Below are 57,671 nucleotides of genomic sequence, written 5' to 3'. Positions count from 1 at the left end.
CGCTCGAGGAAGCAACAGTCGTCACAGATCACGCTGCAGAAGGCACAGTCGAAGCTGGCGTGATGCGGTTCCGGTTCTCCGGCGAAATGGCAAACATCCACGTTGTTGACTGGAACGGGGTTGCCCACCGGAATCACCGAGCACACCAGACGTCCGTATCGACTACGGTGTACCTGCTCGGAACAGCAGTAGCTAATCGGATGAGATCGCTGCGGGCGACTGTAGCCGAGGTAGATATCATCGAGCAGTAGTCGCCACCGTTTCCGCACGCTGTTCCCGCGAACAACTCGAGCAGTGCAGCCGCAGTCGCTTAGAGGATGCCAGCCGAGAGACAGTGCGTGCGCTGATCGACGTGTGACGTCGCCAGCACGATAAATGGTAGTCGCGTAGTCGCCCAAGGGTAACGCAGCGGAGAACGGAGATCACGTCCCTCGAGAGATCACCCAGAATGCAGCCAGTCGACAGCGACTACCCACTCTCCCGCGACAGCACCGCCGACTCGTCGACGCCGACGAGACCGAACTCGAGGAACAGATTCGGACCGTGATCGTGAACGAACTCCGCCCGCTGAAGACGCTGGTGCCGGTCACCGACGTCGAACAGTCGCTTGCGGACTACCTTCTGAGGATCTCTTACTGACGACTCTCACGACTCGTCGAGTTCGAACGTAGCCTCAACCGCTTCGGTAACGACCACAGACGAGGGCTGGAAGTCGGTGTCGAAACAACTGTCCAACGCATCTTCGACGATCGACTGCATTCCACCGTCGTCTGTTCCAGCAGTCGTCACAGCCACCACGTCACCGACGGTTCCGCCTTCAGTGGAGGCGATCCGTTCGGCACGTGTTCTTGCACGGACGACCGCATCCGCAACAGCATCGTTTCGAAGTGCTGCAACCCTCTCATCTGGGAGTTCGAATTGAGCGTTCAAAATAGTCCCTCCAGCTTCCATAGCGACCGTCGCGACCTCTGTGACACGGTCGGGTTGACAATTGACAGCTAACTCTCGAGTGCCACGGTACTTATCTGGCTCAGCTGGCTCGAACTGTTGATCCGGCGGCTCAACGCGGTGGGACGTTGCTCTGATTTGGTCTTCGGTAATGGGTCCGCCAACGAGTTCACGGACGATCGTTTGGGCACGATCCGTGACTGTCGCGTGAGCACCCGTCGCTGATTCGGCGTAGCCCTCCGCGGTTATCTCGACAGTTGCGTTCGTTGGCTGCTCCTCGGTTCGGCCTGTTGCAGTCGTAGTGATCGTTCGTTGGGTCATGAGTTTGGCACGACAAAGTGGACTCTTACTCTTTTCGCCTTCTGCTCGTGAACACATCCATGGATCGGTCGGTAATTGGTTCTGTCAGGAGCCATCGAGCAGCCGTGTGCCAGTTCGGTTCGGGAGATCAAGTGCTTCGATCTTCGATATAACGGCGTTGACGTCGTACTCGACGCGCCGGAGTTCGACATCGTTGGCTTCGGTATCGAGAATCGCGTAGGCTGCAGTGGGGTTTCCATCACGGGGTTGACCGATGCTTCCTGGGTTGACTATCACGCGGCCGTCGATCGTCGCTTTGTGCTGAACGTGGGTGTGTCCAAGGACGATTCCTTCGTGACCGTCGAGATACGGTCGCATTTTCGGGAAGTCCATAGGTAGAACATACGTCCCAACCTCCTCCGGGTCCGGATGACTGTGGACCAGCTGAAACCTGTCTCCGGCGAATGCGGTTCGTGGGGGAAGTGAGTCAAGCCACGTCAACTGGTCGTCGCTGAGTTCGGCTTCTGCGTATTCGAGGCCGGCCTTTGCCATGGGATTGCCTGCGTATTGCTCAGGCGTCTCGATAGCTCGATCGTGATTACCTTGGACGGTCACCGCTGCGATTTCTCGGACACGCTTGACACATTCAGCAGGCCACGGATTGTACCCGACGATGTCGCCGGCACAGACCACTTCGTCGACTGGTGGACAGTCGTCGAGTACAGCTTCGAGAGCCGGCAAGTTCGCGTGGATATCCGACAGGAGCGCGACCTCCATGCTCGCAAATTAATACGAAGGCTGATAAGTATTTACTCTTGAGAAGTGGATTCGGTACTTCTCGAACGCCGATCTGTGAGCTATGCTGAGCCCTGAAACAGCGGGAACATCAATAGAATCAGTACCTCACAAAGCATCACCAGTTAGCCTGACCTGAGTCACCTGTTCTGTCGTGATGAGTCGTCGATAGCGGTTGAACAACACTAATCGGAGACGGAGCTGTCGCTGTCGGCGGCGGTCCTGGTCAGTGACTACCGGTGGAACCGGTCGTCAGGTGGCCGGTTTGCGGGGACGGCCCGACGCACCGCGAGGGCCGTCCACGCAGCCCGGCGAACCATGTTGACGAACTCCTTGTATGGCCACCACCAGAGGCGACGCCCGCCTCGGCGAGGCGTCGCCACGTATTCGTAGTGCAGATACCGCCAAACGTTCTGTAGAAGCAGACTCACTACGACGTACAGCAGTCTGACCGTCGCGTCTCGCGTCGTTGTCGTCGCTATCGCTTGCTCGGACAAGCGATAGCTCAACTCGATGCCGAAGCGTTTGCTGTAGTGGTATCGAGCGTCGCGTGGTGTCTCGATGAACGGCGCGTCAGCGGCGTAGCCGTGACGCGCCACGCCCTGCTCGTCATATCGTCCATTCAGGTACGTACAGTCGATGTAGACGGGAAACTCGACGGTTCAACTGTGACCGTCGAGTTTCCCTGTCAAGTCATGTTGGATGACGCGACTCCACCCTTCCGAGAGTTCCTGCTGAATCGCCTCACCCCACCGGATGATCGGGACGACGTAGGCGTAGTTGTGCGCCTGAAGCAGCGTGAGACACTTGCTGTCGTAGAATCCGCGATCAAGGTAGACGGCCTTGACCTCGGTGTCAAGGCCGTCAAGCACACCGAGGAACTCAGCGAGGACACTGCTGGCGGTGTCGCCGTCTTTGAGACGGCGCACCGCCAGCGTGTAGTGTTTGTTCCGCACGCGTGCGTAGAGCGTGGCGTAGGCGTGGAACGAAGTGGTTCCTCGCTTTGCTTCCGAGTGGTAGAGGTCGTCTGTGTCGTCTTCGTCACCGTAGTAGGGTCGCAGGAGAAGGTCTGCACAGACCTCCACCTGCTCGGGGAGCAGTTCGACGATCTCCTGCCGAAGGAGTGTGTTAGCGACTCGTTCGAGCCGTTCCGGCTCGAACTTCGTCCGCAGGTGATAGAGGATCGTGTTTGCAGATGGCGAGTTTTCACTGGAGTTGCATAGCGTCGAGATCAAGGTCCCGTCGGCGGTTGCGCCGACGAGGACCTCGTAGATGTCCTCTGGGTCGATTTCAGCGTTGTTGGCGAGGTTCAGAGAACTTCCTCGTCGAGTCGGTTGACGAGGAAGTTAAGGAGCTGGTCTTCGTGTATTTCACTGTCTGTTTGCTGCTGGTGTTTGGACACATCTTCAGCAAGCAGACGTTCTAACTAACCGGCTTTGTGAAGTACTGACTCTTGGGAACCCCACTCGTCACACCGCGAGACCTCAACTTCGATTTCAAATCACATCAACATGTTCAAATAATGTAGTAAATGTTGTATCCATATGGTTTCAAGGAGAAACCTCTTTTCGACACTTGGTGGCGCTACAGTTATCAGCCTCTCTGGTTGTCTCGGTATGTTTGACAACGGAGAAGATGGGGGAAACGGAGAAGATGAAGGAGAGCCTGAAGAATCAGAACTATCTGAAGAAGATTATCCTGCAGGACTGTCTGATGGAAACCTCGATGCAGATGAATTCTTCAACTCGACACCTGTTATGGTAGGTGGAGTTTCTAATCTCAAATATAAGAGAATGGAACGGAATAGCGAAAATGTAAACAATACCGTTGGACTTGACTTTGATGAAGAAGTCCGATATTCTGAGAGAACGGTAGATGGAACCCGTTCAGAAACCTACACTGAATTTGATGTCGGCGACCAATACACACGTGTTGAAAGCGAGAGTGAAGAAGGTGAAGCAGATAAACGCCTCACAGAGCTAGGTGAGGAGTTTTTTATTGATCCCCTTGTTCACGCGAACTATATCGAACATAAGGTCCTGATGTCTTCCATGGATGTGTCGGACCACTGGGTTGAGGAAGATAATGAAACAGATGGAAGACTCCTTGTTTACGAGGCCGAAGAGCCAGATGATGACCAATATCTAACTCTGGAAGGAACCGTTAAAATCCATGAGGACGGGTTTATCCGTTTTAGCGAGTATGTTTATACTGAATCTGGTGAAGAAGAGGAGACGTATACTTCGACAAGTTACATTGGCATTGATTCAACCACAGTTGAAAAACCAGATTGGGTTGACGACGTGAAGTAATACGGTGGTGATTCTTGCTTATCTCGGAAGGTGTCATAGAACTCTTGCCGAGGTATTTATTTCAACAATCGTGTGGTCGAACCAGACGTTAGGTAGGTCTGCATATTGAACACCAACGATTCTGCCAGCTTCGATAGACGTTCTTCGCGGCGTGCTGAATAGAGGGCGCGAAGGTGGCACGAGATTTAGCTTGATCTGCGAACGGGAAGATCGGTCAGTACAGACGGCTCAGTTACCGCTCACTACGCTCGCGGTGCCTTCGCCGTACCGCAGAGAGACGCGCTGTCGCGCGTCTCGAACACTGCGCCGGCCGATTCAGAAACTGCGAGCGAAGCGAGCAGTTTGCATCTCTACTGATCGTTGCGAACGATTCTATGACACGCTCTAATATCTCAACGTTCGGGAATCCCCACGCTTCAGTGCGGGGAGGATGTCAACTGTACAAATCGGCACTCAACAATCTCTACGACAAGATCAACGAACGTGGACGCAAGCGCGTCGAAGAAAAATCGGCGTAGAATCGACGAATGAAGCTGGTCATCGACGCCAACGTCGTCATCTCTGCACTCATCGCAGATTCGAAAACGCGGGAACTCATCGTTACACTTGAGCCGGATCTCCTGACGCCAGCGTTTGTTCACGACGAAGTCGAGAACTACGAAGACCTGATCGTAGAGAAATCCGGAATGGAACCAGATCGAGTGGAACAGTTTATGCCTTGTTGAACGCAAGACAGCGTCAGTCAATTGCGACGGCGCCCATCGAGCGTTCGCAACCGCTTAATCCGCGCGCTGGTTGAGGGATGTGTCGCAGGCCGCCACATTAATACTTGCCGGATTGGATCTCGTATTGCGTTGACAGCGGGTTTTACAAACGGTTCGACGACCCATGACTTCGATTTGCTGTTGTCACCCGCGGCGTCGCAGTTGGATGACCACTGTTGATTGGATCTGTTTTCGGACTGCCGATTGCCGAACTCCGAGACGTTCTCCCGCCACATATCGAACTGGCCGACAAAAAAGCGTTCGAACCAACTTTCTTCGCCGGGTTCATCGTCCGAACAGGTAACCGAGAGCGACTGGGGGACGATTCCGAGCGTTGCGCTCGCGTCCAATCGTGCGTCTCGTTTCGGACGATCGCTTCCGTCGAGCGTCTCGAGGGCGCTTGCAACCGCAGCCGGATCGCCGACGAGTTGGCTCGCACCACGATCGGCGGCATACTCGCGAATCTTTGCGAAGAGCCCGAGCGTAATTGCATTTATTCCGAGTAGCAGTCGGGCAACGGGGCCTACGATCAAAAAGCCCATTGTAATCACAACAAACGGGATAACGAGGAGGGGAAAGAGCATCAGTCCGAAGGCGGGCCCTAGCCTGGCGACGAACATGACCATCGCGACGAGTACCCCCCGAATCGTACGTTCGCGTTCGAGCAGCCGGTCACCGATTGCAACGATCGCGGTAGCGGCACTGACGACCGTCAGGTCCCGATTCACGAGGTGAGCAATCTCGTGAGCCAGCGCTGCATCAAGCTCGTTGTCTTCGAGCGCCTCAAGTAGCCCCATTGTGACCACGATTGTCGGAGAACGTCCGGTGCCGACGGTGAAACAGTTCGGGTCGTCGGAGTCGATGACGGCGACCGATGGAACCGGAACATCAGCTTGCTTCGCCAGTCGTCGAACTCGAGCGCCAACGTTTTGCGGACCGTCACCATCGATCAGCTCGAGATCAAGTCCGGAGATAGCCGTCCGCGAGCCATAGTGTGCCTGTACGACCACGAGAGCGACTGCACCGACCAGCACTGTTCCGAGGGTGGCTGGGAACCCAGGTTCGAGACCAACTCCGCGGCCGCTCGCGGACAGCATTCGGTGGCCGCTCCAGACGAACACCGAGAGAACAAGGAGGTTGACGCCAACTACCAGCGCAAGAGCGGCAACGATACGGGCCTGGAGGCGTCGGTCCGGCATCAGCGACATAGCTTATTGGTCCTGTCACAAACTCGTCTAGAGTTCGCCTCTGGTAGCGTCAGCTGACACCTCCATTGTCATGACTGTTTTGGCTGATCGCTCGAGCAGTTCGTCGGCGAGAGTGAGCGGGGTCTGGTTTGAATACTCGTTTCGAAAGCGTTGGCTTGAGTCCCCAGATTCGAATAGCGTACCGACGTAGCCAAGATGCAGAAGTGACGCAGACCACTCCATCGGCTCTCCTTCGGTCAGGAAATTCATCACGAGACCAGCAGTTAGCAACCCAGGAGAGATGTCTGCCTGCTCCAGATCCCATTCAACGACCTCATCAATTACTTCAACTAATCCACAGTCCTGATAGATGGCATGAATTACCGGCAGTGGACCGGGTACGAAGGTTTCCAGCCCATTGGTCTTTAGCTAAGCTCAGTAGTAATATTAGCTTCTAGATTATGCACACCACTATCAGACACGGGAAGAGTCATGGCGCGGACTCTGGTGTTGCCAATATCGGCCGGTACGTTCTCCTCAAAAGCGCTATTTTCGACTCATAGCCGATTTGAGAGGGTGGAATTTGGGCAGACTGTGTTACCTTCCACGGGGTTCACCGGCGCTGAACCCCGTGGAAGAGTGCTGGCGACGACTCAATCAAGCACTCGGCAACCGCCTGTTCGACACGCTGGATGAACTTCAGGAGGCCGCACTGACCGCGCTTGAAGACATCGAACCGCCGAAAGTCTTCACGTACTTATGTCCTTGAGTATGAAAAGCGGGAAAAGCGGACAGTCCAGTTAGTGCGAGGCGTGGACGTGTTCACGCAGCGACTCTGTGTCGTCGAATCCCTCGCTACAGACGCCGCAGGTGTTGTGGTGGAGTGGAAGGTGCTGTGTAAGTGCTGCTGCGGTTTCGAACTCTTCGTCACAGTTTGAGCAAGTGAATACCATTGTATTGCTAACTTAGATGCTACCACATAAAAAGGGTTGTTATATTTCACACAATACTTTTAGCAGTGTTTGTTAAACTAGGTGTGGAATTTTATTGGTGCCCCCAGAGGTTCGACGACGACACCGTCGAGAGTGTCATACAGTGGTTCTCAACGATCATCATTCACACTCTTGGTTCTAAAAGAAAATTGATATTGACTAGACTCACTGGGTTACGCACGAAATGGGGATCGTATAATCGCCGGGTAGAGGGTGTGAGACGTATTCTATGACAGGCTCGTACAACTCTTACTTTCGAATTTCGTCGATCGACTCGGCGACGTCTTCAGCCTGGATATCGCTGTAGGCGTTGTGGGTCGTCTCAATGGAGTTGTGCCGTAGCGCCTTCTGTGCTAACTCCGAGTGGCCTTGCTCGTACAATTCAGCCCCGAGTGCTCGCCGAGCACCGTGGGGTTGAAGATACTCCGCATCGCCCTCGAGTTCGATCCCGGCCTCGTCGGTGAGTTGGCGCATGATCTGGCGGCCGGCTTCTTTCGTGATCGACGGCGGCGCGACCTCCCGATCCCGGAGAATCGAATCGATATCGCTGCCGGGTGTGGGGCGATCGCCCGTCGCGGCCTCGACGGCGTCGTACTTGCTCGCGGCATGATCGGTCGGGAACAGCGGCCAGTCGTCGATCGGCGGCTCTTGCACCCGTGCGAGTCGATCCAGTGCGTCGTGGGCACCCTCGGTGAGCCCGACTGGTTCGCGTTCGCGGGACTTGCCGAACACCTCGAGTCGGCCGCGCTCGAGATCGACGTCATCCCACCGCAGGCCGTCGCGACGATCGTCGTTCGGGTCGCGAAAGCATTCGGCCCCGCGGAGTCCGAGTTCCGCGAGCAACACGACGATGGTTCGGTCGCGGTAGGCGCGTTCGACCGGCACGTCGATTCGGTCCTCGCGGGCCATGCGGATCCGTTCGTCGACGTACTCGAGAATGCGGGTGCGGTGCTCGCGGGTCCAAAACTGGGTGTCCGACGTCGACGTTGGTTCGGGAAGGAACTCCTCGGCGGACCATTCGTCTTTAGCTAAGACTGCTGGTTATACTCCGTGGCGAAATTATGCTTAATGGTATTAGTCGAACGAATCTAGCGGCTTAACCGCTGATGCGGCTGAGAGTCAACAGTACAGATAATGCAGAGACTGCTTTTTCGCCCCGCAGCGGTCGTATGATGACGAAATCCACCTCCAAAACGGTGTTATTCGGTATTACTCTGAGTATTAGCTAAAGACGGATGCGTGTGCCTCCTGGTCAATCCCATAGTAGAATTCGACTGGCTCGTCAGGTCCCGTAGAGACGACGAGGAACTCGAACGTCGGTGGTGCAGTGTCTACCCGTGGATCCGCCCGGTTCCAAAAGCTCGTCGACGCTGGGTTCGAGAGTTTGTGAAGGCTCTCCAACGTAGCTGGAACGTCCGTTCGATGAATGGGTTCGGACGACGGTGTGATCTTCAGATATTCGTTGTTACTCATCGTCCGGTTCACCTCCGTGCTTACCGCCATCGGTCTGTGGTGGAGTCGATACGTGGTGTGTGGTTGCTGGATCAGTATTCATAGATAGCTCTGAGATTGTGTCTGCTGAACGGCCTGGTAACTCAGTCTGAGACTGTGCTTTCGGATCGAAGTCGATCACAGCCGTCTCGTCTTCCATTGCTCGAACTTCGATTCCCCGCCACTCACCGTCGACACCAACGAGTGCCTCCGAATAGCCCGTCCGGTCGTTGCCGGGAACGGCCTCCTGGACGAAGCGCATCTGTGCCGAGTTGAGGCCGAACTCGTTGGCCCACTCGCGGTCCATCCCGTCGAGGTGGTGACGAGACTCGTGCTCCCACCGAGACTTCCTTCCTGCTGGGCGAGGTCGAGATAGATTACCTTCTCGTCGCGGATGTCGAACTCTGTCTCTCGGCCCAGATTCTCGTACCGGCCGTCTTCCGCGAACGGACGCAACTGATCGATAAGCCACGTCGCGTCTTCGCCGATCTTCGTCGCTTCTTCGTCTGTCCGTACGACGTACTCCGTCGGCGTCTCGACCATCTCCTCGAGGATATCGAGGACGTCCCGCATCGTCGGGCTCTCGTTATGATGAGTCGCGATATCGTCGGTGATTCCGTTGCGTGAATATGCACGCTCAATCGCAGTCTCCAACGTCGTGCGGCGGTCACCGAGTGTGATTCCCCGGAGTGCGAAGTAGTTCGAGAGGAAGCTCATCACGCTATCGAGCTTTTCGCGATATGGGCTGGCGTCCTTCCCCATCGCCCGCTGAACGCGCTCGGGAGTCGGCTTGATCTCGAGTGGGTTCAATCCCATCTCCCCGCCGATTGTGATTCGCTCACCACCGAGGGCTTCAGCGACGCCGGCCCAGTTATTGAGTGGCTCGAGGATGATCCCAATTCGATCCTCGCTTTGTTCGATCGAGCGGATGAAGTTCTGCTTCGAGCCGAACGATTTCCCAGAACCAGGGTCGCCGATCGTGAACATCGCATAACCGTTCTCTCGAGCGAACGGATCGATGACGACCGGGCTCTGGTTCTTCCAGTGCACGCCGAACTCGACGCCGCCATCCTCGAGGATCGTGGCGTTGTGTGGCGACGCGAGCAACGCACCGACCGCACCGCCGAGTGCTGTGGCCTCTCGACCGAACGGGTTGGGGCCGATCGGGGCTGCAGCTTGGATAGCGAGGTCTTGCTTACAGATGGCCGTCTTCGGCGAGAGTCCAGCGGGTTGCTCACGAAGCCGGCTCCGAACTGTCCGGACGGCGTCACGAAGTTCGTCACATGACTCCGCTCGAACCGTGATGAACATGCCTTGCTCGAACACCCGACTTCCATTTTCGACGCTTTTGTACGTCGACAGCGCCTCGTTGGCTCGCTCCTGAAGATAGCTCCCACGGACTGTACTCTCGAGATCAGCATCGGCCTGGAGGTCGTCAGCCACTCGCTGGAGTTCGTCTCGAGCTTGCTGCTGGCTCTTCGGGGTGATATGGACCGTCAGATCGAACTCGACGTCCGTGAGCTCGAAGAGTTCGGTCAGATAGCCGTCTTTCGGGTAATCCGGATAGTCCGCGATGTAGAGTGTGGAGGTCCACTGATCACCGACTCGAGCGGTCCGTGTATCCCACTCGATCGCCGCCGGTGCGATGACGTGTTGATGCTGTTCAGCGATATCGTCGAGGACCTGACCTTCCTCGAGACCGTCTTCCACGGTCGTTTCCTCGAGAAGATCGATCAACTCGACTTCTTCGACGTCTTCGGCTCGCCAGTAGTCCCATGCGATCTTCACAAGTAGCGTGACCAATGCTGTCACCCCAATGTAGACGGCGAGTCCGGCCTGAGTTTCTGAGTCAGGAAGCGACCCCTGGACCTGCTCAACAATCGAAAGCGGGAGCATATCGATCATTGATCGACCCTCCGTTGGTGGTCAACCGTTGGATGATCACGGATTGCATCCGCGCCGTCATCGTACTCGTGTTCCTCGCCGTTCCAGAAGTCCATCGAGAGGACGAACAGTTCGACCGTCGTCAACCGGTGGGCAGACCACCCTGATGCCTTCTGAATGAACTCCGTCTGGAGACCGTGGCAGCGGTTCTCGAGTTTCTCGAACATCGCGGCTCGAATCTCCGCGTCGGTCATGTCGTTGCGACGGGTCACGAACGGGTTGAACAGGAAGCCAACCACCGGAAACGAGGTGAGCTTCTCTGCAGGAGATTGTTCGTCCTGATACCGGTCGTAGACCTCGAAGGGGTCGACTTCGACGCCGATGAAATACCGTACCTGCTGGGTCCCCTCGAGGTCTCGCGGACGTTGCTCGCGATACTCCTCGAGTAGTTCTTTGAAGATCGGATTCTGCTTGACGTCACTGTCGGTGAGCCGCCCATCGATCCTGTCGATCAGTTTCTCGACCGGGAAAGACCGCGTTGTGGCGTGGAATTTGAGTGTGAAGTCGAGTTCTTTGTTCGCGAATTCTTCGCCGAGTTGTTGGATCTGGGCCCAGTCGCCGGACATCGCGAAGTCCATGTTCCCGGGATCAATCTCGAGGTAGGCTTCCATCGCGCCATCCGAGCGCTCGATTGCACCGGCACCAGGCCACGCTCGCTTGATGTTCGTGAGATCTTGTGTTCGTTCGTCCGGTTTGAACGGCGTGTAGCTCACAAGCCCGCCTTCGGTACTCGCTTCGGTGGAGTCTGCTGTGGCCTCCGTGCTGTACGTAAACCGAGGCCGCTTGCAGTAGTGGCGGTAGACGTCCCCCAGCCACGTCGACGCCGGGAGATGATTGGGTGACGCGTAGACGATCGACCCACCAAGGACGACACCGAGTAAGACGAACGGTAAGATCGCACCATCGAGCCCTGTGAGGCCACCAAAGAGGAGGCCAGCGATCGGGAAGCCAAGGAGCACATAGACATCTCCTTCCTCGATATTCAAGATCGGTATGCGACTCTCTTCACCCAGTTCGTCCATGATTCGACGGCCAGCTGCATCGTGATCTTGCGTCATTCAGTAGTACCCCGGATCGTTCTCGGTGCGACGGTACGCCGGGACGCCTTCCTGGCCGTACGCGTCTGTCGCAACGTTGTCGTGGTCGGTTCGTCCTCCGCTGCCGCCGCTCGAGTTTCCAGACTGTTGGGATGAGCCACCGCCTTGGCGCATCTTTGACGCAGCCGTATAGCCAGCAGCTGCTTTCGGTCCCCACGCCGCAGTCGTGGCTGCGGCAGCAGGGCCTGCAACAACACCGGCCCCAACGGCTGCGCCAGCTGTTACTGCACCCTTGGTCGTCGCTCCGATGATCTTCGTGGTCATCGGACTGGCGTACTTGAACAGCTTCCAGACGATGAGGATCGAAAGGAGTGGCAGCGTAACCGCGATAAGGTAGCTCAGGAACGAACTATCTGGAATTAACGCCGAGTCAGTTCCCTCGCTGAAGAGCAGTTCGTAGCCTTTGAACAGCAGTGCTACTGGGAGCGGCATGATTGCGAGTGGTACGAACTTCATGCAGACTGTGCGGGCGATGTGCGATACGACGGGGAGGTTTCCGTAGGCCAGCGCGATACCGATCGGGATGGCGTAAATCAAGATGTACAACAGAATCTCCCGAAGGAAGAACAGCGCCTGCAAGATCCACATTGCCATAGCACCGACCCCTGTAAGAAAGAGCGCAAGAGCTGGGTTCGATACGCTCAATTCGAGCAGGTTGACCATAGTGTTCGTTACTGTCGAGACATCCGGAAGGAGAGCAATAGTGAAGCCATCAACGAGATAGAGAGCTAACACAGCGATCCAATACCACGTTACAATTAGGAACGCACCCGTCCAAGCACTGCGCTTGGCCTTTCGCGTCTCGTACGCACTTCCGATATTGAAGATTCGGATCGTATGCCTTCCCTGGACACACATCACGAGCAACAACAGGGAAACGAGCATGATCTCCCCAGCAACGAGGTTGCTGTGAATCTCTTCCCACGGTGTGTTCGACGGCTGACCGAACACGAAGGCACCATCCGTCTCTGGTGTTGGCGTGCCGAAAACTTGTGCTGTTACGGCTTCATATCCATCTGTCAACCCCTCCTGAAACCATTCGATGAGCTTGTCAACTGCGTCTTCGAACCACTTGATCCCGATATCCGAGAGTGACCACGACATTACGAGGACCTCTCAATTTCTATCTCACAATCATCGGGAGCAGTAGCGAAATAGTGGATAACGTAGTCAAAAGCGAGATTTATGTCATGGCTTGTAGAGAGACGAACGGTGAACTGACCGTCCTGACCAACCGAATCGCATTTCGATCGTGTGTTCACTGACGAAAAGGGTAGAGCGTTACTGTATATCAGGACTGTCTCCCCTGCATGGAGATTTACTGCCTCTGCATCCGATCCAAAGTCGTTCTCTGGATCGTAGATCCCACTCTCGCCCGCCTCATCGTAGCTCTCAGGTGATGGGAACGGGACATCACCTTCGAACCGAAGCGCGGTAGCTGCAGTTGGTCCAGTTCCTCGATTCGTCACAGACAGTATCGCCTCCGATTCCGTACGGAAGTCACTCGCACCCTCGTACATCTCCTCGGGATACTCTCTGGCCAACCGGAACTCCGTTAACTCGAGGTCCGGTTCAAGCGAAACCTGTACTGTCTCGACTGTCTCGTCGTCGTTGATACCGAGGAGTTCGTACTCACCTGGTGGATAGTCCGTTCCAACCTCGATGGTCGTGTGAGACACCCCTGATTCAATCGCTCTCTTGGCAAATAGCTCGCCAGAGGGGTCAACGACGTTGAGTTGGTCGATCGCGTCTCGCTCGAGTTCGATCACCAGTTCGAGTCCGTCAACATCGACGCTCTGGATAACATCTCCAGCACCGTCAGCTGACCTGTCGTCACCGCCATCGCCCGAACTGGTGCAGCCAGCGAGTCCGGTGGTGATCCCGGCAAGGATACTTCCAAGAGCTGTGCGTCTGTGTATCGTGTTCTGTTTATTTGTCATAACGTATCTCTCATTTGTAGAAAAGTGCCAATTCGCTTGGCAGCGTACAGCGCGACTGCAAACGGGAGTGCATAACGAACAACGTCGACTAAGAGCGTGAACCAGCCTGTCGGCGTCGCCAACGGATGCCACGTCTCTGTAGCAGTATCACCGAGGTATGCTGGGCTGTGTGACCGCCACGATCCGGGGTGATACTCTGCGGTGTAGATTCCGGGCTGGGTGACGGTCACCTCAGCAGTACCGGTGATGTCCGTTCGGACCTGCTGATCTCCAATCGTGATGTAGCCCTGGCGCGATTGGTGACCAATAAGTGAGAATCGTGGGAGATCAAACAGGTTCTCGAGCATGATCGGCGCTCCCGTCTCTGTGTCACGAAGTTCGACCTGGAGCGTCACAGCGGTGGCATTCGATTCGATGATCTCAACGGAGAGATCGCTCTCACGGATCTCTCGTTCTGAGCCACCATCGGGTTCGACGATGTCTGCGGAGACACCGCGAACGATCCCATCAACAGCGATTGCATCCCGATCGATGTCCTCGTAGCGAAGGGCAAGTCCGTCCGATCGCGTGTAGGCCTCAGAAACCACCTCGATATCGACGTTCTCATGAATCGCCGGCTCAGGCGAGGAACTCTCTGTTCCCCATACCTCGAGGATATTCGGCCCGTCTCGAATTGGTTCTGTTCGCGGGCCTAATTCGGACGGGTACGCGTGGACGTACACTGGGAGTGAATCAGAGTTGACCGTCTCTCTGCTCGCTCGAGCCGAGTGAGTGAGTTCGTCCCAGCCGGTGTCGCGAGCGGTGTAGTATCGCCACACACCACGGACCCTGGCTTCACCATCGTCTGAAAGCGTGTAGCCGTGCCACGGTTGATCCTGGTAGATCGCAACTCCGCTGTCGCCGTTCGGATACGATGCATGATAGACCGTGGCCTGCAGATCGTAGACTTCGACGTCAAGATCCTGAGAAACGGTTACTTGATCAGTGACTACCTCTGTTTCGTTTCCGAGATCTTGCTCGACTCGAGCACTGATATCCGCCTCGAGTGTGAGCGTTGCCGACCCACCGTGGTCAAACGCATACTCGAAGGTGGGTGTCTGCGTACCTCCAACGGCCTCGATGACGTCGTCATCGCGCAGGAGACGGACTTCGTCGATACCGTGGTTTTGGACTGACGAGTTACTATCGAGACGGACTCGATAATCGACAAATCCTCGCAGTGTGCCTTCTGGGGCGATGTAGTGAACCGTCTCGTTGGCGTCAAGATGTGTTCGGGTCGATGGCTGAATTGCGAACGTCGTTGCATGGGCATCGGCGATGAGTACTGAGTCTGTGATATCTGCATGCGTGGGATAGACCGACGTCTCCGTGTCACCGCCCTCGAGTGACTCGTAATCGTATGCTGTCCAACGTTCGGCCGTGTCTGGTGGCTCTTTGAACGTTAGATCCGTGCAGTCTCCGAGTTCCTGCATGGCTGTTCGCGATTCGTCATAGCGCTCTGCGTACTCGGCCTCGCTGAGACATTCGTTCGGAGCCTTCGACCACAGCGTCGCCGTCTCATTGACGTCCAAATCACTCTCGTCGGTTCCCGGTCGTGGTGGATTCTCAGCACTCACAGCCACACCAGCGAACGCGAGCGTAACGACAGCAAGAGCGACAACAGCAACCACGACGGAGGTCTTCTGATGCACGGACTGTGATTATCGCTGCAAGTGTTCTGAGATTACCACGGCACGAGGTTGACACACTCCGCGAGTGGAAGCCCCATCGCAGCGCCAGCGACCGTATACAGCGGCCCAAGGATTACGAGAATAACCGCAGACTTCAGCGCTGCTCGCTTGTGCTGTTTGAGGCTCTTTTTTTGCTCGATATTCATCGTGAACATCTCAACGAGTGAATCAGCCTGCCACACGACGACCAAACCCATGATACCGAGAGCGGTCGTGATTTGGAAGAACCCAGAGATCATATCTGGTAGCCCTTCTGCATCACAGACGACACTGTCCTGTGCAAGAACAGGATCAACGGCAACGATCGAGAGCATAACGAAGGCTGCAACCCCACTACGCAGAACTCGCTGTCTGAGGGCACTCGAGTCACTCTGCTCGTCTGGGCTTTGATTCTCCGTTGTCATGGACAGATACGCCTGAAGTAATGTCGATCAGAATCGTGACATGGGTCAGCGAAGGCGGTGCTATCCCTAGAAATACTTTCGCTGGGCTGTGTCGGAGAAAAGAATTTCTCTCTATTCAGTGTGTTTCGCATTTGATTACCGAGAGTTGGTCTATTGAGACCGAGTAAATATCTTCTGTATTTCTTAAATGTATTGTGAAACTAGTGAATCGGATGCTTACTTTTACTAGCGATCAGGAGATTATAAGGATTAAATGAAATTCATATTTTTAGATGTTTTGAGACAGAATATCTACTCGATTTCCCCACAGATTGATGCAGTCGAATCCTTGTGGGGTAACTATGAGCAACGGTCAAGCAAAGCCACCAGCTCCAGACCTGCCAACATACGTTCTTGATCCACTCGAGAGTCATCCCCAGATTAACTTGAGGTACTCAACTTTGCACGTTGAAGTAGGAGCGTGACGTAGGCGGTGGCAAGGACGGATGATGCCGATTACAGACTTCTTGTCGTGTACGCGCGTGTTCGACGAGTTCGAGTCGCTGTCACCAGCACAACGTCATCACGCGAAAACCTACGCCACCGGTCTTGTTGCGGCCAGCAACAAGACCGTGGCGGGTATCGCACGCGAAGTCCTTCCAGCTCAGGGGAAACGCGACCTCAACAAGTTCCTCACCGAGTACGACTGGGACGAACAGGAGTTCAACCACGAACGCCTCGAAGAGCTTCAGAAACACGGTGAAACGCGCTGGTCACAGGACGGCTACATCATCCTCGACGACACGATCACCGAGAAAGCCGGGGACGAAGTCCCCGGCGTCGGCCACTTCTACGATCACGCTGAAGGCGACACTGTCTGGGACCAAGACCTCATCTACGCGTTCTACGCTGACGACAAAACCGCCTATCCGCTCACTTTCCGCCTCTACGAACAGCAAGACGAGAACGACCAAGACCACGACACCAAGTACGATCTCGCCCGCGAGATCATCACCGAACTCGAAGAAGAGGTAGGTGTACCTGCGGACACCTACCTCTTCGACTCGTGGCTCGCTCACGACTCTGGCCTTCCCGAACACATCGAAGCCTACGACAAGGACTGGATCGGCCCGCTCCGGAGCAATCGACAGGCGACCTACGGCGGCGAAGCGATCCGCGTCGATGCGCTTGCAGAGCGCATCGACACGGACGAGCGCGATGTCGCTGACGACACCACCACATCTGGACGAAGAAGCTTCCCGTCTCCCAGTTGGGAGACGTGAAGCTGGTCATCGCCGAGAAAGAGACCGACGAAGATGAAGAGAACCCGGTCAAGTACCTCGCTACGAACAAAATCGACGCACCGACCGAGCACGTGATCCGCTCCTACGGGATGCGATGGCGCATCGAGACGTTCTTCGAGGACTCGAAGCAGGGTCTCGGCCTAGGGGACTGCGAGATGCAGATTAACGAAGGTGCCAGTCGGCACTGGCACCTTCTGATGGCTGCCTACAGTCTCGTTCGTCTTGATTCTGAGTCGAGCGCCTTGGGGACGGTTCGCTCGAAAGCGTCATCGCTTCGAGCGAACCTCGAACACTCCCTGAAGAAAGCCGTGTACAATCTTCTCTCATGGGTTCGAGACAACGATGATCGTGGCGTCGATGACCTTATGGAAGAGATCGACCACCTCTTCGTTTACTCAACCGCTGACGCTAACGTGCAAAGTTGAGATACTCTGTCATCTTCACGGATTCTGCTATCATCTCTGCGAAAAGTAGTGATCAGTTAGTACAGAACTCATCTTTTCAGGGTTTTCTAGGTAGGGGATCCGTTTCAGATCCATTTCCTGAAGGTAGTTATTAGCAGGTGGACCGTCACCACGATACTCAACATGGATATTTGGGTTACAAAACGGAGTAATAAGTGTGAAAAAGCTATGTTCTGCGGATGTGGACGAAATCTCCTCGAGCGGGATTCGCCATTGGACGGCACGGAGGTGAGTGTCGTAGGCGATGAGAGTGTCATCGTAGACACGGTACTCGACATTACCGTATTTAATCCATTGGACCAAGACAGCTCCACCATAGACGACCGCTATCGTAGTTGCAGTCACAGCGATCCAACCCCACGAACTATTGTTGAGCCCGATTAGGGAAAGAGTCACGCCAGCCAGAAAGCTGAACACTAGCGGCCCAAAAACCAATACAAACAATGGAGTTGCCAGAATGAGCGTCGCAGACGTCAATGACCGTCGGTCAGTATGGAAAACGGCGTAAGGATTGGTTGTTGGCATCAAAATTCTTTCAACCTGCCTCTCACAATTCGGATTGAACGTGAGATGCGAAGGACCGATGCCAGCTTCACGTAAATCAAACAAGAGTTTGGGGATTAGTACGATAAGAACGGCAACAGCAACGGTTTCCGAGGACGTAATCGAAATGAATCCGAAAGCGAAAAGACCGACGACTGTGGCGAGCAACCGTTCTCGAGGACGGATAGTCCCCACGGATGCCCGTTCGTAGATACCGTCTGACGCCCACCAAGCGACGATAGCAGCGTGTTTGGCGACAAGTAACAGAATAATTACCGTGAGGCTGGAGTCGAAGCCCCCGGTGGCGGGCCGCCCAACAGGTATCCCGTTGGAATAGTAAGCACCAAGAGTGAAGATTCCGAGAAAGGCCATGATGAACAGAGATCGAATCACGTACGGGAAATTTTGTGGATAAATATTCACAGGAACAAATGGCAGTCTGTAGCAACCACGCTTGTTGATTAGGTGGCCCCCAATCGGAAAGCTGTAGGCATGAAGGCCAGTCTTGTCTGGGGGGTGGCCAACAAATGTTTTTTCAATCGTAGTCCGGGTGACAGCAAGAATTGCATCGATCGCGAAGAGAGCAGCCACACTGATTGGCGACCAACCAAAAGCAGGGATACCAGCGAGAATCGATACGTTCGCTACTAACAGAATTAGTAGCAGTAGCTGATTTCGTTGCATGATCTTTTGCTATAGGTATGACCCTACTACCTTCAAGTATTCTTCATCCCAAATAAAACGACCGATATAATAGGTTATACTACGTCAGCAAACTCCGGCGACTGACCCACAGAACCCTTCCGCTCCAGTTTGAGTGATTTGGCCTGCATCATCAATATAGCCGATCAATTCGGCCACGAAGAACCCACAAGTAGCCGCGAAAATGACCGTCGAAATCATCGCTCCACAAATAGCCGATGCTCCAAATGAAATCGCAACTGCGGTTGAGAGAGCAACAATGGCAATACAGCCAGCACATCCGAAATTGGAATCTGCAAGTTCATCGAACACACCGGCATCCGCTAGATCGAGAACGGTACTTGCAAAGTTGGGATTTATGTTCCGCATAAAGTCCCAAAAGTCACTTCGGGGGAGTTGATCATGAGCTGCAGCAGCGATTTCGATTAATAGCTCCTGTGCGTCTATGATCATCACACCAGCGTTAATAGCTATATCGTCAGCTGCGCCTGAAATTTTTGGTCGTGTCCCAAACTCGTCTAGAGTCGTAACTGACTCCTGTGGAAACAGGGTCACCTCTGGTATCCACCCCGAAGTGACCCATGCACGCCACAATCGACGCGCAAGTTACGGTTAGCATCGACTTAGACAAAACGCTACCGCTTGCCACTCTCGCTGAATCTCTCACAGAGCATCACCTCGAGGCGACGATCCTCGAGGAGCTTGTCAAAAGCCTCGACGAGCGCCTCGTCGAGGCGTACTGTGGGGAGAAACACGCGCGCGGAAACGGCGATTGCCGTTTCCAGCGCGCCGGAACCTCAACACGAACAGCTGTGACAACCGCAGGAGAGCACGAATTCACCCTTCATCACGTCAAAGATACCGCTGCCACCGGTGACAACCCTACCTACTTCCGCCCTCTCGAAGACCTCGTCAAATTCGACGGGCAGCGCATCTATCAAGAGGATATTTCGCTCCAGAGTACCGAACTCGCTACGTCGCTCAGCTTTCGTGATGCCGTCGCCCACGGCGACGGCTTCACTCCGATGCCTTCGAGAACGACGATCAACCGCCGAGTCCGTGAGTACGGCAGCAAACTCGGTGACTTCGTTCGTGATCGCCTTTCTGGGACGAATGCAGACACTGTCGTTCCTGACGGAACGAAGTGTCATAGCCAGGACGATCACTGCACGTACCACGACGTCAACGTCACTCTCGGACAGATCACCGAAGACAACGCGGAAACCACGCTCTTAGACGTCAATGTCAACGAACCGTGGGACGATACAGCAGAAGATCTCGAAGAGAACGAGGCGATCACTGACGACGCGACGGTCGTCAGTGACGCCGAGGAATCCCTCGTCGACGCCTTCGAGACCAGCTATCGATCTCATCAGCTCGATCTCGTTCATGTCGGTCGAACGCTTGGATACAAGCTGTGGAAGGACGGTACCTTTTCGCTCCTTCTCGTCCCTAATACTGGTAAGCATAATCCATAGCCAAGTATTACTATTGAGCTTAACTAAAGACCAATGGCGCGTGCAGTAGTGCTGTCTGTGCGTTCGGTAAAAGGGTACCCTTCCCGCGGGGTAGCCCCCACAACCCCGCGGTATCTGATCTATGGCTCACCCAGGAATGTCATTCTTTCGCATGATAAGATTGGCTGTCGTCCTCGGTTACTCATTCTCTCGCCCTGATCGGTAGTTCCACGGTTCGACTCCGTGGCGGGGTGTCCTCTCCGCTACCAGAATCCTTTCGGCACTCGAGACTGTAGCACAAACTGTCATCTCGGGGTTTCTCCCGAGGGTTCCCTACGACCTCAAGCGGATGGGCTGTGCGGTACTCGGGGTACTTTGAGTGCTGGCCGCGAGGGTTCGGAGACCATTCACGGTGTCGGTGAGAATACTGTTGTAGCAGTATTTGAGTGTGTGATAAATATCTTTCCACGAAACATATTTGCATTCGTGCCGACCTACCACGAGACATGCCATCGATAGACGAACTCAAGAAGATGATTCTTGAGTGTAGCGGAACCGAGTGGGAGTTCTTCGATGATCCGCAAACGTATGTCTATTCCCCAGACCCTCGACTTCGGATCGAACGATACGGTGGTCGCGATGCCCGAATGGATTACAAGCACACGTGGGTTGACCGATATCATCACAGCGAGGATACGGAAATTTGGCAGTTCCGTGTGTACTTCAACGACTCGCCGATCGATCACCTTCACATCCTCAGAATCGATGAACATAGGTGTAAAATGCCGACGCCGAAGACACGGCCAAACATAACCGAGGATCTTGACGGCCGCAAAGACTACAACGAGGTTTCGCTCTCTCGATACCAAGATGGGATCGCGAGGGCCATGACTGGCGAGTGGGAACACTACAAGAACCTAGGAGATATTACAGTTCGCAATGAAGACGGAATCTAGACAGACGTCTACTCCCGAATCTCGTCAATATCCTTCGCCACGTCTTCGGCCTGGATGTCGGTATAAGCCTCGTGTGTCGTCTCGATGGACTTGTGCCGGAGTGCCGACTGTGCAAGCTCTGAGTGGCCCTTTTCGTACAATTCCGCCCCGAGTGCTCGCCGCGCCCCGTGTGGTTGTAGGTACTCGGCGTCGCCCTCGAGTTCGATCCCCGCTTCCTCGGTCAACTGTCGCATGAGTTGTCGACCGGCCTCTTTGGTGATCGCTGGCGGGGCAATGCCCTTCTCGCGACAAATCGCGTCGATGTCGCTGCCGGGTTCGGGCCGTTCGCCCGTGGCGTCTTCGACGGCGCTGTACTTGCTTGCGGCGTGTTCAGTCGGGAACACAGGCCAGTCGTCGATCGGTGGCTCTTGAACACGCTGGAGGCGCTCGAGGGCGTCGTAAGCAGCCTCGGTCAACCCCACGGGGTCGTACTCCCGAGACTTGCCGTACACGAGCATTCGACCGCGCTCGAGGTCGACGTCACTCCACCGAAGGCCGTTGCGCTCGTCGTCGTTGCGGTCTCGAAAAAGTTCCGCGCCACGAACCCCGAGTTCGGCGAGCAAGACGACGATCGTCCGATCTCGGTAGGCGCGTTCTCGCGGGACGTCGATCGTCTCCTCGAGTGCCATCTCGACACGCTCGGTCGCGTAGGCGACGAGCCGTTTGCGCTGTTTGGGTTTCCACACCTGGGTGTCACGGACGGGCTTGTCCTCTGGAAGGAACTCTTCGGCGCGTTCGGTGTCAGCGGGGTTCGTGTCGAGTTGTTCGTCCCGCACGCAAAACGAGAGGAACGCCCGGACGTACTGGAAATAGGTATTCGCCGTCGACCCGGCGATCTCCTCGGCGTCGTGGCGCTTGCGGAGTTCGAAGCCGTAGGTTCGCAGGTCACTCGAGGTGAGGTCGCCGACGGACTCGATTCCCTTGGCATCACAAAACTCGACGAACGACTCGAGGACGGGTTTCATCGCGGCGCGACTCCCACCGGACTCGAGCCCGTAGTTGAGGTAGCGGTCGACCATGTCTTCGACGGACAAACCCTGGGGGTTGCGGCCTCGGGAAGTGGTCGTATCCCCCGAATTTCCTGAATCCATGATTCTCACTTTGGGGTACAGCTTCGACCCTAGTAAATCTACTTGGTCAAACTGGTGTTTAGCCAAGTAAATTCTCAGCGCCGAATTCAGGAGTCACAGACAATGTATGCGAAGATATCCGCTAATACGACGGTCTGTAAATATTATACCGCTATACAAAATTCCCGTCCAGCTAATGGACAGGACCCGCCAATCAGAGAAGTGGAAAAGTAGTTGGTTGCATATGGAAATCATCTCCTAGAGAACGTCAGGCACGTATCTAGTGTCTAGCACTCCTCTTTTCGTGAAAGTAATTAGATAAAGAACAGTTGTGTCGCAAAGCCGTCTACGGTACTTCCCGACTGGTGTGAGAGCTGAAGCTAAAGCGTTGGTCTGATTAGGAAGATGTCTGGCTGTGTGAATGTGTTCAAGATCCCTCAGCCAGACGGTGTTCTTTCGGACTCGGATGTGAAAGATTTAGCGGAAGACGTCATCCGTCAGCTCCCTTTGCCAGGGATCGAGGGGTCGCCCCTCGATCCCGGCGATATCTGGGCTGTTGTCATTCTTGCAGCAGTCAACCAGACATCCATCTGGGAGACGTGCAAGGACAACGATAACGCACCCTGTGATGATACTGTCATGGATTGGCTCCATACGCTCAACCGGGAGTGGCTTGAGCGGGTTGCTAACCACCTTCTTCGGGAGGTAGCGATGACGATCCTCGACCCTGATCGGTCGAGGATCGTCTCCATCGACTTCGTCGATAACCCCTATCACGGAACGTACGCCGATCAAGAAGGTGAACTCTGTCGCATGCACGCGAAAGACGGAACAACGACGTGTCACCGGTACTGTACCGCGTATCTCGTCTCGAACGGGAAGCCGGTGACGTTGGCCATGACGTACGTCCGGAGTGACGAGAAGGAGGCCGACGCGGTCGAGCGCGTCCTCGACCGCGTCGAAGCCTATCCCTTCGAGATAGAGCTGCTCTTGGCTGATCGTGGCTTCTACAACGAACGTATCCTGCGTCGTTCGCGGGAGATTGCTGCGACTGTCGTACCCGTCCAAAAGAAGGGCAAGCGCATGAGGAAGAAGCTGGATACGCACCGCTCGTACATGACGACCTATCGGATGTACAAAGGCCGCGAGCGGGAACTAAAATTCCCGCTCGCGGTCGCTGTCTCCTATCACGCCGGAGATCGCGGGAAAAGCGGCGAAGTCGTTCGAGGTTATGTGGCGTGCGATCTGGCCGATCGCACGCCGAAGCAAGTCGAACGACTCTACCGAAAACGGTCAGCAATCGAGACAAGCTACCGTGTATTCCGCCAAGCACGGGTGGTAACGACGACACAAGACCCAATCATCCGCTTTGCGTTCGTTCTGGTTGGATTCCTGTTGGAGAACCTCTGGCTTGTGCTTCGATGGGCGGTCGTCGCCCGCCCACGGCGGGGCGGGCGCGACCTGCCCGAGGAATTCACGTTCAAGACCTTCTCTGACTGGATCAGACACGCGTTAGAGGAAGAGTTAGAGCGAACATGGGAGATTGAGATGAACGGCGTCGGTGTGCCAGAAGCGTACGCATCGGCCGCGGGCTGACGCCAGCCCGCGGCCTTGGGCAAGGTCTGGTGAGCAACAGCATTCGCCTAGAACAGCGGATCTCAGCCTTCTTACCGCGGGTTCCTTCACCTGTGAACTCTATTTCGTCCTTCACTCAGCTACCACACCAGCGTTTGCTCCAGTTTCCCATGACTCAGCACCGCTCACGAAGCGACCTTCGGGAAGTACCGATATTATGGTTAATCGTTGCAAAGGAAATGCATGTGCAACGAACCAAGGATTAGCGCGTACTGTTACTGTATCTCTTCATCGACTGGCTCTCCGTCAACGCTTGCAGATTCGTCACGGAGTGACGCTATGTGACTATCCCACATAGGGTAGACCATCCCATGGCCAACGCAACACCATCATCAGTTTCAGAAGACGTCATCCAGGATCTGACGGAGCGATTCTACGGTGAGGTAGTACTCCCCGACGATGATGGCTACGACGATGCCCGAGAGGTGTGGAACGGGATGATCGAGAAGTATCCCGTCATAATCGCCTATTGTTCGGGAACCGCCGACGTCATCAGTGCGGTGAATTTCGCCCGAGAGAACGACCTCCTCGTGGCAGTTCGGAGCGGCGGTCACAACGTGGCTGGAAGCGCAGTCTGCGACGACGGGATGGTTATCGATCTCTCAGAGATGAACGGTGTCTGGGTGGACCCCGACGAACGGACTGCGTGGGTTCAGGCAGGTGCAACGCTGGGCGATGTCGACCACGAGACGCAGGCGTTCGGACTGGCAACACCCCTCGGAGTCGTCTCTGATACTGGGGTCGCAGGGCTCACCCTCGGCGGAGGGATCGGTCATCTCCGGAACAAATACGGATTGAGCTGTGACAACCTCGCGTCCGTCGATATCGTCACCGCGGATGGCGAGCACCGCACCGCCAGCGAAGACCAGAACGAGGAACTCTTCTGGGGGCTACGCGGCGGCGGTGGCACATTCGGGATCGTGACGGGATTCGAGTTTGACCTGCATTCGGTTGGGCCAGAGGTGGCCACCGGATTTGTGGTCTATCCTGGGGATCTCGCTGTAGAGGTGCTGCGTGCATTCCGAGACTACGAGGAGTCGGCACCGAACGAGCTCACTACACTCGTTTCCTCGGGAGTGTTCCCCGAAGAGGAACTCTTCCCAGCAGACGTGGTCGACGAGTTCAAGATCGCCATACTGGGGATGTACGCGGACGCACCTGAAGAAGGTGAAACCGTTATCGAGCCACTGCGGGAGCTAGGCGAGCCACTGGCGGACTTCAGCGGCAAAATTCCCTACACGGAATTCCAACAACTGTTCGACGAAGACTATCCCGACGGCATGCGATACTACTGGAAATCGTTGTATCTCGAATCGCTCTCCGACGATGTCATCGACCGCAGTATCGAGTGGGCGGAGGCGGCCCCGTCACCGCTCTCGACGGTCGACGTCTGGCCATTGGGTGGTACGATCACCGACGTCGGTCTCGAGGAAAGCGCCTTCGCCGGTCGGGAGGCCCCGTATCTCCTCGGCGTGGAGGCAAACTGGGAGGTCCCCGGGCAAGATGAGACGAACATAGCGTGGGCACGCGACTGTCTGGATGACATGCGGCAGTTCTCCGACGGCTCGGTGTATCTCAACTTCCCGGGATTCTACGAGGACAGCGACGAGATGCTAGAAACGACGTTCGGCGATGCATACGACCGGCTGGTCGCGCTAAAAGGCGAGTACGATCCGACAAGCTTCTTCAGCTCAAATCAGAACACCGAGCCGACGATGGAGTGATCCGACCGCTCCTCCCGTCTCTCTCGGCCCGATGGATACAGGGCGCATGTCTCGTGTCGACCGGTTCTTTTCATACGGACTGCTGTAGTCAACTACTGCCGACCGCCGACCCCGGATCTAGCGATCGGCGGTAACTGTCTCGAGATCAGATGAGGCTACGGCAAGCGACCACGACAACACGACCACTTGGGGTTCGGTTTGCCGATAGCTTTTACACCACATTTCTCGTGTGTGATATTATGGCGTACATCATTCGGATGCCGAAACTCGGTCTCGAGATGGAACGTGGAGTTCTTCTCGAGTGGCACGTCGAGAAACAGGAGTCCGTCGAAGAAGGGGAGTTGGTCGCCGAAGTCGAGTCCGAGAAGAGCGTCGGGGAAGTCGAAGCCAGGGAGGACGGCGTCCTCCGGCGCACCTATCTCGAGGAGGGAGAAGCGGTACCACCCGGGACGCCGATCGGGATCGTCGCGCCGACCGACGCGGAAATCGACGATCTCGAGGCGGAAGCGAAGGCGGACCTCGAAGGGGAAAAAGCAGCCGACGCCGAGAAACCCACAGAGGCCGAGCCTGAGACAGGGGGCGGCGACGCCGCTGGCGGTGGCGCCGAAACCAGCACGACGAGCGATGACATGCGTGTCTCCCCACGCGCGCGAAAGCGCGCAGAGGAGCTCGGCGTGGATCTTACGACCGTCGAAGGAACGGGCTATCAGGGCGCGATCACGGAAGAGGACGTAGAAGCCACAGCCGAAGAAGCGGCCGGAGCAGTGGCGGCAGCCGGTGGCAGAACGCTCGCTGAAGAACGCCCGTTCGACGGCATGCGTCAAACGATCGCTTCGCGGCTGAGCGAAAGCTACCGCGAGGCCGTCCACGTGACCGTTCATCGCGAGGCCGACGCCGAGGACCTGTTTGCTGCTGTCGATGCCGCAGACGACGCCCTCGAGGCCGACGTCTCCGTTCAAGACGTGCTCTTGCTCGCGGTGTCGGCGACGCTCGAGGACCATCCCGCGTTCAACGCCACCTTCGAGGACGATACCCACCGCATCTGGGAGGAACACAACCTCGGGATCGCGGTCGACGTCGAACAGGGGTTGATCGCGCCGGTGCTGCGCGACGTCGAATCGAAATCGCTGTCCGAACTCTCCGAAGAGCGTCGCACTCTCGTCGACGACGCTCTGGGCGGAGAGTACACGATGGACGACCTGCGCGGTGGGACGTTCACGGTGACGAACCTCGGTGTGCTCGGGGTCGAATCGTTCGATCCGGTCATCAACCCGCCGCAGGTCGCGATACTGGGAGTCGACGCGGTCGAAGAGCGACCGGTGCGCGGCGGGGGCAGCGAAGCCGGCGGCGAGGCCCTCGAGTGGCGCCGCCATCTCCCGCTCGACCTTTCGTTCGACCACCGCGTCGTCGACGGCGCCGACGCTGCCCGTTTCCTCGGGACGCTCGTCGACAACCTCGAGGAGCCGTGGGATCTGCTGCCAGCGGACATCGACCGGAGCGGACGAGAGCGAGGGGAAAGCGAGGAGGAGATGCCCGGACGCACCGTCACCGCGACGAATCCCGACGGCATGCACGGCCGGATCGACGCGGGGTCTTTCGAGTGGCAGTACGACGAACCCGAAGACAGCGGCGGCACCGAAACCGGTCCGACGCCCGTCGACGTCTTCCTCGGCGGACTCGCCTCCTGTCTCTCCCTGAGCACGCGCTACCAGGCCAAGAAGCGCGACGCCGAGATCGGGGAGATCTCGGTGACGACTGATGCCGACCCCGAGCACGGCTCGGTGGAATCGATCGAGGCGACGATCCACCTCGAGACCGACGCGGACGACGAGACCGTCGAACGGATCGTCGAACTCGGCGAGCGGGGCTGTCACGTCTCGCAGTTGCTTCGGGAGGATCTGGAACTGGACCTTTCGTGGGACCGTCAGTAACATCCAGACGGACAGGTCGATCCGTTTCCTCGGCCTGCAGTTCCTGCGCTCGATTCTACAGTCTCGAGTTTCGAGTCGCAACTACTCCCGTGCCGAAGACGCTGTCTCGACGTCGAATCCGCCACGTCGCGCTCCGACTGCGAGTGTCCGCTCGACGTCGACGAGTCGCGGTCCCGCCTTGAGTGGGCACAGTTCGACCGTCGCGTCAGTGGTCTCGAGTTCGCGCTCACCATCGGCTCCGACAACGCCGTCGGGGACCTCGAACAAGACCGAGTCGCCGGGCTCGAGTCGCTCCCACGACTCGACGCCGACCGTCGCGAGGACGCCGGGTGCGACGACCGCTCGGACGGTCCGTTCGGCTGTGTCGGGATCGTCGAGTCGGACGGCGACACCGCCGGGATCGTCGCCGACCACGGGTTCGGACATGACCGCGCCGGCGACCGCCGACAGACCGACGTCGCCCGGATGTGCACGAGAGACGACGCCGCCCCGTAGATCGGCAGGATCGAGCAGGGCACGTGTACCGACGAACGACCGTGACGATATTTCGGCCGAGACGAGCGCAGTTAGTCGACTCCCGTCGGCTGTTCCGGAGGATCGAACCGTCGCTTCGACCGTTCCATGTCGTGTCGTTACGTCGTCTGCCGGTACCGCGCCCGTCGCAACGAGGCCAGCCGCGACGCCCGCGAGAGTCCCGTCAACCGGCGACGGAACGACGGTGTTCGTCCCCGTCGCAACTGCGACGATCGGCACCGAACCGCTCTCGAGCGCCACGTCTCGTGTCGTTCCGTCGCCGCCGAGGACGACGATGGTGTCTGTCTCCTCACGGAAGCGAGCCGCTGCAGTTCGGGTGTCGGCCGCCGACCCCTCGAGAGTCATCTCGAGGATCTCCGCCGGGAACGCGTCGGCGGCAACGTCAGACTCCGCTAGAGCGTCGCGGGCGATGCCGGCCCGGGACGGCATCGCGGCTACCTCGATCCCGTCGGCAGCGACCGTCAGCCCCTCGAGGACGCACTCGGCGATGCGGCGTTTCGCGTAGTTGTCGACGACGCTCGCTCCGCCGGTGAGTCGGCGGACGTCCCTGCCTGCGGCCGGGTTGACGACGAGCCCGACGCGGGCCCGATCCGAATCGGGATCGCGGTCGGACTCGGAGTCCGCACTGGAGTCGGAATCGGACGACGCCACGCTACGAGATCCGCTCGATCGCCGCCCGCACGTCGTCCCCGTCGGGCAGGACCTCGTTCTCGAGCGGTGGACTAAACGGCATGTGCGTGTCCGGGGTTCCGACCCGCTGAATCGGCGCGTCGAGGCTAAAGAACGCCTCTTCTTGGACCCGCGCGACGATCTCGGCGTGGGTACCGTAGGAGAGCGGGCTCTCGTCGGCGACGATCAGCCGCCCGGTCTTGCGGACGCTCTCGACGATCGTCTCGGTGTCTAGCGGATACAGCGATCGCGGATCGATCACTTCGACCTCGAGACCGAACTCGTCCGCGATGCTTTCGGCGGTCTGAAGGCTCTCGCCGACGAGTCGCTGGGTAGCGACGACGGTGACGTCGTCGCCCTCGCGTTCGATCGCCGCCTCACCGATCGGGGCGGTATAATCTTCGTCGGTCGGAACCTGCCCGGTCTGCTCGTAGATCATCTTGTTCTCGAAGACGAAAACCGGGTCGTTCGACCGGATCGCGGCTTTCGTCAACCCTTTCGCGGCCGCGGCGGTTCCGGGTGCGACGGCTTTCAGGCCGGGGAAATGAGCCATCCAGGTGTGGACCGTCCCCGAGTGCTGGCTTGCGGCACCCATGCCGCCGCCCTCGGTCGTCCGGACGGTGACCGGCATCTCGGCCTTCCCGCCGAACATATAACGCATCTTCGCCATCTGGTTCATGATCTGTTCCATCGCGACGCCGCTGAAGTCCGAGAACATCAGTTCCACGACCGGCCGCGTCCCGGTCGCTGCCGCGCCCGTCGCGGCGCCGGTGAAGCCGGCCTCGCTGATCGGCGTGTCCTTGATCCGTTCGTCGCCGAACTCCTCGTAGAGGTCGCCGGTCACCTCGAGGACACCGCCAAACTCGCCGATGTCCTCGCCGATGAGGAAGACGTCCTCGTCGCGCTCGAGTTCCTCCCGCAGCGCCTGGCGGATCGCCTCTCTGACGGTCAGTTCCTCCGTTTCGGTCTCGAGTTCGCGTTCGACCTGTGCAGTCATTATCGGTCACCTCCTGGGGTTCCCCCGTCGGTTCGAGCGGCAGTCGCGAATCGTTCGATCTCCGGCGGTATTTCGCCGAACATGTCGTCGTAGGCCTCGTGTGGCTCCGGCGGCGTGGCGTCCTGGGCGTAGTCGACAGCGTCCTGAATTTTCGCCTCGACTTCGGTTTGTAGCTCCTCGAACTCCGCTTCGGTCAGTTCGTCCCGGTCGATCAATCGTTCCGTGAACGAGTCGATCGGATCTCGGTCTTTCCAGCGCTCGATCTCTGCCTCGTCGCGGTACGGTTCTTCGTCCCCTTCGTAGTGGCCGCGATACCGGTAGGTCTCGGCTTCCACGAGCGTCGGACCGTTCCCGTTTCGCGCTCGCGATCTGGCTTCGTCGACGGCCTCGGCGACTGCGGTGACGTCCATCCCATCGACGGTCAGCCCCGGAATGTCGTACGCCTGGGCCGTGTCACTCAGATTGTCGACGTTGTGCTGGTCCTCGACCGGCGTCCCCTCACCGTACTGGTTGTTCTCGACGACGAACACAACCGGCAGGTCCCACGTCGCTGCGAGGTTCATCGCCTCGTGGACTTGGCCCTGCGCGACCGCGCCATCCCCGAGGAAGCTGACGGCGATCTGGTCGCGGTCGTCGTAGTCGATCGACAACGCCGCACCCGTCGCTAGCGGCGGGCCTGCGCCGACGATCCCGTTTGCGCCGAGCATGCCGGCATCGACGTCCGCGATGTGCATCGAGCCGCCTTTCCCGTTACAGTAGCCTTCGGCCTTGCCGTACAGTTCGGCCATCATGTACTTCGGATCGAGTCCTTTCGCGATGCAGTGGCCGTGTCCCCGGTGGGTGCTCGCGATGTAGTCGTCGGGGTCCAGGGCTGCGCAGGTGCCGACACCGACTGCCTCCTCGCCGATATAGAGGTGGACGAACCCAGGTATTTCTCCGTCCGCGAATCTATCCCCCGCCTCCTCGTCGAACGCTCGGATCAGCAGCATCCGGCGCAACGCCTCTACTCGTCCCTCCGAACTCTCGAGATTGTAATTTGCCATGCGGTAACATAGATCTACGACGGCAATCAATATATGTGCTATGGACACCCACACAGACGTTGCTCATACTGCTGGACAGCAGTCAGTGAGCCGTCGGTCGCGAATTCACGGCCGTCACCGGCGACGACGGCCGCAGTCGTGTGGCCGACAATGACTCGTGCTGTCCGACAGTATCAAACGCAGAACATGAACGGTTTGATCAGTGCGACCCTGTCACCGTTCTCGAGTTCGGTATCGAATCCATCGTAGTGTTCGTTGAATCGCCCGTTTATACAGACGCGAGCGAACGGTCTCGTCTGTTCACCTTCCGGGTTCTTCCGCCACGTACCGGGGAGTTCGTCCGGCGTCGGCGCCCATCCCGGTGCCGTCGCATCGGCTTCTGTCTCGGCGATCAGGAGGTCCTCGACGTCGTACTCCTCGAAGAACGCCATCAGGAAATCCTTTAGCGTGGTTCCCCCGAACGTGAACTCGAGTTCGTGCGTACCGATCGCGTCACGAACGTGACCAGTACAACGGACGTCGACGGTCGTCGTAGTGGTCGCCTGATCGCGAGTCGTGGAAGTCATGCTACTCATATCGCTAGTACTCGCTCGATCAAAGAAAGACCCTTCCCGAACATGTTTGTCTCGAGACGGCTCCGATCGAGGGAGTACGTGGATACCGATCGCAGCCATTCCCAGACCACGTCGGTCCCCGCCACGTCACGGATCTCACGCACGTCGCTCACATCCGACCCGCACGCCCGTCTGTCCGGTCGGGTGTACACTGCCGTTTACTCGGCGGATCTCCGTGGTCAGTCCTGGATTAGACGGACTCGAAGGAACTGGATTCGAGAACCCCCGTTCGAGGTCCTCGAGAGCGGCGTTGGTGTCCGATTATCCGTGGTATCTCGGGTCGACGCGCACACGAACGAAGTACACTCGTGGCGATCGGCGAGGCGTTTCCAGGCTCGAAACGCTTCTCGCCCCACTCGTCGAAGTGAGCATTCGAGCGATGATGCCAGTGGTTGGGGTGGATGAACACCGGGAGGCGAGATCGACGAAATCACTCCTCGAGAGTGACTGTGCCCGTGAAAACCGGGAGTTTCGGTTGCATTCCTCGATCTTGTTCACTCACGACAGCGGCTCCAGTTGTGGGTAAGAGACAGGACTTCAGTCGTGGGTAGCTCAATGATACGCGCTCCAGGCACCTGTCGTTCGTGACGGGATATTTCCCAGCGGGAACCACCAGCCGTTCTGTCCCTCGACGTGTGACAGTTGTTCAAACACTTCGCCGCCAGCTACAGTTCTTTTATAAATTATATTACGTTCGTATGAGTGTAACGAGTACGAATACGTTCGCCGAAGAGTAGATCGCAGGGATCTACAGAAAAGACAGGCCGAGTGCCTCGGGGCTTGACTCCGGGGCGGTTCACGGATCCGTCGTTCACGGATGAAAAAGACGAGAACAGGTACGCGACTGCGGCCGCGATTTCTGCGGGTTGTGCCGATGGTCTCATCGAAATCCGCTCTCTCGTTTCCTCGTCTCCGTCGCAACTATACTGCCGGACAGTAGCCACTGAAGCGGGTTCACCGGATAGGAGCAGCGAACGCTCACGATAGTTCTGCATACGGTCTACTGTAGTCATACTGTCGGACAGTACGATCCGGATCGGCTGGAGAGTGGTCGGTTACTCCAGAGACGGGAGACGATCACGCAGACGTCGAATGGCTGCGTCGCCCGCTGGTGTGTTTCCGAGGTCTGTCGGCCTTCCGAAGAGCCGATGGCGGTAGTCACTCTGTTCTGTCCGATTGCGCCGGACAGCGTCGGGTTAGCGTCTTCGATCCATAGCCGTACACCACGCCGACGACTACTAGCAGCGTCAGCACGCCCAACTCGGCCTGGTAGGTTCCCATCATGAAAAACAGCGGGACGTGCCAAGCGGCCCAGACGACGCCGAGGATCAGGCTCGCCCCTAACGCGTTCCAGCGCGCCTGGAGCCCGTCGAGTGCGTATCCGCGCCACCCCAGTTCTTCCGGCAATGGGCCGAACATCAACATGAAAACCACGTACGGGAGAATCGATACCGGATCGGCAGCCAACTCGGCAGCTCGCTCGAACGCCGGAACCGTGTCGCCGGCCAGGACGCCCAGTAGTAGTGCCAGGCCGTTCAGGGTCGGAACGAGCAGGAAGATCACGGCATACCAGCGTAGACCGATCCGCCGAACATCGACGAGTCGTCGCCAGTAGTCACGCCGGTGTCTCTCCTCGGCGACCCAGAAGAGCAAGAAGATCGCTGCACCTGGAACGCCGAGTCCGCCGGCGGCAAACAGAATCACCCCCGGCATTACGAATGGGTCGTATTCGAGTGCGATCAGTGGTATCCAAAAGAGGTACGAGACGCCAAACGCGATGGCGAAAAACTGCCACGGATTCGAGTACTCGAAGAACTCCGGATCCACGTCCGGGGACGCGACGAGGGAGATGGTCGACGTCTCGCTTGCCGTTTCGTCGCCAGCGCTGTCGTTGGTCACGTCGATTCACCTCTGTCTGTTTTGGGAAACAGGACCGTCACCAACAGTAGAACGACGACTGCCGACAGCGCCAGTCCAACCCACTCGGCGATCACGGGCAGGAAGAACGCGACGGTTTCCCGACCGAGGGCCCACCAGAGCCCGAACGTTACGACTGCGAGGCCGCCAAGGACTGCACGAGCGGTGCGGTCGCGGTCGGATAGCGGGGCGAACGTTCGCGTCCCCGCGACGACTCCATACCCGAGTCGGAGAGCGAGACCGGCCGCAACGCCGACGAGAATCCAGACTGGGAGGCGGATCCATCGCCTCGCACGCGTCAGTGACACGGCAGGGAGACCGCTTCGGTCCGACCACACCTCGACGACGTCGGCGATAAGCTGCACACTCCGTTCACTGTTCGTGAGGACGACGATACCGTCACCGGTCCCGGGGGTGGTATGGAACCAGTGCCACGAGCCGGCGCCCTGTCCGCCGTTCATCACCGCTCGCTCCCCGTCGGAGAGCGTTTCGACGAAGTGACCGAGCCCCGCGCCGTCGCTTGCGAGGCTGTAGAACCCAGTCGCTCCGACAGTCGGAGCGTAGATCTCGGCGACGCTGTCTGGAGCGAGCACGCCCCGCCCCACCGGTTCCCCACTCGCCTCCGTGCCAGCGGCGACGAAGCGGGCAATATCTTCGGCGGTCGCGTACAGTGCACTGGGGGCTTTAGCGGGACCGTGTGACAGAGGGACCGGTGTTCCATCAACGAAGTGCTCCGTCGCCAACTCCGAACGGAGTCGTTCGGTTGTATCGAAGGTGGCTCCGTCCATTCCCAGCGGCTCCAGAATTTCTTCGTTTATGTACGCCGTGAAGTCCTGCCCCGTAACGTCCTCGATTAGGAGTTCCAACAGCGCGTAACCGGGATTCGAGTACCGGAACTCGCCGGGTTCGTCGGTCGGTCGAGCCGCCGGCCCGCCCGCGTTTCCGGACAGCGCCTCCCGGAGCGACGGCGGCTCTTCGTCCAGTGGGACGCCCTCGTATACGCCCGCTGGCAACCCGCCACTGTGGCTGAGTACTCGCCGTACGGTAACCGCCTCCCACGAATACTCGGCGTCCGGACGCTCCCAGCTCGTGAGGTGCTGGCCAACTGGCTCGTCGAGTGCGATCTCATCCTGCTCGACGAGCTTCAACACCGCCCATGCAGTGATCGACTTCGTGATGGATTGCACCCGGAACGGGGTGTCCTCGCTCATCGGGCGTCCTTCCGCGGGGGAAGCGCTGCCGTAGGCGCCGCTCCAGGTCACCTCGCCGTCCTCGACCACGGCGATCGACGCCCCCGGCACGTCGTATCGGTCGAGCAAGTCCGGAACGTGCTCGTCGAGGTGCGTCGAGAGCGGCTCGTCGGCTGATACTTCTCTTATGACAGCCCCGAACTGCCCGGAGAGAGCGCCGACTGCTCCAACGAGAGGAACGGCGAGCAACCCACGGCGAGTAGTAGAGGCGGTTTCCGAGCGATCCAGTGTCATAGTACTGCTTGTACGGATTGACTGAAAAGCACCGCCGTTATTCCGATAGTAGCCACTGAAAGTTACTACGAGCCAATCACACGAAGCTGTGCGATCGATGTGCAAACAGTTTCAGGTGTTACTATATTACAAGAGAACCCGTGATTGTGGATAAATAACTGTATATGAACATGTGGAAGTAGGACAGTTTCGGTTTCACGTGATAATAACCTATTGAACAATACTATTGTAATTTTCCTATGAAGTATTAGTATTCCTTTCCATAACTGGGGTTTATTGATTTCTCCACCGATTGTGTGACTGTGACAACTATTGCGCTAACGATACTGGCAAGGACACGCGTCAAGATCGGTAGCTGCGGATGTGCACGCGCGTCTCCTTGCACGAGAGTGGACGGCGTTGCGCTGTCTACGGGTGACGTGATAGACGCCACGGAGAAATATCCATGAAAGCGGATCTACAAGCGTTTACTCGATCACACCAGGTTGCGCTCTTTTTCGTCCTCACTATCGCGGTCTCGTGGACGATCTACGGTGTCGAATTCGCCGTCGGTTCCCCACCAATCGCGCTCGGGGTGTTTGGCCCGTTACTCGCTGCGGCAGTTCTTACGTGGGCTACCGGCGGAAGCCTCCGTCGGTGGGGAGGACAGCTCTTCATCTGGCGGGTCGACGGCCGCTGGTACCTGATCGTACTGGTCGGGTTCCCCGTCGTCTTCGTCGGCGCCTCGACGGCGATATATGCTGTCCTGACCGGCTACGAACCCGACCTAGGCGTCCTTCCAGAGCGGGCGTGGATCGTTCTCTTCTTTCTGGTCTTTCAGATCCTGTATGCGGGTCTTGGAGAGGAACTGGGCTGGCGCGGATTCGCACTCCCCCGGCTTCAAGACCGGTACAACGCGTTGATGGCCAGCCTCATTATTGGCTTTTTCTGGGCGCTTTGGCATCTTCCGCTCTTTTTCCAGCCTGACTCGTACCAAGCGCAGATGGGGCCGCTGATCTATCTGATAGACACATTTACGATCTCGATACTGTTCACTTGGCTCTACAACAGCACTGGTGGAAGCGTGCTGATAGCGACACTGTTTCACGGCGTCTTCAACACCACACTGGTGCTCTACCCGTACGAGGCCGACCTGGATATCGCCGAATTTCCGTTTCTTCTCGGTGCGTCGCGATCCATCGCAATGCTGGTCCTCGCAGTACTCGTCGTAGCCGTCTACGGTGGCCGGAAGCTGACGAACCGAGAATCGATCCCCGACACGGAACACACTGGGGGCGTTCCGGCAAACCGATCCAGTACATCCGAGATGGAAACCGATGCACAGCAGTGAACGACTCGATGCAATCGCACCGAAGCCGACGAATCCCTACTTTTCCTCGTTGTCTATTCAAGACCAGTTACAGAGGGTATCCCCTCAACTCTCGAACGAGAGCGAATGGTCCATCGAATTACTCGGGCGCCTGCTCCAATAGGACCGCTGGGTTTTGGCTATGCTCGCTGTTCTGTGGGCCGTCTCGGCGGTGACCCGCTTTTCGGTACATTCCCTGCTGTTCGTTTGTGCGGGTCATCACATTCATATGATCTGGAGTGTAACTTTCCAGTCATTCCAACATGTTAGTTTCACCGAACACCGAACACTGGTCACAGAACACACACGAAAGACGTCGACCACTCGAGTCGAGACGAACCGACGTTGTCGGAGCCGAGCCGTGATCAGTGCGCAGTTTCGCATTCAACTCCCCGAGGGAGTGTGGATACGCGAGATTTCGGAGCAACATCCCGACGCGACGTTCGATCTTCTCTCGGGCTATCGGAGGGACGAGACGGCGATCGAACTCGGGGAGATCGTCACTGACGATCCGGAAGCTCCAATCGAGACGTTTCGGTCGCATCCGTCGATCGATCGCCTCGAAGTGCTCGAATCGACAGGCGAACGCGCCCTCGCGAAGTACGAGTTGACGGACACCGCACTCTACGAGTTCGTCGATCTGACGGCACTCCCGATCGAGTTTCCAGTGATCGCTCGCAACGGCTGGTTCGAGTTCGATCTAACCGGCACCCGTGCGGAACTCGAACAGTTGCGATCAGTGCTCGACTCACTGGGTGCGACCTACGAGTTGCAATCGCTCGTTAGTGGGACCGACACGGAGTCGCTACTAACCGACCGTCAGCGCGAACTGCTCGAGTTGGGGATTCGCCAGGGTTACTACGAAGTCCCACGCGAGTGTACGCTTACAGAACTCGCAGAAGAAGCAAACGTCGACAAGGCAACGGCGAGTACAGTGATGCGTCGGGGCGAAACGAAGCTCGTCAAGTGGTTTCTGAACGGGCCAGAGCGGAAACGAGAGTTCGGTTGACGTCTTTCGCACAAACTACCGTCGTGGCAATCCGTCCAGCAGGTTATGGAGGGTGGAAGTGCTTCGTTGTCTCCAGATGATCGAACTGGCCAGCTACAGCTCGAGGAAGCCCAGGTGAGCGGAGTTCGTAATGACCGACAGACTCGAGGGGAACATCGCGATCACCGCAATCACCGGATGGAGCAGACCGAAGAAGGTAATCGGGATCGCCAGGGCGTTGTAGATGAACGTCCAGAAGAGGTTCTGTTTGATCTTCGAGAAGATGTGCTCGGAGAGTAAAGGCGTCGACGAGACCCTCGAGTGAAGACGGAGGTTAACTTTCGAATCAAAAGGGAGTGAATCCTCTCTCGGATCTGGAATGAAATTTCAGTACCTCATAAAACGTCACCAGTTGAGTTGGTCTGACGTCGGGCCCCTGTTGTAGATCCGAGTGATCGATCTGGTCTCCTCGAAGAATACTCTAAACAGGAACCGACGTTCGCACGCCCGACTGGACCGTTTGGTTCTCGCCGAGCGATATAGCCAGGCATATACTCTATCTGCTGTCGTTCCAGATACGTCAATGTTAGAATAGTTACGGGCACCGTCGAGAAAAGACATCGATACTGATGGGTTTGGCATTGTCAATATAATACAACCTTGATGTTCGAACTCAATGGACAACGTCACAGGTTTTTGATGACAGGTGGCGCTCCGAGCAGTGAGTTTCCACAGTACAAGTGAGGAAACACGATCGACCCAGTACTGCGCTTCTCATCGGTAGCGAAACTGGCCGGCTGTCCCGGACCACACTCGAGGAAAGCCCCAGATCAGTTCGATCGCGTCATACGGACTGTTGTAAGTTGTATATTCGGCACACGACTACAACATACAACACCCCCAACGGCCGCTCGACGGCAACCAGCAGTCGGGATACGAAGTTAGACAAGTCTGATAGTGAGATAGTAACAACTGAACCGATTTCCACACACCGATCACGATACCGTCCGTCGATCGAGTGTGTACTGCCGTTCAGTCGAATCTCTCGGTTGGCCGATTGGGTGTGACTCGGGGCATGGGTCGGGGACGGTCACCAACCTGGTGACTCCGGAATCGCATCGATCTCTTGGAGGAGCCCATAGGCGTTCCAGAGGTGGGTCGCTTCGGTGATCTGGGTATCATCGATCTCGAAAAAGAACACGCCCTCCTGGGTTACCTCCTGTCCGGTCGGCTCCGTGCCCCAGAGCTCCGCTTCGTGAGTGCCGGTAAACGTATAGTGGACAGCAACCGAGTCGTCATCGACGATTATCTCCTCGATGTCCTTTTCGAGGCCAGCTAACGCCTCGCGAAATCCGGCGACGTTTTCCTTGAACGCCTCGCGTCCGTGGATCGGTTCGGGCAATGCGGGGTCGTGCTCGACGTACTCCTCGGCGACGATCTCGTCTGCGGCCTCGAGATTGCCCTGACTCCATACGTCTTCGATGAACTGAGTGACGAGCTCTTCACTCGTCGGCTGTTGCTGTTCTTCTGCCATGGTACACAACCACAAACAACAGAACGACTCTTAACGCTTTGGGTCATTCGTGCTGATTGTTTTGTTTACATCGCTGGAAATCATAAGCAAAACGCTATAGTAGCCATTGAACGCCAGTGCGCCCCGATCGCACGACGGGAGCGCGGTTCGACGCGATCCGTGAACCGTGCGATGGTGGGAGAACAGTTTCAGTTGTAACTACAACACTGGACGGCTCGAGCACACCGGTGATAGCATATCCGTAGAGCGTTCAACCCCAATTGCGGTACTGACAGTAGTTTTATCTGGCAGATTCCCGTACATCAGGGTAATGGGTTCGGAGAATCAGCGAACGGGTTCTCAGCACACGGCTATCATCGGAGATGCAACGACCGGATCGACGTCTTTCGACGAGCAGAAAGCCCGCGAGGGGACAAAACTGCTGCTCGAGGCCGTCGGCATGGACCCGACCACTGACGACGTCACCGATACGTGGCAGCGTCGCGTTCCGGACGTCCTCGAGACGTTGACTGTTGGAATGCGTGCCGGAGAAAAGCCCGAGATGCGAACGTTCGAGACTCGAGGCGATGGGCTCGTTACCAAAACGGGAATTCCCGTAAACAGCCTCTGTAAGCATCATTTGCTTCCGTTCCGCGGGGTCGCACACGTGGCGTATCTCCCGGATACGGAGATGGTCGGGCTCTCGAAGCTCGTCAGATACATCCGCTGGCAGTCACGACGGGTAACGACACAAGAAGCGTTGACACGTGACATCGCTGCCGGTCTAGCTGAAGAACTCGATGCCGAAGCCGTTGCCGTAGAAATTACTGCGTCACACATGTGTGAAGCCATGCGTGGCGTGGAGGTCGAAACGGAGACAACGACCAGAGAGCGGATTGGCGACCTTAGCGAGCGAGAGTGGCGTCAGTTTCAGGGGTCGATACCCGATCAACGACCGTGACGAGAACCGAGCCTCGGATCACGATTTGTCGTCCATCACTCGGCTGGCAAACGATATCAGAACTGACGACCGCGATCGGTATCAGTCGTCCCCGAAGACACGGCGCTTGGTATCTCAGACACGAACGAGACGGACGAACGCTATCGAAACGGAATCTATGACCATCGTCGACCAGTCCGTCGGTACGTTCCTCGAGAACGTGGCCGCTAACGAGGTGTCTCCCAGTGGCGGGGCAGTCGCTGCCGTCAGCGGTGCTGCCGGTGCAGCTCTGTGTGAGATGACGTGTATTCACACGAGCAGAACCCACACGAGCAGAACCGACGATTGCACCGACGTTGAGCCGGAACTGACCGCTATCCAAGACGAACTCGCGGACGTCCGGTATCGTCTACTCGAGCTCGCAGATGCAGACGCGGCGGCCGTCGACGAGGTACAGGCCGCAGTCGAGACGCCGAACGACGGAGACCACGCTGAATCGCTCGAGGAGGCTTTGGAACGCACCGCTCGGGTCCCACTCGAGATAGCAGAAGGATGCCACGACGTAATCAGCTACGCGACTACTGTGACAGCAACTGGGAGTCGAAACGCCGTTCCGGATGCGGGAACCGGTGCGTTTCTCGCCCAGTCTGCACTCCGTGCGTCAGTTCACACCGTACGATACAATCTCGACTCGATCGAGGACGAAACGCTGGCCACAGCGCTGGAAGAGCGATCGAAGACGTTCGGTAGCGCTCAGAAGAGGCCAGAGATCGTACCGTCCGCGTCGATATCCATGTGAGCAGCCGCCGGGTCGGCTGGCAGACCCGGAAGCTGTAAGACGTCACCAGTGAGGACGACGAGGAATCCTGCCCCAGCAGAGGGATACACTTCCGTGACCTCCAGTTGCCACCCGCCATCGGGTGCGCCCTTGACGCTGGCATCGTCGGTGATCGAGTGGAAGGTCTTCGACAGGCAGATCGGAACGTCTGCGAATCCCAGCTTTCGCATCCGCTCGATATCGTCCTCCGCGCTACCGGTGTATTTGACGGTATCGGCTCCGTAGATCTCGGTCGCGACCGTGTGGATCTTCTCTTTGATGCTATCGTCCTGACTATAGAGGGGCGTCCACTGCTCTTCGTCGCTTTCCTCGGCTACGTCTCTGACGTGTTCGGCGAGTTCGAGACCGCCCTCGCTTCCCTCTCGGAAGACGTTCGATTCCGCTACCCGGACGTCGAGATCGTCACGACAGTGGTCGAGGACGGTCTGGACTTCCTCGTCGGTATCGCCAGGAAACCGATTGATCGCGACGACGACCGGGACACCGAACTTCCGGAGGTTATCGACGTGTTTGTCGAGATTTTCGAAGCCACGTTCGACGGCGTCGACGTCCGGTTCGTCCAGTTCATCGTAGTCGACCGGCCACATGTCCTTTCCGTGGTATTTGAGTGCACGGATCGAAGCGACGAGAACCATCACGTTCGGCGTCATATCCCCGAGTCGGCAGACGATATCGTTGAACTTCTCGGCACCCAGATCCGAGCCGAATCCGGCCTCAGTGACGAGGTAGTCACCCATTCCGAACGCTGCCTTATCGGCGATCAGTGAGTTGGTGCCGTGGGCGATGTTCGCGAACGGACCGCCGTGGACGAACGCCGGTGTCCCTTCGATCGTCTGGACGAGGTTCGGCTTGATGGCATCTCGAAGGAGGATCGTTACCGCACCGGTCGCGTCGATATCGTCGACCGTGACCGGCGTATCGTCGTCGTCGTACGCGACGATAATTCTCGCGATACGCTCCTTGAGGTCCTCGAGGTCCGTCGCGAGACAGAGAACGGCCATCAGCTCCGAAGCGGCGGTCAAGATGAATCCACCCTCCCGCGGGATACCACCGGTCTCACCCCCGAGACCGACGGTCGTCTCACGCAGCACGCGGTCGTTCATGTCGATCGCACGCGGCCACTCGACGTTGTTGACGTCGATATTCAGCTCGTTGCCGTTCGTAATGTGGGCGTCGAGCATCGTCGAGATGAGATTGTGTGCCGACGTGAGGGCATGAAGGTCGCCGGTGAAGTGGAGATTGATATCCTCCATCGGAAGCACCTGCGAGTAGCCACCGCCAGCCGCTCCGCCTTTGACTCCGAACGTCGGCCCGAGAGACGGCTCACGGATCGCGACGACGGCGTCTTCCCCGAGGTGGGTAAGCGTCTGGCCGAGTCCGACCGTGGTGACGGTCTTCCCTTCGCCTTTCGGTGTCGGTGTCATCCCGGTCACCAACACCAGGTTTCGGTCCCGTTGGCTCGCCTCGCGCTGGAGCCTGTCGACGGCGTCGCGGTCGATCTTCGCCACGTGTTCCCCATAGTACTGGAGATCGTCCAGTTCGAGTCCGTACGGTTCGACGATATCCCAGATCGGTTCCGTATCGACCGACTGTGCGATCTCGTAGTCGGTCGGCATCGGTCCGTCAGCCTCGTTTTCCGAACTCATCGTCGGTCACTCGACCTCCTCGATGAGCGCAGGCACGACCTCGAAGAGGTCACCGACGATGCCGTAATCCGCGATATCGAAGATCGGTGCAGTCGAATCGTTGTTGATCGCGACGATCCGCTCCGAGTTCTTCATCCCCGAGACGTGTTGGACGGCACCCGAAATACCGATCGCGACGTAGACGTCCGGCGTGACGTCCTTTCCGGATTGACCGACCTGCCGGCCCTTCGAGAGCCACTCGTTGTCACAGATCGGACGGGACGCGGCGAGGGTCGCACCCGTAACGTCACAAAGCCGTTCGATCAGCTCGAGGTTCTCCTCGTCTTCGATCCCTCGGCCGACGGAGACGATGAAATCCGCCTCGCTGATGTCGATGTCTCCGCCGACGGTCTCCTCGAATCCCGTCACGGTCGACGTGATCGCTGCCTCGTCGATCTCGGCTTCGAACGCATCGATCGCCGCACTGCCGTCGCTCTCGGTCGGTGGCCACTCGGCCGGTCGAACGGTGACGACCGCCTGTGTGCTATCAGTCGCGATGACACTCTCGAGTTTCGAACTGTACATCTCACGGGCGACGGTCAACTCCTCGTCGTACTGCAGATCGATAGCGTCGGTTACTAACGGGTTATCGAGCGCGTTCGCGACCGCCGGCGCGTAGTCCATTCCGGTGGCCGTATGCGGTATCAACACCGTACGAGGGCTGAGCGAATCGGCCAGCTCCGTGACGGCCTGTGTGTACACATCGTGGTTGAACCCCTTGCCGTAGTCGACGGTGTGGATGGTATCGACACCATCCCGATCGAGTTGTTCGGCGTGGCTGTCGACGTCACCGTTGATGACCGCCACGTGGAGGTCGCCGTCCATCGCATCGGCGAGTTCGCGACCTGCCGTGATGAGTTCGTAACTGATGTCCTCGAGTTCACCGCGTCGATGTTCGGCGACGACCAGCGTGTCGCTCATGATTCGATCACCTCCGTTTCACGGAGGAAAGAAGCGAGCTCCGCCGCCGTCTCGTCGGGTTCGCCGTCCCAGATCGTCGTCTCGCTTTCGGTCTCGGGTTCGTACAACTCCGTTAGCGCCAACTCACTGTCGAGTACGCTCTCGTTCAGCCCGAGGTCGTCCAGTGATTTGACTGCGAGTTCTTTTTGTTGAGCCTGACGGATCCCCCGGAGACTGGCATATCGTGGTTGATTGATCCCCGTCTGGATCGTGATGACGGCCGGTAATTCGACGGCAGTGACCTCCTCGAGGCCACCTTCGAGCTCACGGCGAACGTGTGCGACGCCGTCGTCGGGTTCCAGATCGAGTTCCGTGACGACGGCCGCCCACCCGAAGTCGATCTCTTCCGCGAGTGCAACGCCCGTTGCCCCCCAGGCGTCGTCGTCGGACTGAACGCCTGTAAATACGATGTCGGGTTCTTCGGCCTCGACTACCGACGCCAGAATTCGCGTCTTCATTTCGGGCATGAGGGCGTCGACGTTCGCTACGGCGTCGTCCCAGATACGGATAGCTCGATCTGCCCCTTTCGCGAGCGCTTCACGAATCGTCTGTTCGGACCGTTCAGGACCGATCGTGACGACGACGACCTCGTCGACGACGTCCGCTTCGGACAACGTAACGGCCTCTTCGATGGCATAATCGTCCCACTCGTTGAGGCTGTATCCGAGGTACCGCTCGTCGATCGTGAGGCCATCGATCTCGAAGTCGTCTCCCAGTTCCGCTACCTCCGCTACCGATACTAGGGCCTTCATACAAAATAATGATGTAAAATCAATATATAAATCTTTGCCCGCCGTGGGATCTCACTCCCGCATTCGATCACCGCCCGGATCGAACAGCGGCTCGTCACGGACAGTGGCAGAATACCGCTCGCCGCCGGCCTCGACCGAGACGGTCGTCCCCGAATCGGTGTACTCGTCAGGGAGATATGCCATAGCGATGTTTTCTCCTACCGAGTAGCCGTAGCCGTTCCGATTGACCTCCCCGATAGCGTCACCGTCGACGAATACGGACTCCCCGATAGCGGGAAGCACGTCGTCGTCCATCGTCATACAGGCGAGTCGTTGATCGATTCCGTCGTCGAGTGCGCGCTCGAGAGACTCCTTGCCGATGAACTCGGTGTCCATCGCTACGGTAAAGTCGAGGTTGGCCTCGAACGGCGTGTTCTCGGGACCCATGTCGTATCCCGGCAGCCGGTATCCCTTTTCGAGACCCATCCTGAGCAGTGCATCGAGGCCCAACGGAATCATATCCTGGTCCTGTCCTTCCGCCCAGAGCGCCTCCCAGAGTTGGGCTTGGTGGCCCGGACGTGTCCACAGCTCCCAGCCGAACTCACCAACGTAGGAGATACGGATCGCGACAGCGGGGACACCAGCGACGTCGATCTGCTTACTGGTGTAATACGGGAAACCGTCGCGTGACATATCGGCATCCGTCAGGGGCGGGACGACGTCATCAGCGTTTGGCCCCCAGATACTGAGGTTCGTATAGCCGTCGTCGAGGTTGGTGATCGATACGTCGTCGGGTGCGTTAGCGCGCAACCACGCCGTCTGCTCGTCGATTACCTCCCCGCCGAGCGTGGACGCGAAATATCGCTCGTCGTCCAGGCGAGTGACGACGAGGTCTCCCATGTTCTCCCCCTCGTCGTCGATCATGAGCGTGTATCGCACCTGACCGACGTCGATGTCCATGTCGTTTGTGAAAGCGCGCTGAACGAAGTCGGGTGCGGACGGTCCGGTGATCGCTATCGGGGCGAGCACGGTCACGTCCGAGATACCGACACGCTCCCGGGTCGCCAGAGTCTCGACACCGACGGCGCTCGATTCCTCGAGATGGTCCGGGAGGTCGTATTCGTCGCTTCGGTCCTCGTTTAGCTCGTAATACTGTGGAAGCTCCCATCCACAGAGGGGTTCGGTCACTACCCCACCGAGCTCTTGATGCTCGTTGTAGACGGGAGTTCGTCGAGGTGTGATTTCGTTTGTCATCGTTATCGGGTCACTCATTCGCAGGTCTGGTGCGGGCGGATCGCAAACGAGGAGAGGGCGGCGGCAGCCAGCGACGACTCGTCGGATGGACGCCGAGTTTCGGTCCGGACTCGACCCTCGAGTCTCCGCTCAGACACCTGTCGTTCTCCGCTTCGTCCGCCGGTCGGTCACTTCATGTGTTCTTGCCACGAGGTCATCGGCGCGAACTCGAAGTCGGTGTCGCGGGTGTCGAACCGATCGAGTTTCATCGGGTCACGCGGGAACGGACACTCGTCGTCTGTGAGGTACGACCTGACGGCGGCACCGATGCTTTTCGTCGCCATCACCCCTGCACCGTGGAAGCCCGCGGCAACCACCAGATCGTCGGGTCCTTCCTCGGGAGCGTCGATGATGGGCTTTGCGTCCGGCGTCGTCGAGTCCGCCATCGGACAGACCTCCCACCGAACGGCGTCGTCCGCAGTTTCGACGTGATTGAGGAGGTTCGGTACGTCCTCGTTTAGCAACTGTTCGAGTCCAGGGCCGACTTCCATGTGGTGGTCGCTTCGAATCCCGTCGGGCTCGGCTTCCTGGTCTCCTCTGTCGTCCTGTTCACGGCGTTCTCGGGGCCGGTCCTCCTCGCCGTAGTGGTGTTCGATACCGATGAGCAACTGATTGTCGCGGGTCGGCCGCCAGTAGATCTCCTCCTGTGCGTCGCCGCCCATCGGATAATCGTCCGGCAGTCCGATGTCGAGATACGCGACGTTCCAGACGAACTTCCTGATCGGTAACGGAAGTACGTCCTCGAGTAGCGGCCGGGTTCCGGATCCCGCCGCGGCGACGACGGCGTCGGCATCGACCGTTCGGTACTCCGTTTCGACACCGACGACTTCGCCACCCTCGACGCGCACTTCCTCGACGGTGGTGTCGGGTCGGAATTCGACGCCGCGTTTCACGCACATGTGTTGTAGCGTCGGAAGCCACTGATCGACGTCGAGATATCCGGTATACTCGTCCCAGACGAGCACCTTTTCGTACGGTGAGTCCTCGTCGAACGTGTCGTCCCACTTGTAGTAGTCGTCTGGATCGCGAAGCGTAACCCACTCGTCTCGCTCTGCGACTTCCTCAGCACCCTCGACTTCTTCGGGGCGAACACCGCGGACGTACTCGCGTTCGGTATAGTCGAGAACCCCTCTTCCATCCAACTTCTCGAACCACTCGACGGCGTGTTGGGTCCACTCCGGCCACTCGGGGTAATCGATCGGCGTCATGATCACGCCCGAAGCACGGCTCGACGTACCGTTTCCGATAGCGTCTGCATCGATGACTAACACGTCGTGATCTTCTGCCATGTGCCATGCAGACGAGAGTCCCGAGACTCCCGATCCGATGACGATGACATCGTAATCTGTCATGCTACAACATGCCAATACACGGAGCTGTTACTAAAAACTACCGTTGGAACGTTGATCTGTCGTCGGCACTGATCGCCGGATGAGAAACTATACTGGCAGCCCCCGATTCGGATACGTCTACCATCGACGGCAGACAACACGCAACACGGCGACAGTGACCGCATCTCCGTAACGATATCGTTATGCTCTCCAGATTCGGAACGATTATTATCCACCCTGATGATAGAGCGCAGTGTGGGAGTGCAGAGACGGCGCCTCCAACACAGAGGATACCGGTCGACCGTCACACGAAGAACGCAGACACCACATCGACACTGCAAACGAACCGATAGCGGAGAAAGCCTACCACCAGCGGAGAACACATAACGACCAATGTCCCGAAACGATTCGATACGACACGATCAGAAGCATACGTTCGAACGAGCGGTCGCCGCGTTCCGAAACGGAAATCCAGTCTGTATTCACGACGCGGCAGACCGGGAGGGAGAAACGGATCTGGTATACCCTGCAAGTGACGTGACGCCGATGGACGTTACACGGATGCGAAACGATGCGGGTGGACTCGTCTGCGTCGCTCTCGGGTACGATGTCGCCGAAGCGTTCGATCTCCCCTTCGCCCAGGACACCCTCGAGCATCCTGCCGTGAGAGACCACGACCTCGAGTACGACGACCGGTCGTCGTTCTCATTGACGGTAAACCACCGCGAGACGTTCACCGGTATTACCGACGAAGATCGTGCGCTTACGATTTCCGAGCTCGGTTCGGTTGCAACAGCACCGGGCACGACGAACTTCAGCGAGCAGTTTCGCATCCCCGGCCACATCCATCTCCTGAAGGCCGCACCGAACCTGCTTGCCGATCGACGCGGCCACACGGAACTCGCCATTACACTCGCCGCCGCTGCTGACCGAGAACCAGCGGCTGTCGTCTGTGAGATGCTCGACGACGAAACCAAACGAGCACTGTCACCGACCGCCGCGCGCACGTACGCTGAACGCAACGATATTCCGTACTTGGAAGGAGCGACGATTATCGATCACTTCGAGAGCCGTCGATAATCGATTCGTCCGATCGAGCCGACGACACTGGTTTCTCCGTTCCGACGCCGAGCGCTTTTCGATGACAGAGCAACGAGCGATGAAAACGCGTTATCTGAGATCGTCGAGATACTCCGATTCGATTTTCGCCTCGAGGGTAGTGACGTGGTCCTCGAGCAGGGCGGGTATTTCTCGGGTGAACTTCGAGTCGGTCATTCGGTAGGTCGGACCGATAACGGCGAGGGCACCGACGCAGTTTCCGAGGGGGTCGTTTACACAACGTGCTACTTCTCGCAACCCCCTGGCGAACTCCTCGTCCGAGTACGCGGTCCCCTGTTCTCGGATCGCGTCGAGCTCGCCCCGGAGTTCGTCTCTGGACGTGATCGTTCGGTCCGTTCTCGATGGAAGCCCCCACTGCTCGACGATCTCCTCGATCCGCTCGTCGGAGAGCCCAGCGAGGATCGCTTTCCCTGCTGCGTGATTGTGAAGCCGGAAGTACGTACCGACGGTAGCCGAGTCTTTAAAAGTCGCGGCGTTATTTCCTTCGTATCGACTCTCCGAATGATACGATTCGTACACCAGAATCCCCCGTCCAGCGTTCTCGACGATGAACTCACACTCCTCGTTTACTTCTTCGTGCAGTTCGTAGATCGCGTCTTCGACGAGTCGATATCCACACTTCCGCGACCGCGCGTACTCTCCGAGATTTAGGAACTTGAGGCCGATATGATAGTGCTCGCCCTCTCGAGTGATGTAACCGTGCTCGATCAGCGTCTGGAGATGCCTGTGAATCGTACTCCGAGAGATCTCCAGGGTGTCGTCTAACTCCTCTAGATTCGCACCGTCGCGGTTCCGTATCGCTTCGATGATTCGGATCGATCGTTCGGGTGTTTTCGCTTTCGAGCACATATGATAGTTACTCTCATGCAAGGGCATAAGTATTCAGCATCCTAGGTGTCTTATGGTAACAGTAATCACAGTTCGATGAGCGCGAACTCAGTGGCCAAAAACTTCCGAATGCGGAATAGATCGGTCCAAGCCATTTACTAATACAGCTATATGGCTGTAATAGTTCCGATATTCCAACAGTTCGATCGATACCGGAACCAGTACATTACACTCGTACATCTGTAATAGGTTGCTGATCGCACGGTGATCGACCGGAAAGGACTACTAAATAATAGCGACTATCGATTCGTTTTTAAGTAATCGACGAGCGGCCGAGTCGATTGTCGTCGAGGCGTCTCGAAAACGGAGGGTCACCAGCACACGCATCGAGATGTTTGGTAACTCACCACAAGGCTTAAGCGCTATGCCAAAGATTGTTGACCCGTATGTCCACTGCAGATCACGATGTGGTCGTCGTCGGAGCCGGGGCGCTAGGTAGTTGTACGGCTCGAGAACTGGCACCCGAACACGACGTACTCCTCCTCGAGAAAGGGCAAATCGCGCGCGGCGCGGGCGGTCACGCCGCCGGAATCATCTCGGACTGGTGGTTTTTCATCGGTCAACACCCGGTCACGGAGGCCGATGAAATCATGCACGACTTCTTCGAGGAGTTCGATGGAACTGGCAACTTCGAGTTCAATCCGTCCCCGTTCATTCGGTATCTCCAGTCGGAAGAAGAGAAGGAGGCATGGCAGGAACGGACGGACGCGCTCGACGTAGATCACATCAACTACTGGAGCAACGACGAGATCGAATCGGAGTGGCCGGATACGTTGGTTCTCGACGATAAGTACGGGGCGATCGTCGACGAACGGGCAGGATACACCGACCCACACACGTACGTCACGACACTCGCCGACGATGCAGAGGAACGTGGTGCAGAGGTACGAACACATACGGAAGTCACCGACATCCTGGTCGACGATGGTGAGGTAACCGGTGTGGAGGTAGACGGTGAAGAGACGATCACCGCATCGCACGTCATCGTTACCGCAGGCCCGTTCACTCGAGAGTTGGTGTCTGACTTCGTCGATATTCCGACGAAGACGTTCACGTACTCGAACGTCCGGATCCGACTCCCGAACAGGGATATCCCCAAAGACTTCCCACAGGCCGGGCCGGGACTGTTCTGGTGGCGTCCGGAGACCGGTGGCAACCTCTTCATCTCCGGTGGCGAGTACTGGATCGACGGTCAAGAAGAGCAGGGGATAACCCGTACCGAACCACCCCGAGACCCACCCGAGGAGTATAGACTGGAGATCGCGGAGTATCTGCCCGAGAGTATCCAGTGGCTGGAACCCGACGATATCCAGTATATGAGCGGCAGCGAACACCTCTGTCCGGATGGGGTTTCGATCACCCCCGACGCGTATCCCGTTATCGACGAACTCGACGATCCCAGTGGCCTGGTGATCGCCGACGGAATGTACGGTGGGGTATCGTTAGCGCCAGCGTATGCGACCGCGATGAAGTCGCTGGTAGAGGGCGACGACTGTCCCTGGAGTCTGGAGTCGTTCCAGGCCGATCGGTTCGAGGATACGGCCCTCGACTTCGACTACGACTGGATAAAAGACTGGCCCGCGTAGAAATCACACCGGATAGCAGCCCACGTATCGATTATTTATCGATAGCAGACCCACTGATTCGATTATGTCAGAGATCATGACAAGCCGCCGAAGTCCGATGTACAACCAGCTAAAAGAACACGGGATGGTTTCGTATGAAACCAGCAACTGGGAGGCCCCGTTTTACTTCGAAGCGAACGAACGTCGGGTCGATCGGTTCGATACTCCGAGCCACGTCGATGAACACGAGTCGATCGGCATCGAACACAAGGCCGTTCGTGAAACCGCCGGCCTCTGTGACTTGACGTCGTTGGCACCGATCGAGATCGCTGGCTCGTCCGCTCCCGATTTCGTCCAGGAGCTCTGTAGCAACGACATGTCCAGGGACGTCGGACAGGCTCGGTATACGCTAATTCTCGACGAAGAAGGCGGGATCTTGGCGGACGTCGTCGTGACGCGTCTGGCTGACGAACGGTATTTCGTCGTCGCGTTCGGCGGTGCCACCGCTTCGGAGGTCACACAGTGGATAGCAAACCGTGCGCCAGCGGACGTTTCAGTCACGAACCTCGACGATGCGTACGCGTGTATCGGTGTCTGGGGACCGGCCGCTCGAGAAGTCGTCCAGCCACTCACAGAAGCCGATCTCTCCACCGATTCGTTTCCGTACTTCACCAGCCAGCAGTTCGAAATCTCCGGCATCCCGGTTACCGCACAGCGGGTATCGTACGTCGGTGAACTGGGCTGGGAACTCTGGACGACCATGGGCTACGTCTCTGAACTGTGGGACGAACTCTGGAAGAGCGGCAAAGAGCAAGACGCCGTCCCGATGGGATTTGGCGCGCTCGATACGATGGGTGTCGAGAAAGGGAACCGATTTCTCGGGTTCGATATCGGTCCCGAGTACGATCCGTTCGAGGCCGGACTCGAGCGCTGGGTCGACATGGATACGGAGTTCGTCGGCAAAGCCGCTCTCGAGCAGGCCGAGGCAGACGGAATCGACCGAAAGATAGCGTGTATTACGATGGACGATAGGACAGTTCATCCGGACATCGGGCAGCCCGTTCTCACCGACGACGAGGTCGTCGCCGAAACCGTCAGAACCGCATACGGCTACTCGGTCGACGAGAGCATCGCATACGCGTATGTACCGATCGAGTTTACCGAACCGGGCTCGAACGTCGAGATCGAGATCGAGATCGATGGAAGCCGACACTCCGGGACCGTCCAGGAGGAACCGTTGTTCGATCCGGAGTACGAACGAGTACGGAGCAGCGGATGAACTGACGCACCCGTACTCGCGTTTGCCATCCGGTCGTCCGCCGACGTTGCAATCGGCGTGGACATCGGTCCAGTGGCTACGATAGCGTGGACGGAAGACCGAGACCCGTCTTTCTTCAGCGGGCAACGCTTAACCCGATCGCAGTTGATCTATTCAACTAGTGACAAACGCTTTCGACGCGTTACCGAACGACAACCGAGTGTTCGACGGAGAGCGAGAGGAGCGTTTTCTCGCCGTCACGCTCGAAACGGTAGTACAGGATATGTCGCCAGTCGGTGACGAAGACCTCGCGAGACAGTTAGGTGACTACACGCTCGGAGAGGCGCCGCCACCCGAGGACGCCCCCGAATACGTCGAGCTTCGAGACGAACACCTCACTCTCTCAAATCCACCGTTTCTGATGGCGGAGCTCACCCCCGTCGAGAGCGACGAGTACACGTTGCGGATCGAATTCAAGTCGGATCTTCAGCTCCTGATCGATCCGCCAGTGTGTGTGACGCTCGATGGATCGTTTCTGGAGGTCGTCACCGCCCTCGAGCAGCTGATCGCGGAGATCTATCGGACGAAAGGCCGCCGACTCGAGATGATCGATGCTGGGACAATAGATACGACAGCGTTTTTCGAACGGCGATAGTTTTCGGCTCTGTTCGAGCTCTCAGTGCTCGAGTTTCACAAAATTACGACAGGTACTGTTTAGTTTCGTACCAGCGTTGGAATCTGTCTGTCACGTGATTGGTGTGACAACGGTGTTCATAGTAATGTGCAATCAGTTCAAAGCACTCGGTGACGCTCGTCCGACTGCTCACGTATGGAAGCGGTCGACACTCATTGTGAGGGTATGGAACTTTTCGATCGAGTTTCGGCCGCGTAGTCGAACCAAACTCGATCAACGTTGGGCGCAGGCAGTCCGATAGCCGCAGCCATCGACGACTTTTTCTTCATTCCCAATTAACATCTGATCATGGGACTTGATGACTTGCTGTCACAACTTAATGAACTCCTCGAAGGAGAGAATATGACAGGAAAACAGGCAGCTCTAATAGTTGCTGTCTGGATGGGTGCCACCGCTCTCTTCGGGCTAATTTCCTATATTGTGGTGTTTGAAATCATGGGTTTTTAACGTTGCTTGCTCTGTTTCACCTACATTGAACGTGAGTTTCACGGCCCACATTGATTAACGAAGTCCTGCTACCAACTACTATGGAGAACGCAACTGCGGGATCGGTGCCACATCGTCCAGCGAACGCCACCTCGATATTTTCCCTCGAGCGAAGTCAATTGTACCGTATATTCAAGACCAGTAGCCAGTAGCATTGTCGGACTCTCGACAATTATATCCCGGGACGACTCGTTTGTCGGAAAAGCAATATATTGACAGACCACGCGAGAGACTTGCTTTCGTGGACGTCGACTGGTCCAGACTATCGAACAGTCGACATCTCTGTACCGGGTTCTTCGATGAGACCGTGCTGATCAACTGACGCCGCTTGTCTCTCCCAGCGCAGCTACCTGATTGCGTAAAGCAAAACGATAAACGTCTTGAAAGATTGCCACCCACTCTCGTCCCGTGTTGCATCGAATCCGTCGCGTAGCACTCGCTGAGCTGGGCTGAGGATCGATAGAACCAAACTGTTCCCACACCGGTCGCATGGCTACGGTCGCGTCGGTCCCCGCTCCCCAGTTCCTGGTCGATGCGACCACCGAAGCGAGACCCGCACTCCCCAGGGCGATCGGGTGTGCAGTGACGGTCAGTGGCTATCATAAACTACGCTACGGTCCGTTCGTCTCTCATCTCCCACTACTGGATGGTATCCGCTTTGATTTACAATAATACTAATGTAACTCTATTGGTGACGTGCGACAGATCACTGCCACTCAGAAAGCGTCAGGTGACTAACTATTATCTGTTAAATGATAGTTATCGTTCCACTCTCGAAGCAAAACATCAAACCTACACCATAACGATCGCATTCATTTAAAATATGTGCTACTATTATTCTATCTTCGAATGCACTCACTGAGAATAACTTGATAGAAAGGAATCGAGTTCGCTCTTACCGAAAGAGGGTCAGCTACCTCAGTCACCGAGTTAGATGCCTCTTCAGCACGGATGCAGTCGATAGATACATTACAGCGATTGCTGATCACCACCAGTAGTGGTCGTATTAGTTATTAAAGAAGTTCGATAGTACGTGTAACTGGTAGTAACTCCAGTATTGAGTGTGTTAGTACACCTGCTCCCGACTCTACAGGCCCGGCACCTCTCAGTAATATCCATAATGCTAGGTTTTTTATCCTCTTCGCAGTCTCGAGGTGTCGGAATGAAATAGCGTATCGGACAGAATCTAATATTTCGGTAGCACCGAAATCAGTTGGCTATCGTAGTATTTCAAGGCGATCACTGGGAGGAGTTGCTCACGACGAATAGATCAGATATCACTGGATGGAAAGAGCTATGAGGCAATTGTTCGTCGATTGTGCTAGAGATGCCAACCGAGCTCGGAGGGAACGGGGGAATCAAAGCGACGGAAACAGCCTTCGATATCATCGAAACGATTCACGACGAACAGCCCGTGCGGTTGACAGAGCTCGCCGAATCCGTTGGAATTGCAAACAGCACCGCACACGATCACCTCTCGACGCTCCAAGAACACGGCTACGTCGTCGAAAGAGACGACGGCTACTACCTGGCGTTGACGTTTCTCGACCACGGAATGCGGGCCAAAGACTACTATCAAGAACTGCTCGAGGTTTCGAAACCAGCGCTCCAGCAGTTGGTAACCGAGACCGACGAGGCGGTAAACCTCGTCGTCGAAGAACACGATCGTGCCGTGTACATCGAGCGACTGACCGGCGAGCGTGGTGTTCCGACGAACTCCTGGGTTGGCAAACAGAAGTTGTTGCACTCGCTCTCGGCAGGAAAAGCGATTCTCGCACACCTACCGGACGAGCGAGTAAACGAAATTCTGGACTCGTGCGGCCTTCCTGCCGCGACCGAACAGACGATAACGTCACGCGAGCAGCTGCTAGACGAACTCGAGACGATCCGCGAACGGGGTGTTGCCTTCAACGATCGAGAATCACACGCACAGATTCGTGCGATCGGGGCACCGATCGTCGTCGAAGGACGGACGTACGGGGCAGTCTCCGTTGCAGGCCCCGCCAAGCGATTGACTGGAGAGTACTTTAGAGAGGAGATATCCGATCTCCTCCTCGGTGCGGTAAACGAGATCGAACTCAAACTCACGTATATGTGAGTCGTCGTCTCGACGAATCGTCGGCTGAGCGTTAGGGGCCCGTGTGACGTGTCGGTCGCAGCCATCGACGGTTTCGACCATCGATACGGATGCCGTCCACTACTCGTTCGTTCCGTTCATGTCGGTCTCGTTCTGAACAACACGATACTGTTCACATATATAATACAAAAGGTTATTACACTGCTGTTTATACGATAGAACGTATGCTCGATTACGTCGATCTAGAAGCGGATCTGGATCAAGAGGAACAACTCATCCGCGATACCGCTCGCGAGTTCGTCGACGAACGCGTCCGTCCGGACATCGACGAACACTACGAGGAGGGGACGTTCCCGACGGAGCTGATTTCCGAAATGGGCGAGCTGGGCTTTTACGCGCCGAACCTCGAGGGCTATGGCTCACCCAACGTCTCCGAGACTGCCTACGGACTACTGATGCAGGAACTCGAGGCGTGTGACTCGGGGCTCCGATCGATGGCCTCCGTCCAGGGTGCGCTCGTAATGTACCCGATCCACACCTTCGGGAGCGACGCACAGAAAGAGGAGTGGCTCCCGAAACTCGGCGCCGGTGAGGCCGTCGGCTGTTTCGGTCTTACGGAACCCGAACACGGCTCGAATCCCTCGGCGATGGAGACGAGAGCCGAACGTGACGGCGACGGCTACGTGTTAAACGGCTCGAAGACGTGGATCACGAACTCCCCGATCGCCGACGTCGCCGTCGTCTGGGCGCGTGACCGCTCGGCCGAGGAGAACCCAGTACGGGGCTTCCTCGTCGAGACCGACCGTGACGGTGTCAGTACGAACAAGATCACCGAGAAACTCTCGCTTCGAGCGTCTATCACGGGCGAGATCGGCCTCAACGACGTCCACGTCCCCGAAGAAAACGTCCTGCCCGGCGTCGAGGGCATGAAGGGGCCGCTGTCGTGTCTCTCACAGGCCCGCTATGGGATCGCCTGGGGCGCCATCGGCGCCGCTCGAGACTGTTTCGAGACGGCACGCCAGTACGCGAAAGACCGCGAGCAGTTCGGCGGTCCGATCGGCCGATTCCAGCTCCAACAGCAAAAGCTCGCGGAGATGGCGACCCAGATCACGCTCGCCCAGTTGCTCGCACACCGGCTCGCAGACCTCAAAGAACGCGGTGACCTCCAGCCACAACATATCTCGATGGCCAAACGCAACAACGTGCGAATGGCCCGCAACCAGGCTCGAGTCGCCCGCGAAATGCTCGGTGGCAACGGTATCACCAGCGACTACTCGCCGATGCGCCACATGGCGAACCTCGAGACCGTCTACACGTACGAGGGAACACACGACATCCACACACTGATCATCGGCGAGGACCTCACCGGCATTCCTGCCTACGAGTGAGTTCCGAGAATGGTTGGAGAAGCACGGGAGCCGGACGAAGATAGCGGACCGCTAGAAGGAATCACTGTCGTCGACGCATCACGAGTTCTCGTCGGTCCGTTCTGTACGATGCAGTTGGCTGATCTGGGCGCCGACGTGATCAAAGTCGAACGACCGGACGGCGGCGACCAGACTCGCGGGTGGTACCCACCACAGTTCGACGGTGAAGGCGACGACGGCGTAAGTGCCTACTACGCCAGCGTCAACCGAAACAAACGCTCGGTCACGCTAAACCTCAAGGAGGAACACGGACGCGAACTCCTGGGCGAGCTCGTAAGCGACGCCGACGTCTTCGTCGAGAATTTCCGAGTTGGCACGCTCGAGGAGTGGGGGCTCGGCTACGAGGAGCTGGCTGCCGACAATCCGGACCTGGTGTACTGTTCGCTCACCGGGTACGGCGAGTGGGGTCCGTACGCCGACAAACCGGCCTACGATCTGATCATGCAGGCAGAGGGCGGAATGATGAGCATCACCGGAGAGGAAAACGGTCCTCCCGTTCGGGTCGGTGTTGCGATTGCGGATATCGGTGCCGGGATGTACGCCACGCAGGCGATCTTGGCCGCGTTGTTCCACCGCGAGCTGCAGGGTGGCGGCCAGAAAGTCGACGTCAGTCTCTTCGATGGACAGGTCGCCTGGATGTCGTACATGGCCAGTTACTACTTCGCGACGGGTGAATCACCCAAACGAATGGGGAGCAAACACCCGACGATCGCGCCGTATCAGGCCTTCCCCACTCGAGACGGCTACGTCGTCGTAGCGGCGGCCTCGGAGAAAATTTGGCGAAACTTCTGTCTCGCGATCGATCGAGACGACCTGCTCGAAGACGAACGCTTCGAGACGAACACCGATCGGGTCGAACACCGTGACCAACTCGACGAGATACTCGAGGCCGAACTCGCCGACTACCGGACGGAGCCGCTCGTGGCGCTGCTCGAGGATCACGACGTTCCTGCTCGGGCGGTCTCGGATATGGAAGACGTCTTCTCCCATCCACAGGTCGAGGCTCGCGACATGCACCAACAAGTCGACCATCCATCCGTCGGAGCGATCGACATGCCGGGAAGTCCGATGAATCTCTCGCGGACGCCAGCAACGGTCCGTCAGCATCCGCCCGAACTCGGCGAACACACGGACGAACTACTCGCCGATCTCGGCTACTCGGAACGGGAAATCGAACGACTGAGAGCCGACGGAATCGTTTGATGGGGTCGGAGTTTCGGGAGCTCGCGTAACTGTCACCCGTCGTGTCACATTCCCTCACGTTGGCCATCGTAGCTGTACTCTTAGATACCGCTATCGAGATGGCGTTCTGTGGCTATCGGGTGATCGTCTCCGCGAACGGACGATCGGAGTACCCGACGCCGGCCATCCGTCTGCAAGGTGGGTCGGTTGTCGTCATACTACCGGACAGCGCGATTCATACGGTCTCCTGTCATCACGGTCCGTTGATCGCGACCCCGTGTGGCGATCGGTGGGAACTAGTGGCGGTCCAAGCCTGAACTGTTGGGTCGAATCCGTCGCCGCAAGCCGGTTCGACCCTGCAGTCGACGGTTGGAACGGTACT

At 57.4% G+C, this 57,671-nt stretch carries 43 protein-coding genes and 7 pseudogenes (1 of these 50 running past the window's edge); 22 read left to right on the top strand and 28 right to left on the bottom strand.

The window, feature by feature from the left end; all coding sequences use genetic code 11:
- Positions 1-196: pseudogene (locus RBH26_RS17180) on the top strand (hypothetical protein); it begins 116 nt to the left of the window's first position.
- A 449-nt stretch (positions 197-645) separates the two neighbouring features.
- Here the strand turns inward: RBH26_RS17180 and RBH26_RS17175 are convergent.
- The 3 genes and pseudogenes from RBH26_RS17175 to RBH26_RS17165 form a co-directional block, all read right to left on the bottom strand.
- Positions 646-1,269, bottom strand: a complete 624-nt coding sequence (locus tag RBH26_RS17175) for an SIMPL domain-containing protein (RefSeq protein ID WP_306759608.1) — start codon at positions 1,267-1,269, stop codon at positions 646-648.
- A gap of 84 nt (positions 1,270-1,353) precedes the next feature.
- A complete protein-coding gene (locus RBH26_RS17170) occupies positions 1,354-2,025 on the bottom strand; it encodes a metallophosphoesterase family protein (protein WP_306759607.1) in 672 nt (223 codons plus the stop codon).
- A 251-nt stretch (positions 2,026-2,276) separates the two neighbouring features.
- Positions 2,277-3,445 (bottom strand): annotated as a pseudogene (locus RBH26_RS17165) (ISH3 family transposase).
- Positions 3,446-3,587: 142 nt separating this feature from the next.
- On the opposite strand from RBH26_RS17165, the gene RBH26_RS17160 reads away from it, so the two are divergent.
- Entirely contained in the window at positions 3,588-4,355 is a 768-nt protein-coding gene (locus tag RBH26_RS17160) for a hypothetical protein (RefSeq protein WP_306759606.1), read from the top strand.
- 527 nt (positions 4,356-4,882) lie between these two features.
- Positions 4,883-5,071 (top strand): annotated as a pseudogene (locus tag RBH26_RS17155) (PIN domain-containing protein); the annotation flags it as partial.
- Positions 5,072-5,097: 26 nt separating this feature from the next.
- Here RBH26_RS17155 and RBH26_RS17150 read toward each other — a convergent pair.
- Positions 5,098-6,327: a M56 family metallopeptidase gene (locus RBH26_RS17150; RefSeq protein WP_306759604.1), complete on the bottom strand. Its 1,230-nt coding sequence runs from the start codon at positions 6,325-6,327 to the stop codon at positions 5,098-5,100.
- Positions 6,328-6,898: 571 nt separating this feature from the next.
- Here RBH26_RS17150 and RBH26_RS17145 point away from each other — a divergent pair.
- Positions 6,899-7,075: pseudogene (locus RBH26_RS17145) on the top strand (transposase); the annotation flags it as partial.
- Between the two features lie 31 nt (positions 7,076-7,106).
- On the opposite strand, the gene RBH26_RS17140 reads toward RBH26_RS17145, so the two are convergent.
- The 8 genes and pseudogenes from RBH26_RS17140 to RBH26_RS17105 all read right to left on the bottom strand — a co-directional run bounded on the left by RBH26_RS17140 (position 7,107) and on the right by RBH26_RS17105 (position 15,814).
- Positions 7,107-7,259 (bottom strand): C2H2-type zinc finger protein, encoded by a 153-nt coding sequence (locus RBH26_RS17140; protein WP_306759603.1) that lies wholly within the window; start codon positions 7,257-7,259, stop codon positions 7,107-7,109.
- Between the two features lie 288 nt (positions 7,260-7,547).
- Positions 7,548-8,207, bottom strand: coding sequence for a site-specific integrase (locus RBH26_RS17135; RefSeq protein ID WP_306759602.1), 660 nt, complete (start codon positions 8,205-8,207; stop codon positions 7,548-7,550).
- A 556-nt stretch (positions 8,208-8,763) separates the two neighbouring features.
- A pseudogene (locus tag RBH26_RS17130) lies at positions 8,764-10,694 on the bottom strand (transferase).
- Complete coding sequence (locus RBH26_RS17125) at positions 10,691-11,791, bottom strand: hypothetical protein (protein WP_306759601.1); 1,101 nt, start codon at positions 11,789-11,791, stop codon at positions 10,691-10,693. The pseudogene RBH26_RS17130 and the gene RBH26_RS17125 overlap by 4 nt, the downstream one beginning before the upstream one ends.
- Positions 11,792-12,934 carry a hypothetical protein gene (locus tag RBH26_RS17120; protein ID WP_306759600.1) on the bottom strand — a complete coding sequence of 381 codons (1,143 nt, stop codon included), beginning with the start codon at positions 12,932-12,934 and terminating at the stop codon, positions 11,792-11,794.
- The gene (locus RBH26_RS17115; protein WP_306759599.1) at positions 12,934-13,770 is read right to left on the bottom strand and encodes a hypothetical protein; all 837 of its coding nucleotides are present in this window, start codon (positions 13,768-13,770) and stop codon (positions 12,934-12,936) included. Before RBH26_RS17115 ends, RBH26_RS17120 begins: the two co-directional genes overlap by 1 nt.
- A complete protein-coding gene (locus RBH26_RS17110) occupies positions 13,767-15,440 on the bottom strand; it encodes a hypothetical protein (RefSeq protein ID WP_306759598.1) in 1,674 nt (557 codons plus the stop codon). The genes RBH26_RS17115 and RBH26_RS17110 overlap by 4 nt, the downstream gene beginning before the upstream one ends.
- Before the next feature lie 53 nt (positions 15,441-15,493).
- Positions 15,494-15,814, bottom strand: a complete 321-nt coding sequence (locus RBH26_RS17105; RefSeq protein WP_306759614.1) for a hypothetical protein — start codon at positions 15,812-15,814, stop codon at positions 15,494-15,496.
- A gap of 575 nt (positions 15,815-16,389) precedes the next feature.
- Here RBH26_RS17105 and RBH26_RS17100 point away from each other — a divergent pair.
- Positions 16,390-17,612 (top strand): annotated as a pseudogene (locus tag RBH26_RS17100) (IS701 family transposase).
- A 30-nt stretch (positions 17,613-17,642) separates the two neighbouring features.
- Here the strand turns inward: RBH26_RS17100 and RBH26_RS17095 are convergent.
- Both RBH26_RS17095 and RBH26_RS17090 read right to left on the bottom strand, forming a co-directional pair.
- Positions 17,643-18,878 (bottom strand): DUF6498-containing protein, encoded by a 1,236-nt coding sequence (locus RBH26_RS17095; RefSeq protein ID WP_306759597.1) that lies wholly within the window; start codon positions 18,876-18,878, stop codon positions 17,643-17,645.
- Between the two features lie 84 nt (positions 18,879-18,962).
- A complete protein-coding gene (locus RBH26_RS17090) occupies positions 18,963-19,451 on the bottom strand; it encodes a hypothetical protein (RefSeq protein WP_306759596.1) in 489 nt (162 codons plus the stop codon).
- Between the two features lie 26 nt (positions 19,452-19,477).
- Between RBH26_RS17090 and RBH26_RS17085 the strand changes: the two are divergent.
- Positions 19,478-20,338 (top strand): annotated as a pseudogene (locus RBH26_RS17085) (ISH6 family transposase); the annotation flags it as partial.
- A 521-nt stretch (positions 20,339-20,859) separates the two neighbouring features.
- A complete protein-coding gene (locus tag RBH26_RS17080) occupies positions 20,860-21,309 on the top strand; it encodes a hypothetical protein (RefSeq protein WP_306759595.1) in 450 nt (149 codons plus the stop codon).
- A gap of 8 nt (positions 21,310-21,317) precedes the next feature.
- Here the strand turns inward: RBH26_RS17080 and RBH26_RS17075 are convergent, their stop codons facing one another.
- The gene (locus tag RBH26_RS17075; RefSeq protein WP_306759594.1) at positions 21,318-22,439 is read right to left on the bottom strand and encodes a tyrosine-type recombinase/integrase; all 1,122 of its coding nucleotides are present in this window, start codon (positions 22,437-22,439) and stop codon (positions 21,318-21,320) included.
- 402 nt (positions 22,440-22,841) lie between these two features.
- Between RBH26_RS17075 and RBH26_RS17070 the strand changes: the two genes are divergently transcribed.
- From RBH26_RS17070 to RBH26_RS17060, 3 genes are all read left to right on the top strand, one after another.
- Complete coding sequence (locus tag RBH26_RS17070) at positions 22,842-24,014, top strand: ISH3 family transposase (protein WP_306759613.1); 1,173 nt, start codon at positions 22,842-22,844, stop codon at positions 24,012-24,014.
- Between the two features lie 350 nt (positions 24,015-24,364).
- The gene (locus RBH26_RS17065) at positions 24,365-25,777 is read left to right on the top strand and encodes an FAD-binding oxidoreductase (RefSeq protein WP_306759593.1); all 1,413 of its coding nucleotides are present in this window, start codon (positions 24,365-24,367) and stop codon (positions 25,775-25,777) included.
- A 239-nt stretch (positions 25,778-26,016) separates the two neighbouring features.
- Positions 26,017-27,708 carry a 2-oxo acid dehydrogenase subunit E2 gene (locus tag RBH26_RS17060; RefSeq protein ID WP_306759592.1) on the top strand — a complete coding sequence of 564 codons (1,692 nt, stop codon included), beginning with the start codon at positions 26,017-26,019 and terminating at the stop codon, positions 27,706-27,708.
- An 81-nt stretch (positions 27,709-27,789) separates the two neighbouring features.
- Here the strand turns inward: RBH26_RS17060 and RBH26_RS17055 are convergent, their stop codons facing one another.
- The 6 genes from RBH26_RS17055 to RBH26_RS17030 all read right to left on the bottom strand — a co-directional run bounded on the left by RBH26_RS17055 (position 27,790) and on the right by RBH26_RS17030 (position 34,966).
- Positions 27,790-28,893, bottom strand: coding sequence for an NAD(+)/NADH kinase (locus tag RBH26_RS17055; protein WP_306759591.1), 1,104 nt, complete (start codon positions 28,891-28,893; stop codon positions 27,790-27,792).
- 1 nt (position 28,894) lies between these two features.
- Positions 28,895-29,908, bottom strand: a complete 1,014-nt coding sequence (locus RBH26_RS17050; RefSeq protein WP_306759590.1) for a pyruvate dehydrogenase complex E1 component subunit beta — start codon at positions 29,906-29,908, stop codon at positions 28,895-28,897.
- Positions 29,908-30,951 (bottom strand): thiamine pyrophosphate-dependent dehydrogenase E1 component subunit alpha, encoded by a 1,044-nt coding sequence (locus tag RBH26_RS17045; RefSeq protein ID WP_306759589.1) that lies wholly within the window; start codon positions 30,949-30,951, stop codon positions 29,908-29,910. The genes RBH26_RS17050 and RBH26_RS17045 overlap by 1 nt, the downstream gene beginning before the upstream one ends.
- A 173-nt stretch (positions 30,952-31,124) precedes the next feature.
- Entirely contained in the window at positions 31,125-31,526 is a 402-nt protein-coding gene (locus RBH26_RS17040) for a MoaD/ThiS family protein (RefSeq protein ID WP_306759588.1), read from the bottom strand.
- 1,197 nt (positions 31,527-32,723) lie between these two features.
- Positions 32,724-33,464: a CPBP family intramembrane glutamic endopeptidase gene (locus RBH26_RS17035; protein ID WP_306759587.1), complete on the bottom strand. Its 741-nt coding sequence runs from the start codon at positions 33,462-33,464 to the stop codon at positions 32,724-32,726.
- Positions 33,461-34,966 (bottom strand): serine hydrolase domain-containing protein, encoded by a 1,506-nt coding sequence (locus RBH26_RS17030; RefSeq protein WP_306759586.1) that lies wholly within the window; start codon positions 34,964-34,966, stop codon positions 33,461-33,463. The genes RBH26_RS17035 and RBH26_RS17030 overlap by 4 nt, the downstream gene beginning before the upstream one ends.
- 445 nt (positions 34,967-35,411) lie before the next feature.
- On the opposite strand from RBH26_RS17030, the gene RBH26_RS17025 reads away from it, so the two are divergent.
- Positions 35,412-36,296, top strand: a complete 885-nt coding sequence (locus tag RBH26_RS17025) for a type II CAAX endopeptidase family protein (RefSeq protein ID WP_306759585.1) — start codon at positions 35,412-35,414, stop codon at positions 36,294-36,296.
- A 379-nt stretch (positions 36,297-36,675) separates the two neighbouring features.
- Entirely contained in the window at positions 36,676-37,323 is a 648-nt protein-coding gene (locus tag RBH26_RS17020; protein ID WP_306759584.1) for a helix-turn-helix domain-containing protein, read from the top strand.
- Positions 37,324-38,392: 1,069 nt separating this feature from the next.
- Here RBH26_RS17020 and RBH26_RS17015 read toward each other — a convergent pair.
- On the bottom strand, positions 38,393-38,836 hold the full coding sequence (locus tag RBH26_RS17015; protein ID WP_306759583.1) for an ester cyclase: 444 nt from the start codon (positions 38,834-38,836) through the stop codon (positions 38,393-38,395).
- 310 nt (positions 38,837-39,146) lie between these two features.
- Between RBH26_RS17015 and RBH26_RS17010 the strand changes: the two genes are divergently transcribed.
- A complete protein-coding gene (locus tag RBH26_RS17010) occupies positions 39,147-39,776 on the top strand; it encodes a GTP cyclohydrolase I (protein WP_306759582.1) in 630 nt (209 codons plus the stop codon).
- Between the two features lie 157 nt (positions 39,777-39,933).
- Entirely contained in the window at positions 39,934-40,554 is a 621-nt protein-coding gene (locus RBH26_RS17005) for a cyclodeaminase/cyclohydrolase family protein (RefSeq protein ID WP_306759581.1), read from the top strand.
- On the opposite strand, the gene RBH26_RS17000 is transcribed toward RBH26_RS17005, so the two are convergent.
- From RBH26_RS17000 to RBH26_RS16980, 5 genes are all read right to left on the bottom strand, one after another.
- Positions 40,509-42,239, bottom strand: a complete 1,731-nt coding sequence (locus RBH26_RS17000; protein WP_306759580.1) for a formate--tetrahydrofolate ligase — start codon at positions 42,237-42,239, stop codon at positions 40,509-40,511. The two genes, RBH26_RS17005 and RBH26_RS17000, sit on opposite strands and share 46 nt — an antisense overlap.
- Before the next feature lie 6 nt (positions 42,240-42,245).
- A complete protein-coding gene (locus RBH26_RS16995; RefSeq protein WP_306759579.1) occupies positions 42,246-43,199 on the bottom strand; it encodes an electron transfer flavoprotein subunit alpha/FixB family protein in 954 nt (317 codons plus the stop codon).
- Positions 43,196-43,990, bottom strand: a complete 795-nt coding sequence (locus RBH26_RS16990) for an electron transfer flavoprotein subunit beta/FixA family protein (RefSeq protein ID WP_306759578.1) — start codon at positions 43,988-43,990, stop codon at positions 43,196-43,198. The genes RBH26_RS16995 and RBH26_RS16990 overlap by 4 nt, the downstream gene beginning before the upstream one ends.
- 51 nt (positions 43,991-44,041) lie before the next feature.
- Positions 44,042-45,223 (bottom strand): aminomethyltransferase family protein, encoded by a 1,182-nt coding sequence (locus tag RBH26_RS16985; RefSeq protein ID WP_306759577.1) that lies wholly within the window; start codon positions 45,221-45,223, stop codon positions 44,042-44,044.
- A gap of 167 nt (positions 45,224-45,390) precedes the next feature.
- Positions 45,391-46,614 carry an FAD-binding oxidoreductase gene (locus RBH26_RS16980; RefSeq protein WP_306759576.1) on the bottom strand — a complete coding sequence of 408 codons (1,224 nt, stop codon included), beginning with the start codon at positions 46,612-46,614 and terminating at the stop codon, positions 45,391-45,393.
- Between the two features lie 372 nt (positions 46,615-46,986).
- Between RBH26_RS16980 and ribB the strand changes: the two genes are divergently transcribed.
- Complete coding sequence (gene ribB, locus RBH26_RS16975; protein WP_306759575.1) at positions 46,987-47,673, top strand: 3,4-dihydroxy-2-butanone-4-phosphate synthase; 687 nt, start codon at positions 46,987-46,989, stop codon at positions 47,671-47,673.
- 90 nt (positions 47,674-47,763) lie between these two features.
- Here the strand turns inward: ribB and RBH26_RS16970 are convergent, their stop codons facing one another.
- The gene (locus RBH26_RS16970; protein ID WP_306759574.1) at positions 47,764-48,561 is read right to left on the bottom strand and encodes an IclR family transcriptional regulator; all 798 of its coding nucleotides are present in this window, start codon (positions 48,559-48,561) and stop codon (positions 47,764-47,766) included.
- A 425-nt stretch (positions 48,562-48,986) separates the two neighbouring features.
- On the opposite strand from RBH26_RS16970, the gene RBH26_RS16965 reads away from it, so the two are divergent.
- The 7 genes from RBH26_RS16965 (at position 48,987) to RBH26_RS16935 (ending at position 57,310) form a co-directional block, all read left to right on the top strand.
- Positions 48,987-50,186, top strand: coding sequence for an FAD-dependent oxidoreductase (locus RBH26_RS16965; protein ID WP_306759573.1), 1,200 nt, complete (start codon positions 48,987-48,989; stop codon positions 50,184-50,186).
- Between the two features lie 64 nt (positions 50,187-50,250).
- Positions 50,251-51,444 carry an aminomethyltransferase family protein gene (locus RBH26_RS16960; RefSeq protein ID WP_306759572.1) on the top strand — a complete coding sequence of 398 codons (1,194 nt, stop codon included), beginning with the start codon at positions 50,251-50,253 and terminating at the stop codon, positions 51,442-51,444.
- 160 nt (positions 51,445-51,604) lie between these two features.
- Complete coding sequence (locus RBH26_RS16955) at positions 51,605-52,078, top strand: hypothetical protein (RefSeq protein ID WP_306759571.1); 474 nt, start codon at positions 51,605-51,607, stop codon at positions 52,076-52,078.
- A 327-nt stretch (positions 52,079-52,405) separates the two neighbouring features.
- The gene (locus tag RBH26_RS16950) at positions 52,406-52,564 is read left to right on the top strand and encodes a hypothetical protein (protein ID WP_306759570.1); all 159 of its coding nucleotides are present in this window, start codon (positions 52,406-52,408) and stop codon (positions 52,562-52,564) included.
- A gap of 1,366 nt (positions 52,565-53,930) precedes the next feature.
- Positions 53,931-54,701 (top strand): IclR family transcriptional regulator, encoded by a 771-nt coding sequence (locus tag RBH26_RS16945; RefSeq protein WP_306759569.1) that lies wholly within the window; start codon positions 53,931-53,933, stop codon positions 54,699-54,701.
- 203 nt (positions 54,702-54,904) lie between these two features.
- The gene (locus tag RBH26_RS16940; RefSeq protein ID WP_306759568.1) at positions 54,905-56,068 is read left to right on the top strand and encodes an acyl-CoA dehydrogenase family protein; all 1,164 of its coding nucleotides are present in this window, start codon (positions 54,905-54,907) and stop codon (positions 56,066-56,068) included.
- A 9-nt stretch (positions 56,069-56,077) separates the two neighbouring features.
- Complete coding sequence (locus tag RBH26_RS16935) at positions 56,078-57,310, top strand: CaiB/BaiF CoA-transferase family protein (RefSeq protein ID WP_306759567.1); 1,233 nt, start codon at positions 56,078-56,080, stop codon at positions 57,308-57,310.
- The last annotated feature ends 361 nt before the right edge of the window (positions 57,311-57,671 follow it).

The sequence above is a fragment of the Natronolimnohabitans sp. A-GB9 genome (genome assembly GCF_030848565.1).
Classification (GTDB): Archaea; Halobacteriota; Halobacteria; order Halobacteriales; family Natrialbaceae; genus Natronolimnohabitans.
The sequence above is the reverse complement of the archived record's forward strand: the minus strand, read 5'-3'. Positions and strand labels throughout refer to the sequence as shown.

Bases quoted from the DNA above. Each gene is read 5' to 3' on its own strand.
- RBH26_RS17175 (WP_306759608.1), bottom strand. From the start codon at position 1,269: ATGACCCAACGAACGATCACTACGACTGCAACAGGCCGAACCGAGGAG.
- RBH26_RS17170 (WP_306759607.1), bottom strand. From the start codon at position 2,025: ATGGAGGTCGCGCTCCTGTCGGATATCCACGCGAACTTGCCGGCTCTC.
- RBH26_RS17160 (WP_306759606.1), top strand. From the start codon at position 3,588: ATGGTTTCAAGGAGAAACCTCTTTTCGACACTTGGTGGCGCTACAGTT.
- RBH26_RS17150 (WP_306759604.1), bottom strand. From the start codon at position 6,327: ATGTCGCTGATGCCGGACCGACGCCTCCAGGCCCGTATCGTTGCCGCT.
- RBH26_RS17140 (WP_306759603.1), bottom strand. From the start codon at position 7,259: ATGGTATTCACTTGCTCAAACTGTGACGAAGAGTTCGAAACCGCAGCA.
- RBH26_RS17135 (WP_306759602.1), bottom strand. From the start codon at position 8,207: ATGGCCCGCGAGGACCGAATCGACGTGCCGGTCGAACGCGCCTACCGC.
- RBH26_RS17125 (WP_306759601.1), bottom strand. From the start codon at position 11,791: ATGACGCAAGATCACGATGCAGCTGGCCGTCGAATCATGGACGAACTG.
- RBH26_RS17120 (WP_306759600.1), bottom strand. From the start codon at position 12,934: ATGTCGTGGTCACTCTCGGATATCGGGATCAAGTGGTTCGAAGACGCA.
- RBH26_RS17115 (WP_306759599.1), bottom strand. From the start codon at position 13,770: ATGACAAATAAACAGAACACGATACACAGACGCACAGCTCTTGGAAGT.
- RBH26_RS17105 (WP_306759614.1), bottom strand. From the start codon at position 15,814: ATGCTCTCGATCGTTGCCGTTGATCCTGTTCTTGCACAGGACAGTGTC.
- RBH26_RS17095 (WP_306759597.1), bottom strand. From the start codon at position 18,878: ATGCAACGAAATCAGCTACTGCTACTAATTCTGTTAGTAGCGAACGTA.
- RBH26_RS17080 (WP_306759595.1), top strand. From the start codon at position 20,860: ATGCCATCGATAGACGAACTCAAGAAGATGATTCTTGAGTGTAGCGGA.
- RBH26_RS17075 (WP_306759594.1), bottom strand. From the start codon at position 22,439: ATGGATTCAGGAAATTCGGGGGATACGACCACTTCCCGAGGCCGCAAC.
- RBH26_RS17065 (WP_306759593.1), top strand. From the start codon at position 24,365: ATGGCCAACGCAACACCATCATCAGTTTCAGAAGACGTCATCCAGGAT.
- RBH26_RS17060 (WP_306759592.1), top strand. From the start codon at position 26,017: ATGGCGTACATCATTCGGATGCCGAAACTCGGTCTCGAGATGGAACGT.
- RBH26_RS17050 (WP_306759590.1), bottom strand. From the start codon at position 29,908: ATGACTGCACAGGTCGAACGCGAACTCGAGACCGAAACGGAGGAACTG.
- RBH26_RS17045 (WP_306759589.1), bottom strand. From the start codon at position 30,951: ATGGCAAATTACAATCTCGAGAGTTCGGAGGGACGAGTAGAGGCGTTG.
- RBH26_RS17040 (WP_306759588.1), bottom strand. From the start codon at position 31,526: ATGAGTAGCATGACTTCCACGACTCGCGATCAGGCGACCACTACGACG.
- RBH26_RS17030 (WP_306759586.1), bottom strand. From the start codon at position 34,966: ATGACACTGGATCGCTCGGAAACCGCCTCTACTACTCGCCGTGGGTTG.
- RBH26_RS17025 (WP_306759585.1), top strand. From the start codon at position 35,412: ATGAAAGCGGATCTACAAGCGTTTACTCGATCACACCAGGTTGCGCTC.
- RBH26_RS17015 (WP_306759583.1), bottom strand. From the start codon at position 38,836: ATGGCAGAAGAACAGCAACAGCCGACGAGTGAAGAGCTCGTCACTCAG.
- RBH26_RS17010 (WP_306759582.1), top strand. From the start codon at position 39,147: ATGGGTTCGGAGAATCAGCGAACGGGTTCTCAGCACACGGCTATCATC.
- RBH26_RS17005 (WP_306759581.1), top strand. From the start codon at position 39,934: ATGACCATCGTCGACCAGTCCGTCGGTACGTTCCTCGAGAACGTGGCC.
- RBH26_RS17000 (WP_306759580.1), bottom strand. From the start codon at position 42,239: ATGAGTTCGGAAAACGAGGCTGACGGACCGATGCCGACCGACTACGAG.
- RBH26_RS16995 (WP_306759579.1), bottom strand. From the start codon at position 43,199: ATGAGCGACACGCTGGTCGTCGCCGAACATCGACGCGGTGAACTCGAG.
- RBH26_RS16990 (WP_306759578.1), bottom strand. From the start codon at position 43,990: ATGAAGGCCCTAGTATCGGTAGCGGAGGTAGCGGAACTGGGAGACGAC.
- RBH26_RS16985 (WP_306759577.1), bottom strand. From the start codon at position 45,223: ATGACAAACGAAATCACACCTCGACGAACTCCCGTCTACAACGAGCAT.
- RBH26_RS16980 (WP_306759576.1), bottom strand. From the start codon at position 46,614: ATGACAGATTACGATGTCATCGTCATCGGATCGGGAGTCTCGGGACTC.
- ribB (WP_306759575.1), top strand. From the start codon at position 46,987: ATGTCCCGAAACGATTCGATACGACACGATCAGAAGCATACGTTCGAA.
- RBH26_RS16970 (WP_306759574.1), bottom strand. From the start codon at position 48,561: ATGTGCTCGAAAGCGAAAACACCCGAACGATCGATCCGAATCATCGAA.
- RBH26_RS16965 (WP_306759573.1), top strand. From the start codon at position 48,987: ATGTCCACTGCAGATCACGATGTGGTCGTCGTCGGAGCCGGGGCGCTA.
- RBH26_RS16960 (WP_306759572.1), top strand. From the start codon at position 50,251: ATGTCAGAGATCATGACAAGCCGCCGAAGTCCGATGTACAACCAGCTA.
- RBH26_RS16950 (WP_306759570.1), top strand. From the start codon at position 52,406: ATGGGACTTGATGACTTGCTGTCACAACTTAATGAACTCCTCGAAGGA.
- RBH26_RS16945 (WP_306759569.1), top strand. From the start codon at position 53,931: ATGCCAACCGAGCTCGGAGGGAACGGGGGAATCAAAGCGACGGAAACA.
- RBH26_RS16940 (WP_306759568.1), top strand. From the start codon at position 54,905: ATGCTCGATTACGTCGATCTAGAAGCGGATCTGGATCAAGAGGAACAA.
- RBH26_RS16935 (WP_306759567.1), top strand. From the start codon at position 56,078: ATGGTTGGAGAAGCACGGGAGCCGGACGAAGATAGCGGACCGCTAGAA.